Origin of the sequence: Streptomyces sp. NPDC018947, from assembly GCF_044390505.1 — a bacterium.
Lineage (GTDB): Bacteria > Actinomycetota > Actinomycetes > Streptomycetales > Streptomycetaceae > Streptomyces.
The window spans coordinates 146,543-204,213 of the sequence record NZ_JBIRZD010000005.1; the positions used below are offsets into that span (position 1 = coordinate 146,543).

General features: G+C 72.5%; 39 protein-coding genes (1 of these 39 cut by a window edge). 28 read left to right on the forward strand and 11 right to left on the reverse strand.

Annotation, left to right across the window (positions count from 1 at the left end):
* Positions 1-118: 118 nt before the first annotated feature.
* Both ACH499_RS12565 and ACH499_RS12570 read right to left on the reverse strand, forming a co-directional pair.
* On the reverse strand, positions 119-796 hold the full coding sequence (locus ACH499_RS12565) for a TrkA family potassium uptake protein (RefSeq protein ID WP_356207238.1): 678 nt from the start codon (positions 794-796) through the stop codon (positions 119-121).
* Complete coding sequence (locus tag ACH499_RS12570) at positions 796-1,467, reverse strand: TrkA family potassium uptake protein (protein WP_356207240.1); 672 nt, start codon at positions 1,465-1,467, stop codon at positions 796-798. Before ACH499_RS12570 ends, ACH499_RS12565 begins: the two co-directional genes overlap by 1 nt.
* Positions 1,468-2,008: 541 nt before the next feature.
* On the opposite strand from ACH499_RS12570, the gene ACH499_RS12575 reads away from it, so the two are divergent.
* The 4 genes from ACH499_RS12575 to ACH499_RS12590 all read left to right on the forward strand — a co-directional run bounded on the left by ACH499_RS12575 (position 2,009) and on the right by ACH499_RS12590 (position 8,589).
* Entirely contained in the window at positions 2,009-4,072 is a 2,064-nt protein-coding gene (locus ACH499_RS12575; RefSeq protein WP_399015326.1) for an APC family permease, read from the forward strand.
* 49 nt (positions 4,073-4,121) lie between these two features.
* Positions 4,122-5,450, forward strand: a complete 1,329-nt coding sequence (locus ACH499_RS12580) for a class I SAM-dependent RNA methyltransferase (protein WP_399015328.1) — start codon at positions 4,122-4,124, stop codon at positions 5,448-5,450.
* Between the two features lie 1,380 nt (positions 5,451-6,830).
* Entirely contained in the window at positions 6,831-8,087 is a 1,257-nt protein-coding gene (locus tag ACH499_RS12585) for an SLC13 family permease (protein WP_399015513.1), read from the forward strand.
* Positions 8,088-8,091: 4 nt separating this feature from the next.
* Entirely contained in the window at positions 8,092-8,589 is a 498-nt protein-coding gene (locus ACH499_RS12590) for a universal stress protein (RefSeq protein ID WP_399015330.1), read from the forward strand.
* A gap of 303 nt (positions 8,590-8,892) precedes the next feature.
* Here the strand turns inward: ACH499_RS12590 and ACH499_RS12595 are convergent, their stop codons facing one another.
* Positions 8,893-9,543, reverse strand: a complete 651-nt coding sequence (locus ACH499_RS12595) for a TetR/AcrR family transcriptional regulator (RefSeq protein ID WP_399015332.1) — start codon at positions 9,541-9,543, stop codon at positions 8,893-8,895.
* A 95-nt stretch (positions 9,544-9,638) separates the two neighbouring features.
* Between ACH499_RS12595 and ACH499_RS12600 the strand changes: the two genes are divergently transcribed.
* Positions 9,639-10,013 carry a DoxX family protein gene (locus ACH499_RS12600; RefSeq protein WP_399015333.1) on the forward strand — a complete coding sequence of 125 codons (375 nt, stop codon included), beginning with the start codon at positions 9,639-9,641 and terminating at the stop codon, positions 10,011-10,013.
* A gap of 275 nt (positions 10,014-10,288) precedes the next feature.
* Here ACH499_RS12600 and ACH499_RS12605 read toward each other — a convergent pair whose 3' ends face one another.
* Together ACH499_RS12605 and ACH499_RS12610 are read right to left on the reverse strand one after the other, a co-directional pair.
* Positions 10,289-10,642, reverse strand: coding sequence for a hypothetical protein (locus ACH499_RS12605; RefSeq protein WP_399015335.1), 354 nt, complete (start codon positions 10,640-10,642; stop codon positions 10,289-10,291).
* A gap of 25 nt (positions 10,643-10,667) precedes the next feature.
* Complete coding sequence (locus ACH499_RS12610) at positions 10,668-11,216, reverse strand: TetR/AcrR family transcriptional regulator (RefSeq protein ID WP_399015337.1); 549 nt, start codon at positions 11,214-11,216, stop codon at positions 10,668-10,670.
* A gap of 124 nt (positions 11,217-11,340) precedes the next feature.
* Between ACH499_RS12610 and ACH499_RS12615 the strand changes: the two genes are divergently transcribed.
* From ACH499_RS12615 to ACH499_RS12675, 13 genes are all read left to right on the forward strand, one after another.
* A complete protein-coding gene (locus ACH499_RS12615) occupies positions 11,341-12,030 on the forward strand; it encodes a flavin reductase family protein (RefSeq protein WP_399015339.1) in 690 nt (229 codons plus the stop codon).
* A gap of 2 nt (positions 12,031-12,032) precedes the next feature.
* On the forward strand, positions 12,033-12,803 hold the full coding sequence (locus ACH499_RS12620; protein ID WP_399015514.1) for an alpha/beta fold hydrolase: 771 nt from the start codon (positions 12,033-12,035) through the stop codon (positions 12,801-12,803).
* Between the two features lie 149 nt (positions 12,804-12,952).
* Positions 12,953-13,843, forward strand: coding sequence for a S41 family peptidase (locus ACH499_RS12625; RefSeq protein WP_399015341.1), 891 nt, complete (start codon positions 12,953-12,955; stop codon positions 13,841-13,843).
* 214 nt (positions 13,844-14,057) lie between these two features.
* A complete protein-coding gene (locus tag ACH499_RS12630) occupies positions 14,058-14,690 on the forward strand; it encodes an RNA polymerase sigma factor (RefSeq protein WP_356207322.1) in 633 nt (210 codons plus the stop codon).
* On the forward strand, positions 14,687-15,805 hold the full coding sequence (locus ACH499_RS12635; RefSeq protein ID WP_399015343.1) for a CU044_5270 family protein: 1,119 nt from the start codon (positions 14,687-14,689) through the stop codon (positions 15,803-15,805). The genes ACH499_RS12630 and ACH499_RS12635 overlap by 4 nt, the downstream gene beginning before the upstream one ends.
* Positions 15,806-16,043: 238 nt before the next feature.
* Complete coding sequence (locus ACH499_RS12640) at positions 16,044-17,162, forward strand: acyltransferase family protein (protein WP_399015346.1); 1,119 nt, start codon at positions 16,044-16,046, stop codon at positions 17,160-17,162.
* 1 nt (position 17,163) lies between these two features.
* Positions 17,164-17,886, forward strand: a complete 723-nt coding sequence (locus tag ACH499_RS12645) for a GDSL-type esterase/lipase family protein (RefSeq protein ID WP_399015348.1) — start codon at positions 17,164-17,166, stop codon at positions 17,884-17,886.
* A 201-nt stretch (positions 17,887-18,087) separates the two neighbouring features.
* Positions 18,088-18,519 carry a hypothetical protein gene (locus ACH499_RS12650; protein WP_356207334.1) on the forward strand — a complete coding sequence of 144 codons (432 nt, stop codon included), beginning with the start codon at positions 18,088-18,090 and terminating at the stop codon, positions 18,517-18,519.
* A 20-nt stretch (positions 18,520-18,539) separates the two neighbouring features.
* The gene (locus tag ACH499_RS12655) at positions 18,540-20,897 is read left to right on the forward strand and encodes a hypothetical protein (protein WP_399015350.1); all 2,358 of its coding nucleotides are present in this window, start codon (positions 18,540-18,542) and stop codon (positions 20,895-20,897) included.
* Between the two features lie 194 nt (positions 20,898-21,091).
* A complete protein-coding gene (locus tag ACH499_RS12660; RefSeq protein WP_399015352.1) occupies positions 21,092-21,610 on the forward strand; it encodes a hypothetical protein in 519 nt (172 codons plus the stop codon).
* A gap of 174 nt (positions 21,611-21,784) precedes the next feature.
* Positions 21,785-22,465, forward strand: a complete 681-nt coding sequence (locus ACH499_RS12665) for a hypothetical protein (protein ID WP_399015354.1) — start codon at positions 21,785-21,787, stop codon at positions 22,463-22,465.
* Between the two features lie 508 nt (positions 22,466-22,973).
* A complete protein-coding gene (locus tag ACH499_RS12670; RefSeq protein WP_356207341.1) occupies positions 22,974-23,192 on the forward strand; it encodes an MbtH family protein in 219 nt (72 codons plus the stop codon).
* Between the two features lie 9 nt (positions 23,193-23,201).
* Complete coding sequence (locus ACH499_RS12675; protein WP_399015356.1) at positions 23,202-23,987, forward strand: thioesterase II family protein; 786 nt, start codon at positions 23,202-23,204, stop codon at positions 23,985-23,987.
* 66 nt (positions 23,988-24,053) lie between these two features.
* On the opposite strand, the gene ACH499_RS12680 is transcribed toward ACH499_RS12675, so the two are convergent.
* The 3 genes from ACH499_RS12680 to ACH499_RS12690 all read right to left on the reverse strand — a co-directional run bounded on the left by ACH499_RS12680 (position 24,054) and on the right by ACH499_RS12690 (position 27,215).
* The gene (locus ACH499_RS12680; protein WP_399015358.1) at positions 24,054-24,872 is read right to left on the reverse strand and encodes a hypothetical protein; all 819 of its coding nucleotides are present in this window, start codon (positions 24,870-24,872) and stop codon (positions 24,054-24,056) included.
* A gap of 208 nt (positions 24,873-25,080) precedes the next feature.
* Positions 25,081-26,064 (reverse strand): beta-ketoacyl synthase N-terminal-like domain-containing protein, encoded by a 984-nt coding sequence (locus ACH499_RS12685; protein ID WP_399015360.1) that lies wholly within the window; start codon positions 26,062-26,064, stop codon positions 25,081-25,083.
* The gene (locus ACH499_RS12690; RefSeq protein WP_399015362.1) at positions 26,061-27,215 is read right to left on the reverse strand and encodes a beta-ketoacyl-[acyl-carrier-protein] synthase family protein; all 1,155 of its coding nucleotides are present in this window, start codon (positions 27,213-27,215) and stop codon (positions 26,061-26,063) included. The genes ACH499_RS12685 and ACH499_RS12690 overlap by 4 nt, the downstream gene beginning before the upstream one ends.
* A gap of 244 nt (positions 27,216-27,459) precedes the next feature.
* On the opposite strand from ACH499_RS12690, the gene ACH499_RS12695 reads away from it, so the two are divergent.
* The 5 genes from ACH499_RS12695 to ACH499_RS12715 are packed head-to-tail and all read left to right on the forward strand — an operon-like array spanning position 27,460 to position 29,858.
* Positions 27,460-27,711: an acyl carrier protein gene (locus ACH499_RS12695; RefSeq protein WP_356205592.1), complete on the forward strand. Its 252-nt coding sequence runs from the start codon at positions 27,460-27,462 to the stop codon at positions 27,709-27,711.
* Positions 27,711-28,082, forward strand: a complete 372-nt coding sequence (locus ACH499_RS12700; RefSeq protein WP_356205591.1) for a DsrE family protein — start codon at positions 27,711-27,713, stop codon at positions 28,080-28,082. Before ACH499_RS12695 ends, ACH499_RS12700 begins: the two co-directional genes overlap by 1 nt.
* Complete coding sequence (locus ACH499_RS12705) at positions 28,082-28,492, forward strand: hypothetical protein (protein WP_356205590.1); 411 nt, start codon at positions 28,082-28,084, stop codon at positions 28,490-28,492. The genes ACH499_RS12700 and ACH499_RS12705 overlap by 1 nt, the downstream gene beginning before the upstream one ends.
* A complete protein-coding gene (locus tag ACH499_RS12710; RefSeq protein ID WP_356205589.1) occupies positions 28,492-28,911 on the forward strand; it encodes a hypothetical protein in 420 nt (139 codons plus the stop codon). Before ACH499_RS12705 ends, ACH499_RS12710 begins: the two co-directional genes overlap by 1 nt.
* Positions 28,908-29,858 carry a hypothetical protein gene (locus ACH499_RS12715; protein ID WP_356205588.1) on the forward strand — a complete coding sequence of 317 codons (951 nt, stop codon included), beginning with the start codon at positions 28,908-28,910 and terminating at the stop codon, positions 29,856-29,858. The genes ACH499_RS12710 and ACH499_RS12715 overlap by 4 nt, the downstream gene beginning before the upstream one ends.
* A gap of 150 nt (positions 29,859-30,008) precedes the next feature.
* On the opposite strand, the gene ACH499_RS12720 is transcribed toward ACH499_RS12715, so the two are convergent.
* The 3 genes from ACH499_RS12720 to ACH499_RS12730 all read right to left on the reverse strand — a co-directional run bounded on the left by ACH499_RS12720 (position 30,009) and on the right by ACH499_RS12730 (position 32,356).
* A complete protein-coding gene (locus tag ACH499_RS12720; RefSeq protein ID WP_356205587.1) occupies positions 30,009-30,809 on the reverse strand; it encodes a hypothetical protein in 801 nt (266 codons plus the stop codon).
* Between the two features lie 120 nt (positions 30,810-30,929).
* Positions 30,930-31,127: a ferredoxin gene (locus ACH499_RS12725; protein WP_356205586.1), complete on the reverse strand. Its 198-nt coding sequence runs from the start codon at positions 31,125-31,127 to the stop codon at positions 30,930-30,932.
* A 5-nt stretch (positions 31,128-31,132) separates the two neighbouring features.
* Positions 31,133-32,356: a cytochrome P450 gene (locus ACH499_RS12730; RefSeq protein ID WP_356205585.1), complete on the reverse strand. Its 1,224-nt coding sequence runs from the start codon at positions 32,354-32,356 to the stop codon at positions 31,133-31,135.
* A 273-nt stretch (positions 32,357-32,629) separates the two neighbouring features.
* Here ACH499_RS12730 and ACH499_RS12735 point away from each other — a divergent pair, with 273 nt between their 5' ends.
* The 5 genes in view from ACH499_RS12735 to ACH499_RS12755 are tightly spaced (at most 25 nt apart) and all read left to right on the forward strand, a layout consistent with a single transcriptional unit that may run on beyond the window.
* Positions 32,630-40,318: an amino acid adenylation domain-containing protein gene (locus ACH499_RS12735; RefSeq protein ID WP_399015366.1), complete on the forward strand. Its 7,689-nt coding sequence runs from the start codon at positions 32,630-32,632 to the stop codon at positions 40,316-40,318.
* Between the two features lie 3 nt (positions 40,319-40,321).
* Positions 40,322-48,070: an amino acid adenylation domain-containing protein gene (locus tag ACH499_RS12740; protein ID WP_399015368.1), complete on the forward strand. Its 7,749-nt coding sequence runs from the start codon at positions 40,322-40,324 to the stop codon at positions 48,068-48,070.
* A complete protein-coding gene (locus tag ACH499_RS12745; protein ID WP_399015370.1) occupies positions 48,067-56,916 on the forward strand; it encodes an amino acid adenylation domain-containing protein in 8,850 nt (2,949 codons plus the stop codon). Before ACH499_RS12740 ends, ACH499_RS12745 begins: the two co-directional genes overlap by 4 nt.
* 25 nt (positions 56,917-56,941) lie before the next feature.
* Complete coding sequence (locus tag ACH499_RS12750; RefSeq protein WP_356205581.1) at positions 56,942-57,649, forward strand: alpha/beta fold hydrolase; 708 nt, start codon at positions 56,942-56,944, stop codon at positions 57,647-57,649.
* A gap of 9 nt (positions 57,650-57,658) precedes the next feature.
* Positions 57,659-57,671: the 5' portion of a mycofactocin-coupled SDR family oxidoreductase gene (locus ACH499_RS12755; RefSeq protein WP_356205580.1), read on the forward strand. Its footprint extends 812 nt past the window's final position; 13 of the gene's 825 nt are visible here — the first part of the coding sequence; it begins with the start codon at positions 57,659-57,661; the stop codon falls past the right edge of the window.

Below are 57,671 nucleotides of genomic sequence, written 5' to 3' on the forward strand. Positions count from 1 at the left end.
GTGGGGGGGGGGGGGGGGGGGGGGGGGGGGGGGGGGGGGGGGGGGGGGGGGGGGGGCTGGGGGGGGGGGGGGGGGGGGGGCCCGGGCCCCCCCCCACCGTCGTACCGTGTGGCGGCCGTCAGGCGCCGGCGTCGCTCCGCCGGGCCGACAGCAGGTCCTCGAGCTGCTCCTCGCGGGCCTGCGCGGCCACGAACAGCAGCTCGTCGCCCGCCTCCAGGGAGTCCTCCTGTGACGGGGTCAGCACCCGGGTGCCGCGGATGATCGTGACCAGCGACGTGTCCTCCGGCCACCGCACGTCCCCGACCTGGGTGCCGGCCAGGGCCGACTCCTCCGGCAGCGTCAGCTCGACGAGGTTGGCGTCGCCGTGGCTGAAGCGCAGCAGCCGGACCAGGTCGCCGACGCTCACCGCCTCCTCGACCAGGGCCGACATCAGACGCGGCGTGGAGACGGCGACGTCCACGCCCCACGACTCGTTGAAGAGCCACTCGTTCTTCGGGTTGTTCACCCGGGCGACGACGCGCGGAACGCCGTACTCCGTCTTGGCCAGCAGGGACACGACCAGGTTGACCTTGTCGTCGCCCGTCGCGGCGATGACGACGTTGCAGCGCTGCAGCGCCGCCTCGTCCAGCGACGTGATCTCGCACGCGTCGGCGAGCAGCCACTCCGCCATCGGCACGCGCTCGACCGAGATCGCGGTCGGCGCCTTGTCGATGAGCAGGATCTCGTGACCGTTCTCCAGCAGCTCGCCCGCGATCGAACGGCCGACCGCGCCGGCTCCGGCAATGGCGACCCTCATCAGTGACCGCCCTCCTCTTCGGGACCCTTGGCGAACGCCGCCTCGACCTTGTCGACCTCGTCGGTGCGCATCATCACGTGCACCAGGTCGCCCTCCTGCAGCACCGTCTGCGAGCTGGGCAGGATCGCCTCCCCGAGACGGGTGAGGAAGGCCACCCGCACCCCGGTCTCCTCCTGGAGCCGGCTGATCTTGTGACCGACCCACGACGCCGAGGTGTGCACCTCGGCGAGCTGGACGCCCCCGGTGGGGTCGCGCCACAGCGGCTCGGCGCCCGAGGGCAGCAGCCGGCGCAGCATCTGGTCGGCCGTCCAGCGGACGGTGGCGACCGTGGGGATGCCCAGGCGCTGGTAGACCTCGGCGCGGCGGGGGTCGTAGATACGGGCGGCGACGTTCTCCACGCCGAACATCTCGCGGGCCACGCGGGCGGCGATGATGTTCGAGTTGTCACCGCTGGAGACGGCGGCGAAGGCGCCGGCGTCCTCGATGCCCGCCTCGCGCAGGGTGTCCTGGTCGAAGCCGACGCCGGTGACCCGGCGGCCGCCGAACGCGGAGCCCAGGCGGCGGAAGGCGGTCGGGTCCTGGTCGATCACGGCGACCGTGTGCCCCTGCTGCTCCAGGGTCTGGGCCAGGGCGGAACCCACACGCCCGCAGCCCATGATGACAATATGCATCGCGTCACACCGCGCTTCCTACGGGCACTGCCACCTTAGTGGATGTCGTGCTCATGTCTCTCTTTCGGCTCGCCTGGCGACAAGTCGCGGCCAGTGTGCGGGCCGCAGGGGAACATCATGCCGGTGCCCGCCGCCGGTGACGTCCCTAGGGGCTGTCCCGGGTCGGTCAGGGGCCCCGCGGGACGCGTTCCCCGCCTCCGGCCCAACGTATCGGCCTGCCCCGGGAAGTCGCGGCACCCCGATTCAGCCCCCGGCGGACGACCCCCGGCGGCCGATGCTGCGGACGCTGGCAAGAAACAGGAATCCGAGGCCGACGAGCGTAGCGCCGCCGCCGACAAGCTCTGCGCTCAGGTGCATGGAACCTCCAGAGGGGCGCAACCACGGGGAAGTGGACGGTGGTTTGTCATATAGGCACGGGAACGCCGCAACCTGCGGAATCCGCAGCCGCACCACCCGTCCAATTCACCCGTAGGGCAGAGGGCCGCCGGATCGGGGGTGGCGGGTGGGCGGGCGCCCGTTCGAACGCTTACGATCCTCTGTTGTGTCCAAACTGACCGACGTGCCCAAACGGATCCTGATCGGGCGCGCACTGCGCAGTGACCGGCTGGGCGAGACGCTCCTGCCGAAGCGCATCGCCCTCCCCGTCTTCGCCTCCGACCCGCTGTCCTCCGTGGCCTACGCCCCCGGCGAGGTGCTGCTGGTCCTGTCCATCGCGGGCGTGTCGGCGTACCACTTCAGCCCCTGGATCGCCGTCGCGGTCGTCGTGCTGATGTTCACCGTGGTCGCTTCCTACCGGCAGAACGTGCACGCCTACCCGAGCGGCGGCGGCGACTACGAGGTGGCGAACACCAACCTCGGGCCCAAGGCCGGGCTGACGGTGGCCAGCGCGCTGCTGGTCGACTACGTCCTGACCGTCGCCGTGTCCATCTCCTCCGGCATCGAGAACCTCGGCTCGGCGGTCCCCTTCGTGGTCGAGCACAAGGTCCTGTGCGCGGTCGCCGTGATCCTGCTGCTGACCTTGATGAACCTGCGCGGGGTCAAGGAGTCGGGCACCCTGTTCGCGATCCCGACGTACGTCTTCGTCACGGGCGTCTTCCTCATGATCGCCTGGGGTGCGTTCCGCGGGCTCGTGCTCGGCGACGTCATGCGGGCCCCCACCGCCGACTACGAGATCAAGCCGGAGCACCAGGGCCTGGCCGGCTTCGCGCTGGTCTTCCTGCTGCTGCGGGCCTTCTCCTCCGGCTGTGCCGCGCTCACCGGCGTCGAGGCCATCTCCAACGGCGTCCCGGCCTTCCGCAAGCCCAAGTCGAAGAACGCGGGCAACACGCTCGCGATGATGGGCCTGCTCGCCGTCACCATGTTCTGCGGCATCATCGCGCTGGCCGCCGCCACCGACGTCCGCATGGCGGAGAATCCGGCCACCGACCTCTTCCACAACGGCATGGCGGTCGGCGCGGACTACGTCCAGCACCCGGTGATCTCCCAGGTCGCCGAGGCCGTCTTCGGCGAGGGCAGCTTCCTGTTCATCGTGCTGGCCGCCGCCACCGCGCTGGTCCTCTTCCTCGCCGCCAACACGGCGTACAACGGCTTCCCGCTGCTCGGCTCGATCCTCGCGCAGGACCGCTACCTGCCGCGTCAGCTGCACACCCGCGGCGACCGGCTGGCCTTCTCCAACGGCATCGTGCTCCTGGCCGGCGCGGCCATGCTCCTCGTCGTCATCTACGGCGCCGACTCCACCCGCCTGATCCAGCTCTACATCGTCGGCGTGTTCGTCTCCTTCACGCTCAGCCAGATCGGCATGGTCCGGCACTGGAACCGCCACCTGGCGACGGAGAAGGACCAGGCGAAGCGCCGCCACATGATCCGCTCGCGGGCCATCAACGCGTTCGGCGCCTTCTTCACCGGACTCGTCCTGGTCGTGGTCCTCGCCACCAAGTTCACCCACGGCGCGTGGGTCGCCCTGCTCGGCATGTGCATCTTCTTCGCCACGATGACCGCGATCCGCAAGCACTACGACCGCGTAGCCGAGGAGATCGCGGCCCCCGAGGACCTCGGGCAGCCGCCCGCCGACGACATGGTGCGCCCCTCGCGCGTGCACTCCGTCGTACTGATCTCCAAGATCCACCGCCCGACGCTGCGCGCCCTCGCCTACGCCAAGCTGCTGCGCTCGGACTCCCTGGAGGCGCTCAGCGTCAACGTGGACCCGGAGGAGACCAAGGCGCTGCGCGAGGAGTGGGAACGGCGCGGCATCGACGTACCGCTGAAGGTGCTGGACTCGCCGTACCGCGAGATCACGCGGCCGGTCATCGAGTACGTCAAGAGCCTGCGCAAGGAGTCGCCGCGCGACGCGGTCTCCGTGATCATCCCCGAGTACGTGGTCGGCCACTGGTACGAGCACCTGCTGCACAACCAGAGCGCCCTGCGCCTCAAGGGCCGGCTCCTGTTCACCCCCGGCGTCATGGTCACCTCCGTCCCCTACCAGCTCCAGTCCTCCGAGGCCGCCAAGCGGCGGGCCCGCAGGCGCCAGGAGTGGAACGCGCCCGGCGCGGTCCGGCGCGGTCCGGCGCAGACCGACCGGTCGAAGGAGTCCTCGCCGTCCACGTAGACTGGCAGGCTGTTGTCCTTTGTCGTCCCGTTCCAGGAGTCACCCCGCCATGCAGGCAGAACCGAAGACGTCGCTGGTGGGTCAGGAGTACGAGGTCGAGATCGGCCCCGTCGCCCACGGCGGCCACTGCATCGCCCGCACGTCCGAGGGGCAGGTGCTGTTCGTCCGGCACGCGCTGCCCGGCGAGCGGGTCGTGGCCCGGGTGACGGAGGGTGAGGAGGGCGCTCGGTTCCTGCGCGCGGACGCGGTCGAGATCCTGGACGCGTCCAAGGACCGCGTCGAGGCGCCGTGCCCCTTCGCGGGGCCGGGCCGCTGCGGCGGCTGCGACTGGCAGCACGCGAAGCCCGGTGCCCAGCGCCGGCTGAAGGGCGAGGTCGTCGCCGAGCAGCTCAAGCGCCTCGCGGGGCTCACCCCGGAGGAGGCCGGCTGGGACGGCACGGTGATGCCGGCCGAGGGCGACAAGCTGCCCGCCGGGCAGGTCCCGTCGTGGCGCACGCGCGTGCAGTACGCCGTGGACGCGGAGGGCCGGGCGGGACTGCGCAAGCACCGCTCGCACGAGGTGCAGCCGATCGACCACTGCATGATCGCCGCGGAGGGTGTCAGCGAGCTGGGCATCGAGCGGCGGGACTGGGCGGGCATGGAGTCCGTCGAGGCGATCGCGGCGACCGGTTCGCAGGACCGGCAGGTGATCCTCACCCCGAAGCCGGGCGCCCGCCTGCCCATCGTCGAACTGGACCGGCCGGTCTCCGTCATGCGCGTCGGCGAGAAGGACGGCGGCGTCCACCGCGTCCACGGCCGCCCCTTCGTCCGTGAGCGCGCGGACGGCCGCACCTACCGCGTCGGCAGCGGCGGCTTCTGGCAGGTCCACCCGAAGGCGGCCGACACCCTGGTGACGGCGGTCATGCAGGGCCTGCTGCCCCGCAAGGGCGAGATGGCCCTCGACCTGTACTGCGGCGTCGGCCTCTTCGCCGGCGCCCTGGCCGACCGCGTCGGCGACACGGGCGCGGTCCTCGGCATCGAGTCCGGCAAGCGCGCGGTGGAGGACGCCCGGCACAACCTCGCCGGCTTCGACCGCGTCCGCATCGAGCAGGGCAAGGTCGAGTCCGTCCTCCCGCGCACGGGGATCTCCGAGGTCGACCTCATCGTCCTCGACCCGCCGCGCGCGGGCGCGGGCCGCAAGACGGTCGAGCACCTGACGTCGCTGGGCGCACGGAGGATCGCCTACGTGGCCTGCGACCCGGCCGCGCTGGCCCGCGACCTGGCGTACTTCCGGGACGGGGGGTACCGGGTGCGGATGCTGCGGGTGTTCGACCTGTTCCCGATGACGCATCACGTGGAGTGCGTGGCGATTTTGGAGCCTGCGGGCAAGCGCTCCTGACCTGCGCCTTTGTTGTCCAGGTGGGTTGCTCGACCTGTTTCCCTCACCCCTGAGGTGCCTGCGTCGGCGACGCCTTCTGAGGGGCGTTCGGAGATTCTTGACGCTCGAAGCCGAGAACGCTCGATCCCGCCCCTCTGATACCGGACAGGTGTCAACAGGCCAAGCCGGCGGGCGGCCGTACTCGCTGCCGGGTGCGGACTGTTGCTCGTCCCGCCGGCCGCCGTGGCACTGCAGGGCGTCGGCCTTCGGGGGCCGGCCGGCACACCCGCGACGTCCGCCTCCGCGGTCCCCTCCGTGACCACGGGAAGGTGCGGGTGGTTACGCCCGGGGAACGGGTCGGTGTCGCACCCCGGGTGTGAAGATCTGGCTGACGTCGGACGGCATGCACTGGACGGGGTCGCACGGCCCCGCCCGGTTCCGGAGCGCCATGGACGGCGCCATCGCAAAGGACCGGCCGGACGTTGAGTGGCGAACGGCCGGCCGGGACGGCCAACGGTTCGCGTTCGGCACCTACCGTGGCAGGGGCGAAGCGGCACGGGTGGAGATCGAGACGTCGCACGGTGACGTCGACGGCGTGATCCTCACCCTGGCGGGCAGCCCGGGACGGGGGCCCGGTTCACCGCGACGAAGCTCCCCGACACGGTGAAGACACCGAGAACCCTGCCCGACGACCATGCCGTGCGAGGAGTCACGGTGCGACGCCGCGGGCGTGGTGATCGCGAGCAGGAAGTCCGCCCGGTGACCGCGCGGGGCAGCGCGGCTGCGCGCACGTGTTCGGCAGCCTCCGGCCCGGACTCGACGTCCACCCCTTCGAAGGGGCGCCACAGCGTCCCGTACGGGTGACACGCCGGAGCCGGCGGCAGCTCGAACCGGCGACGGGCGCCCGCCGCACCCGGGTACCGCCGCCTGCGTCGTGCACCGACCGCGTTCGTCACGCTGGTGCTCCTCCTCGTCGGTGCCTTCGTCGTGGCGTACCGGGCCACGGACATCCCCGCGCCCCGACGGATGAGGCATCGGTTTTCCAGCACTCGCCCGATCGGATGATTGTGTCCGCCTCCGGCAACCGTTCACCGAGTCCGGGTGGAAATGCATCGATGCTGAACACGCTGCGGGGCACCGGCGGCTCAGGGAGGTACCGACGCGTGACCGGGCCGGGAGCGGTATCGACGCCGAGCCGAGGGACCGCCCGCACCGGCAGGGGCTCGACCGGGACGTGCGACGAGGTCACGCCACTGCCGGCCGGCCAGGATCACAGGGAAGGAACAGGCGAATGATCCCGCTGCCGCCGCAGCGTACGAAGAACGCGGGCCTGCCCGACAACGAGCACGACCGGCAGCGACGCAGACCGGATCGCGGTTCCGGCCCAGACGGGCACCGGCCCTGAGCGCCCCGTTCGCGGAGGCCCTCTCCGTCGTCCTCCTCGTGGCAGTCCTCGCCTGCGCGGTGGTCCGCCCGTGGGGCTGGCCGGAGGCCGTCGTGGCGGTCCCCGCCGCCGGGGTCGTCGTCGCCGTCGGCGCGATCTCCCTGCCCCACACGGCGTCCGAGGCCGCCCGGCTCGGACCGGTCATCGGCTTCCTGGCCGCGGTCCTGGTCCTGGCCCAACTGTGCGACCACGAGGGCCTGTTCCACGCCTGCGGCGCCTGGATGGCCCGCAGGGCCGCGGGCAGCTCGCAGCGGCTGCTGGTCATGGTGTTCACGGCCGCCTCGCTGATCACGGCGGTGCTGAGCCTGGATGCCACGGTGGTCCTGCTGACGCCGGTGGTCTTCGCCACGGCGGCTCGGCTCGGCGCCCGTGCCAAGCCCCATGTGTACGCCTGCACCCACCTGTCGAACACCGCGTCGCTGCTGCTGCCGGTCTCCAACCTCACCAATCTGCTGGCGTTCGCGGCCAGCGGACTCAGCTTCACCCGCTTCGCCGCCCTGATGGCACTGCCCTGGCTGGTGGCCATCGGCGCCGAGTACGTGGTCATCCGCCGATTCTTCGCGACCGACCTGCACGCGGGGGCTCAGGCCCCGCCCACACCCGAGCCGCGCGAGGTGCCGGCGTTCGCCCTGGCAACGGTGGCCTGCACCCTGGTCGGCTTCGTGGTGACCTCCGCGTCCGGGATCAACCCGGCGTGGGCAGCGGCGGCAGGCGCGGCCGTGCTGGCCGGACGTGCCCTCGTCCGGCGCCGCACCACCCCCGCCGCCATCGTGCGCGCCGCGGCCCTGCCGTTCTGCGCGTTCGTCCTGGCCCTGGGCATCGTGGTCCGCGCGGTCGTCGACAACGGCCTCGCCGACGCGCTCGGCCACATCGTGCCCGACAGCACCGGCCTGCCCGCACTGCTGGGCATCGCGGCCCTGGCCGCCGTACTGGCCAACGTCATCAACAACCTGCCCGCCGTCCTGGTGCTGCTGCCGCTGACCGCCCCCACCGGGCCCGGCGCCGTCCTGGCGGTACTGCTCGGGGTGAACATCGGCCCCAACCTCACCTACGCCGGCTCCCTTGCCACGCTGCTGTGGCGGCGCATCGTGCGCGAACACGACAGCGACGTGGAACTGGGTGAGTTCACCCGGCTCGGGGCCCTCGCCGTGCCCACCTCCTTGCTGCTCGCGGTGGTGGCACTGTGGGCCTCGCTCCACGTGATCGGAGGCTGAACCCGTGACCGTCGTCGCCTGGATCGTCGAAGGCACCTGGACCGCGTGCGTCGACGCGGTCCGGACCCACGCACCCGAGGACACCGACATCGTGCTCCTGCACGTCGCCGGGTCGGATGTGGCCGGCGCCGCCCACGGCGCCTACGCCGGACTGCTGGGCCGCGCGCACCCCCGGCGCGACCCCGGCACAGCGGTGGAACACCTCGCCGCCGCGGCCGGCGAACACCTCCTGGGTGCCGCGGCGCAGCGGCTGGGACGCCCGTGCACCCGCATCGAGCGTCACGGCCGCGTCGAGCGGGAAGTCGTGGCCGCCGCCGAAGGTGCCGACCTGCTCATCGTCGCCCGTGACGGTGACCGCTCCCGCCTGGGGCCACGCAGTCTCGGCCCCGCCGGCCGCTTCGTCGTCGATCACGCCCCCTGCCCCGTCCTGCTCATCTGGCCGGAGGACACACCCGGCACGGACACCATCCCGCCACCACCCCACCGCCCGCACCACCGGTAGCCGGCCATCGGGCGCAGCGTTTCACCGGCTCCGGCCCACACACGCGGGGCGCCCGGGCGTCACAGGGAGGTCGCCGAGCACCTCGTGCGACGCGGCGTCAGGCGGTGGGAGTCCGTACCGGATGGCGTCGGTGACGAGCTCGCTCAGCACGGGTTCCCTGCCGAGAGCCGGCTCGGACAGCTTCCACTCCTCGAGCGCGGCGGACAGAGCACCGCGGATTCCGGCCACGGCGGCCGGGTCGGGCGGCACGTCCCGGGCGGCGATCCGGCCGGGTGGCGGCGCCTGTGCTCGTGGGGGCTTCGATCAGCGACGCGGCCGTGCCGCGAGCATCGCGTCGTGCAGCTCCTCGGGACCGGGAACGGGCGGCAGCGGCGACGCGGGCACGTCGGGGCGGCAGGAGTCGAGCAGCAGGGCGACCAGGCGCTGCCAGGCGCCGGGGGCGGCCTGGCGGGTGGAGGAGAGAACGCCGGTGTTGGCCATCAGGAACAGGATGACGTCGCTGCTGGTGATCTCGGGGCGCAGGCGGTGCTGTTGCTGTGCGCGGCGGATCAGGGCGTCAAGGGCTTGTATGGCGCGGGAACGCGGCTCTTCCATGGCCGGTGAGTCGGGAAAGCAGGCGGTGAAGGCCTCGGTGACGGCGCGGTCGGCGGCCTGCATGGCGCAGATGCGCTCGACGAAGCCCTTGAAGCCTTCCCAGGGGTCGGGGTCGAGCACCGCTTCCTCGGCGAGGCGGGCCAGGTCGGTCATGCGGTCGGTCAGCACCGCCTCGATCAGGGCTTCCCGTTCCGGGAAACGCCGGTAGAGCGTGGCGATGTTGACCTCTGCCTGCCGCGCGACGTCCTCCAGGGGCGCACCCAGTCCGCGCTCGGCGAACACGGTGCGGGCAGCCGCCATGATGCGTTGCCGGTTGGCCTCGGCGTCCCTGCGCAGTCTTCGGCCCTGCTCGGATCCCATGGCCGGGATTCTACAAGTGCAGTCGGTGCTGCGGTTTCTGGTAGCTTGGGCGCAGTAAACCGCAGGGTCCCCTTCACTTATGAAACGAGTGTGTCGTGCCCGTCCTCCTGTGGGTCGCCCAGGCCCTCCTCGCCGTACTGTTCACCGCCGCCGGCGGGATGAAGCTGGTCATGTCCCCGGATGCCCTGACCCCTCTCATGCCGTGGGTCGTGGACTTCCGTCCCGAGACGGTCAGAGCGATCGGGGCACTGGAGGTCCTCGGTGCGGTGGGGCTGATCCTTCCCCGCGCCACGAACATCGCCCCGGTGCTCACGCCGGCCGCCGCGGCCGGCCTCGCCGTCGTCATGGCAGGCGGCGCGGTCGTGCATGTCACCCGAGGTGAATACCCCCACAGCATCGGCAACATCGCCGTGCTCGCGGTGGCTCTGCTGACCGCCTGGGGGGCACTTCGCTCCCTCTCCTCCTCCTGACCCTTCCCTCGCCTCACCTCGGGGAGCCGGACGGCTGGGGTGCGTCCGCCCAAGTGGCTTCGTGGGCGGACGCACCCGCAGGTCGGTGGGCCGACAGGGGCAGCCCGGCGGCCGGTTGTCCGGCCGGCCGGGTGAGTACGTCGTCGTCCCCGACGCCGGGTTCGTCCAGCGGAGTGCGGACGCCCGGGCCTGCGCCGGGGTGTCCGCGACGGCGAGGGTGGTCACGGTTCCCTTGTCGTGCGCCGCCAACTGCCGTGCGGCCGCGTGTGGGCGGGTCAGCCGGGCAGGGCGTCTTCGATGAGTGCCACGGTCGCGCGGGGGTCGGCAACCTCGATCACAAGGCGGGCGTAGCGTTCGTCGGCCAGTTGTATGACCACCGCCTTGGCCGGGTCGTGGACGTCCCAGAAGACCCGTTCGCCGTCGATGTGGAACGTGCCGGCGGTCACGACGCCCGGGAGGTGGGTGCCCGGTGATCGCAGCCCCTTGGGCTCCTTGACGACCCCGGGGTCGGCCGTGGCGCCGCGCACGTGGGCCAGTGGAATGGTCAGGCGGCTCTTGAGCGCCCAGAGTTTGTCGAGCCCCTCGATCTCCACGATCAGGTTGCCGTCGTCGATGCTGATGTGTGCCATGGTGCTTTCCTTCGCTGTGAGAGTGTCAGTGCCGGCCGAGGCGCTGCGCCAGGCCGGCGCCGGCCCGGATGATGCCTTCGTCGGTCGTGCCGGACCGGGCGCGTACGCGTAGTCCGACGAGCAGCGCGGTGGCCGCTGCCGGCGCGGCGCGGGTGTCACCTTTGCCGGCCGTGTGGTCCGCCTCGCCGACCGCCTCGTCCAGCGCGGTGAACGCCTCGCCGACCAGTCGTGCCACCTCGGCGTCCACCGGTGCCCGCTCGGCCGCCGCCAGCAGGACCAGGTCGAGTTCGGGTCCGGTGACCGCGTCGGCGAGAACCTCGTACGCCTCTTCCCTTCGGTCGCCCGCCGCGGCGACGCGCTCGGCCAACGCGGCGACCTCGTGGTCCAGGGACCACTTCAGCGCGGCGAGGTAGAGCCCGCGTTTACTGCCGAACGTCTTGTACAGGCTGTTGCGGTGCACACCGAGGTGCGACACCAGGTCGTCCACGGAAGTGCCGTCGTAGGTCCGGCTCGCGAACAGCCTTGCCGCCGACCGGACCGCGTCGGCCTCGTCGAATCCTCTCGGTCGTCCCATGGAAGGACCGTACACAGTTGAGGAACGATCGGTCAAGAACGATCGTTCCTCAACTCTGCCCCGGGTCTCACGGAACGGGAACGGTTCGGCGGGTGCCGAAGTGATCCGCCCCTACGCTGCGGTCATGAAGATCGTTGAGCCCCTCGTCCCGCCCGGCTCCGGCACCGACCCCTGTGTCTCCATAGAGCCGAGCGTTCTGTATTTCGGCACTCCTGTCGTTCTCCTGAGCACCGAGAACCCGGACGCCTCGGTCAACCTCGCGCCGATCTCCTCCGCATGGGCGCTGGGGCAGGTGATCGTGCTCGGCCTGGGCCCGGACGGCCAGACCGCGCACAACCTCACCGCCCGCCCCGAACTCGTGATCAACATCGCCGCCCCCGGGCAGTGGCAGGCGGTCGAGCGTCTGGCCCCGCTCACCGGGCGCCATCCGGTCCCCCCGACCAAGCACGACGGCTGCCGCTTCGAGAAGGACAAGTTCGGCGCAGCGGGACTGACCAGCCGTCCGTCCCACACGGTCCGGCCACCGCGGGTGGACGGATGCCCGCTGCAGTTGGAGGCGCGGGCCGAGTGCATCCGGCGCGATGCCTCCGGTGAGTTCCTCATCGTCGAGGCCCACGTACGGAAGGTGCACGCCGACCCCCGCATAGTGCTCCCCGGTACGGATCACATCGACCCGGCCGCATGGAGCCCGCTCATCTACAACTTCCGGCACTACTTCGGCCTCGGCCCGGAACTCGGCCACTCCTACCGCTCCGCCACACCCCGTGATCGAATGGCCGGAGCACCCGGCAGCGGAGGAGACGGACACAGGTGACGATGCCGTACGTCCGTCACTACGGTGCGGCCGAAGGGTCCGCACTGCTCGCGCTGCACGGGATCAAGGGGCACGGCGCTCGCTGGCGGCGCATCGCCGAGACGTCGTTGCGCGACTTCTCGGTCATCGCGCCGGACCTGCGCGGGCATGGGCGTTCCGACCACGCCCCGCCGTGGAACACCGAAGCCCATGTGGCGGACATGCTCGCCGTGCTGGACGCCCGTCACCTCGACCGTGTGGATCTGCTCGCGCACTCGTACGGCGGGCTGATCGCGCTGCGTCTGGCCCACGCGGCCCCCGAGCGCGTCGGCCGGATCGTCCTGCTCGACCCCTCGGTCGGCCTGCCCGCGGCTCAGATGCACGACATGGCCCGGCGGGCGCTGGGCTCCGGCTCCGGCTCCTTCTCCGACCCGGAACAAGCGCGCGCGGAGCGGAGGTCGGCCTGGCCGGCCGCCTCCGCCGCGGCCGTGGAAGAGGAGGTCGCCGAGCACCTCGTACGGGGCAGCGACGGGCGGTGGCACTGGCGCTTCGAGCCCGCGGCCGTCGTGACGGCGTGTTCCGAGATGGCGGGGCCGCCCGTCACTCCACCCGCCACCGTGCCCACACTCCTCGTGACCGCCCGGCGATCCGGTTTCGTCTCCCGGGAGTACGTCCGGGCGTGCCGGGCGACGCTGGGCGAGCGACTCGCGGTGGCGGAACTCGACGCGGGTCACATGCTGTATCTCGAATGCCCCGAGGAGACCGGCGAGCTGACCCGCCGCTTCCTTGCCTAGCCGCACGCGAGTGGCTCTTCCCCCTCGCCGGGGAAGGGCCACCGGCCGTTCCGCTGCAGGGCGCACAGCCGCTGAGGCGACGTCAATGGGCCCTCTGCCTGCGATTATTCGGGGCGTCCGCCGCGGCCCGGAGCTTACACTTCTCCACCATGCCTACCCACGCGGACATCATCAGTCTGGCCCTGGACCGGATCACGTCCGGATACGTCTTCCCCCGACGGGTCGCGGAGATCGAGGGCGCGATTCGCAGACAACTCGCCGCCGGCGCCTACGACACGCTGGGCGGCCCCGCGCTCTGTGAGGCGGTGACCGCCGACATGCAGGAGGTCTGCCCGGACAGACATCTGAGGCTGCTCTGGCTGGACGAGCCGCAGTCCACGGACCCGGCTGACGCGGACGAAGGCCGAGCGGCCTTCCTCGCGAAGCTGAGGGCCGAGAACCAGGGCATCCGCCGCTTCGAGCACCTCGAGGGCAACATCGGCCTTCTCGACATCCGGCGGATCGCCGACGCCGGCGAGGGCGCCGGCATGATCGGTGCGGCCATGGAACTGGTCGCCCACACCAGTGCCCTGATCCTCGATCTACGCGAGTGCCGCGGTGGCTCACCCGAGGGCGCTGCCATGTGGTGCAGCTATTTCTTCCCCGACGACCAGGTGCACCTCAACGACATCTACGAGCGCTCCACCGACTCCACCCGTCAGTACTGGACCGCCTCGCACCTGCCCGCACCGCGCTACCTCGACCGCCCGGTGTACGTCCTCACCAGTGCCATCACGTTCTCGGCAGGGGAGGACGTGGCGTACACCCTGCAGGCGCACGGGCGGGCGGTCCTCGTCGGCGAGACGACCCGGGGCGGTGCGCACCCGACCGTCCGGCACCCGGTGACGGAACACATCACGGTCACCGTACCGACCGCCAGGACGATCAGCACGGTCACCGGGACGAACTGGGAGGGCGTGGGCGTCGTTCCGGACATCGCCGCCCCCTCGGACCAGGCGCTCGACGTGGCACTCAAGGACGCGCTGCGGCGTGCCGCGTAAACGGCCCGGGTCATTCTCCCGTCCAGCCACTTCCTCGCGGACCGAGGCCGTTCGCCGTGCGTCGGTGCCGGAAGCGTGGTGAGGGCGAAGGCCGTCCGATCGGCCTCTGCCCCCGCGAGGTACCGAAAGCTCCTTCCTTTCGGAGGGGAACTCCTGTCAGTGGCGTGCATCACGTTCCGGGAACCGGTCCGGGCTGCCCGGACAGTCCGATGGTGTGGAGATAAGTGCGCGCGCCCGCATACGGGCGGGAGATCCCGAGGCATTCGGTTGTCTCTTCGATGATTACGCCCGGGCGGTGTACAACCATGCCTTCCGGCTGACCGGCAACTGGTCGACGGCCGAGGACGTGCTGTCCTTGACCTTCCTGGAAGCATGGCGGCTGCGAGGAACGGTGGACCTGGACGGCGGGTCACTGCGGCCGTGGCTGCTGGGCATCGCCACCAACACGGCAAGGAACACCCGCCGGGCCGCGCGGCGGCACGAAGCGGCAGTCACCCGTCTCCCGCGCGAGGAGGTGTTCCCGGACTTCGCCGAGGATCTGGTCGACCGCATCGACGACGCGGGGCGGGTCGCGACGCTGCAGGCGGCGATGTCCCGGCTGCGTCGCGCGGAGCGCGAGGTGGTCGCGTTGTGCATCTGGTCCGGTCTGGACTACGCGGCCGCGGCCCAGGCGTTGGGCATCCCGGTGGGCACTGTCCGTTCCCGCCTCTCGCGCGCCCGCAAGAAGCTCCGCAAGTTCGCCGGGGCCGAGGTTCCGTCGAGGAGCGGGAACTCGGAGGTGGTCCGCGGACAGGTAGATGGTGACCGCGTCCTTGCGGTCCGGCCCACCCACGAGGAGACCCGATGAGCCCCAAGCCGCCCAGGCCCACCCAGGCCGAGCGCGAGGAGATGGCCCGGCTGCTGCCGGCCCCGGCCGAACGGGACGTGCCCGGACGCCGCCACCAGCTTCTGAGGAACCATCTGATGCGCGAGATCGAGCACAGCACCCGTACCGCCACGGCCGAGTTCCCGACCCGGCGTCGCCGCCGTCTGACGTTCACGGCGATCCCGCTGGCCGCGGGCGCAACGGCGCTCGCCCTGGCGACCGGTGGTGTGTTCGGTCAACATCCCACCGCCCAGCCCGGCTCGGCCGTGGCCTCCGGCCCGTCGGAGCGCGGAACCCATGCCACACCGGCTGCGGTGCTGTTGGACCGTATCGCCACTGTCGCCGCGTCCAAGGCCACGCCCACCGTCCGCGACGACCAGTACGTGTACATCGCCAGCAAGGTCGCCTACTCCAGCCAGAACGGCACGGACTCCGTCATGCGCCTCGACAAGCCGCACCTACGGCAGATCTGGCTCTCGGCCGATGGCACCCGCCCCGGCCTGTTGCGCGAGAACGGGCAGGACACGGAGCTGGACGCCGGCCACGAGGGCGTCGTCGTCAGTGAAGCGGACGGCCACACCACGGTCCGTCGGCCGGACGGCACCAACTCCCAGCCCCGTGTGGCCGTTCCGGGGGAGGGGACGCCCTCCCTGAACAGCCCGACCTACCGCTACCTGGAGTCGCTGCCCACCGACCCCGGCACACTGCTGAAGAAGATCTACGACGAGACCGAGGGCGCCGGGCCCGGCCCGGACCAGGAGGCGTTCGTGACGATCGGCGACCTGCTGCGCGAGCAGCTCGCGCCGCCGAAGGTCAGTGCCGCCCTGTACAAGGCCGCGGCGAAGATTCCTGGCGTCACCGTCGTGAACGACTCCGTGGACGCGGCCGGTCGCCGTGGCATCGCCGTCGCCCGCGTCCACAACGGCGAGCGCACCGAGTGGATCTTCGACAAGCACAGCCTGGAGTTCCTCGGCGAGCGAAGCGTCATGCTCAAGGACACCTCCCGGGCCAAAGCCGGTCAGGTCACCGCCACCACCGCTGTCCTGAACCGACTCGTCACCGACAAGCCCGGACAGACGCACTCCGGCGCGAGCTGACGACGCATACGGTGCCCGAACCGAGCAGTTCGGGCACCCCTCCTGGCGGTACGCCCGTCAACTCAGACCGTCGACGGACCGTTCGCCGAACGTTCGACATGTCGCCCGTGCAGGCGCACGACGCCCTGTTCCACGCGGCGACGTCCGAAACCTCGTGACAGGACCCCCTTCATGCACGCGCTGATTTGTGCTGCCCCGCTCTCCGGTCCGCCGTCCCGTACGCAGGCCGGGTGAAGCCATGACTCTGCAGGCAATGGGCACAGGGACGGCCACGGCCTCACCGGCACCGACGGCTGTGGCTCTGCCGTCGTTGACCGGCATGCGCTGGGTGGCGGCGTTCGTGGTGTTCGTCTACCACGTCCGGAACTTCGGCTACTTCGATGGTGAGAGTGCCCGGATCGTGGACTGGGCGTTCGGTGCCGGCGCGACGGGGGTGTCCTTCTTCTTCATCCTGTCGGGCTTCGTGCTGGCATGGTCGGCCCGCCCGGGAGACAGCGCGCGGGCGTTCTGGCAGAGGCGCATCGCCCGGATCTACCCGGTGCACCTGGTCACTGCGGCGGCAGCCCTGGTACTGGCCTTCACCCTCGTGCCGGGCCTGCGCCCCAGCGGCCCCGCGGAAACGGCGGCGAACCTCCTGCTGGTCAGCTCCTGGAACTCTCCCTGGTGGCAGGCACTGAACCCGGTCAGCTGGTCGCTGACCTGCGAGGCGTTCTTCTACGCGGCCTTCCCCGCCCTGTACACGGGCCTGCGCCGCACGAACGCCCGCGGCCTCACCGCCCTGGCGATGGCCTGCACCGCGGTGGTCATCCTTCTGCCCCTGACCAACGTGTACCTCGCTCTGGGCTGGACGCTGCACTCGTTCCCGCTCGCCCGGTTCCCCGAGTTCATCCTCGGCGCGGCCATCGGCCGTCTCGTCCAGATCGGGGCGTGGCGCGGGCCCGGGTCGGAGGCCGCCATGGGGCTCACCCTCATCGGTTACTTCCTCGCCCAGCAGCTTCCCGGCGGCAGCAGCTACGCGGCGTTCACGGTGATCGGACTGGCCTGTCTCATACCGGCGGCCGCACTCAACGACCTGCACGGAGCCCGCTCGCTGTGGCGCCGCCGCCGGCTGGTCCGGCTGGGCGAACTCTCCTTCGCCTTCTACATGATCCACATCCTTGTCATGCGGAGTGCCGAGGAACTCCTCGGCAGGCGTCCCGAACTCGGGACAGGGCCCGCCCTGGCTCTCGCCACCGCCGTCTTCGCCGTTTCCCTCGGTCTGTCCTGGGGCTTGTACCGCTGGGTCGAGCAGCCCGGCCGGCGACGGCTCCTCCGAGGCGCCCACGCCACGAGCCCGTCCAGCCGGAAGGGCCGCTGACATGACGGCCACGCTCGAGCGGCCCCGGACCGCCTTCATCGCCGCCGCCATGCTGATCCTCTGCGCCCTGCTGACCGTCACCGCACGGACCGATGACCCCTCCCACCGCACCGTGGTGGTGATCGGGGCATCGGTCTCCGGGGGCTACAGGACCCTCCCCGGTGCCGCCTGGCCCGAACGGATCGACCGGCGCCTCCAAGAGGACGGCCTGCCCGTCTCGGTCGTCAACGCCAGCGTCACCGCCACCCGGCTGCTCACCAGGAACGACGCCGGCCGGCCCAGCGCTCTGGACCGCCAGGACCGCGACGCGCTCGCCGTCCCCGGAGTGGACACCATCGTGCTCACCGACGTGATCAACGACATCCAGCAGACCCCGCACCAGTACGACCCGAAGGCGATCACCAGAGGGTTCCAGGAATTCGTCTCCCGCGCCCACGCCCGCGGTGTCCGCGTGATCGCCACCACCATCCCGCCCTACGGAGGGTTCCTCCGCTACGAACCAGCCGGTGAGCGCTGCCGCCAGGCCGTCAACGCCTACATCCGCCGCAGCGGCCTCTTCGACGGCGTTCTGGACTTCGACGCCGTCCTGAGGGATCCCGCCGACCCCACGCGCATGCGTCCCGCCTACGACTCCGGCGACCACCTCCACCCCAACGACCGCGGACACCAGGCCATCGCCGAAGCCGCTGACCTCCGCCGGCTCACCAGCGGTGCGAATCGCTGAAGCGGTGACCTTTCTTCGCGCAGGCCGGGAGGCTCGCTTCCACTGGGCATTACGTGCGGGGATTCGATCGTTGTCGTGCGGGATTCGGGGAGTCGACCACCGGCCGCCCGAGGGCGGGTGATGATACAAGGGACAGGCAATCAGGTCGGTGGCCGCGTGAGTACGGTGGAGTGGCCTGCCTGGGTGGACTTGGGAGAATTCGTGACATTCGAGCAAGAATGGGCCGAACTGCGCGCGGCGGCGGCCGAGCGGACTGCCATGCAGATCAACAGCGTTCCGGCCGAAGGCGGCGGAGGGGGTGGTGGCGGGAAGGACCTGGTGGTCAACCGGGACGATCTCGGCGCCATCGGCAATGACGCGTATGACCTGCTGGGCCGGCTGGGCAAAGAGGGCGACATGGCCCGTGCCTCCACGTTCGACGCGGCGACGGCGCTGACCAACGGGAATTTCGTGAGCGGTTCGGCCGTGCTGAAGGTGCACGACTTCTGGCAGACCCACCTGAAGACGCTGCTGGACGCCTGCGCGCAGATCTCGAACCACCTCGATTTCAGCAAGGCCCAGCACGCCAAGGACGAGGCGAAGATCGAGGGCGATCTGCTGCGGATATCCGTGCTGACGGAATACATGAAATAGGGCTCGGGGGAGCGCGCGACATGCTGAAGTACGAGGACATCATCGACGCCCCGGTGGGGAAGCTGAAGGCAGCCGCCGACGACTGGTCGGAGATGGCGGGAAAGCTGGAGAAGCTTGCCACGGAAGCCGCCGACGGCATGAAGAAGAAGGCGGACAAGGCGGCCTGGGAGGGCGTCAACGCGGGCGTCACCAAGGCGTTCATCGGTAAGACGGCCAAGGAGTTCGCGGACGCCGCGGCCGAGGCCAAGGGTGTGAAGATGATCCTGGAAGAGGGTCACGCGGCCATCAAGAAGGCCAAGGACGACCTGGTCAACATCCGGGACCACGAGGGGCCCGCGGCAGGTATCCGCGTGGATGCCGCGGGAAAGGTCACGGCGCGGAAGCCGTTGTCCGAGATCCCCGAGGCGCGGCATGACCCCGACTACAGCCGGCTTCTCCAGGAGGAGAAGAAGAACATCGAGTCGTGGCAGAAGAAGATCGACCGCATCGTCGAGAACTGCAACGACACCGACGTGACCCTCAAGAACACCCTCGAGGCCAACGTCACCGACCGCAAGGACTTCAGCGCTCCGAAGTACACCAAGCTGGACCAGGAGGAGGCCGCCCGCGCCGCAGCTCTGGCGGCCAAGGGCCGGGACCTCACGCACAAGGAACTCGAGCAGCTCAACGAACTGCTGAAGGACAACAGTTCCTCGGTGGAGTTCTCCAAGAACTTCTACGAGAAGCTCGGCCCCGAGAAGTCGCTCGCGTTCTTCGGCCAGCTCTCCACGGACACGTACGAGTACGGCAAGGTCGACGCGGAGCGCCTCAAGGACGTCCAGGAGCTCCAGAAGAACCTCGGCCTCAACCTGGCCACCGCCTCCCAGGACAAGGACTTCACCGAGAAGTGGGGTCCGGAACTGCGCAAGCTGGGTACGGAGCGCATCCCGCTGGCCAAGCACGACTACAACGGGCCGTTCGGGTACCAACTGCTCGGCGGGATCATGCGGTACGGGAACTACGACGCCAAGTTCCTCAACCCGATCGCCGAACACGTCGCGCAGCTCCACCAGAAGGACCCGTACATGTTCGCCGACAACAAGGTGGTGAACAGTCCCTTCAAGAACCCGTTCAACCCCTCCGGCGTGAACGGCGCCGGCTACGACCCGGCCACCGCCATGCTGGAAGCGCTCGGCAACAGCCCGGAAGCCGCGAAGAAGTTCTTCACCGACCCGCCGACCGCGTACAACGAGGACGGCACGGTCAACCACGGCGCCACGGCCGACCTCGGAAAGAACAAGGACGGCGAGGCGATCGACAACTACCTCGACTTCTTCACCAGCGAGAAGTGGGAGTCCTTCCCCGACGTCAACTCGCTCGACGAGAAGGAACTCAAGGCGTCGCTCGACCAGATGCCCGACGCCCTCGGCCACGCCCTGGAGGCAGCGACCCTCGGCTACCCGACCGGGCACCCGGACCCCGGCGTGGTGCGGGACGAGGACAACGCCGCGGTCATGCAGAAGGTCATGGAGAAGTACAGCGCGGACCCGGGGCTGCTCAAGGAGCACCACGAGGCGATGGCCGACAGCCTGGGCGTCATGGGCGCCGGCTACATCGACGACATCAACTGGGCGCTGGACAAGAACGATCCCGGCAGCGTGTTCGCGCCGGGCAAGAACCCCGACGGGCACGTCGACTTCGCGGACACCGTGGACGGGAACGGGCGGAGCGTCGTCCGGGGCTTCCTCAGCACCCTCGGCCAGCATCCGGACGCCTACGCGACGGTCTCGACCGCGGAGCAGGTCTACACCCGCAGCGTGCTGGAAGGGTCCGTGGGCCCGGACGGGAAGATCACCGAGGCGGTCGAGGCCAGGGCCAGGGCGGCCGTGCGCGTGGGCGCGGAGGTGCAGGGCATGCTCGACCAGTCCCGGGCCGACCAGGTCGAGGCGACGAACCTCAAGACGCACGAGGACTACGAGAAGGCCGTCGCCAAGCGGGCGGGCTGGGTCGAGTTCGGGGCCGCGGCGGGCATCGCGGCGGGCGTCGCCTTCCTGCCCGCGACCGCGGCCGTGGGCACGGCCGCTGTGCTCATTCCGCTGGCGACCGACACCGCCAGTGGTGCAGCAGAGCAGCTCATCAGCCAGGTGGTCGGCAACATCTCCGACAACTCGGTGGATGAGCACAAGGAGAAGGTGGAGGAGCTCACCAGGGAGGAGAAGACCAAGATCTACTCCTCCGGCGAGAGCATGGCCGAGTCCCCGATGGAGGAGTTCCTGCTGCACAACGGCGTGGACATCAAGAGCGATTTCGGTCAGGACCTGCGCGAATCGATGCTGATCGGCTACGGGGTCGGCAACGACCGGGAGAACCAGCAGGGCAACGACCCGGAGACCGGCTGAGGGTGGACGGCCGAGGACACGTAAGGATGCGGACAGTGATCAGTCGTAGGTCGGTACGCGGGGGAGTGCTCTCGGCGGCCGTGGCCGGCTCGTTGCTTCTCGGGGCCACCGGGTGTGGAGGGGACGAGGGCGAGGACGGAGTTCCGGACGACTACAAGGTCGTTGCGGGGACGCAGCTCTGCGGTGGGGACGCCATGTCCGCCGATGCGTCAAAGGCACTGAAGGTGATCACGGGGTCGTCGCGCTTCGAGGCGTCGGCAGAGAGGTACACCGTCGCGCGGGCCGCAGGGGACCTTGTCGAAGCGTTCCCGAACTCCACCGTGACCGAGGACGCCTGCCGTGTCTACACGCCCCTCGGCACGCCGGAATTCGAGCTCAGGATCACCTGGAATCTCGCCGACGGCGCCCCGACGGACACCTCGGCTCCGGATGTCACCGTGCTGAGGATGGGTGAGCGGACCGTGGCGGCGGCGGACAAGGCCCACGTCTATTTCGCGTGCCGGAGCGACAAGTTGGTCGGATCGGCAGGGTTGGCCCACATCGTCATCGGCGTGGAGCGCTGGGGCATGCCGACCGAGCCCGAGGGTGACGTCGAGGCGTTGAAGGACGCCTACGCGACCGTGGCCCACTCCGTCTCCTTGGCCATGGCCAAGGAACTGCGCTGCGAGAAGAACGGCGGACTCCCCGAGCGGCCTGTGCTGGATCCCGCGTAGCCGTCGGAGTACACGGAAGCGACACGGAAGGATGGGCGACGAGACGGCTGGCATGGTCAGGGCGACCGTGCGCGGGAGCGGCGCTGATCGGCTACGGGGTCGGCAACGACCGGGAGAACCAGCAGGGCAACCGCCCCGAGACCGGTTGAGGCCGGCGGCCGAGGACACGTGAGGATGCGGACAGTGATCAGTCGTAGGCCGGTGCGCGCCGGACTCCTTGCCACGGCCGTGGCCGGCCTGTTGTGTCTCGGGGCCACCGGTTGTGAGGGGGACGGAGACGAGGAGGCGGCCGACAAGGCTGTGGCAGGGACGGCACTCTGCGGTGGCGACGCCGTGTCCGCCCAGGCGTCCAAGGCACTGAAGGTGATCACGGGGTCGTCGCGGTTCGGGACGACGGCGGAGAAATCCACCGTCGCGCAGGCCGCGACGGACCTCGTCGAGGCGTTTCCGGTCCCCACCGGGGGGCGCGACGACGTATGCCGCATCTACACGGCCGACGGTACGCCGGATTTCGCGATCCGAGTCACCTGGGGGCTGGTCGACGGGCCTCCGACGGGAACTCCGGCCGCGGATTTCACCGTCCTGAAAATGGGGGAGCGCACCCTTGCGGCGGCGAACAGGGCGTCGATCCGGTTCGCGTGCCGGAGCGACAAGTTGGTCGGAGCGGCAGGGGTGGCCCACATCGTCATCGGCGTGGAGCGCTGGGGCATGCCGACCGAGCCCGAGGGTGACGTCGAGGCGTTGAAGGACGCCTACGCGACCGTGGCCCACTCCGTCTCCTTGGCCATGGCCAAGGAACTGCGCTGCGAGAAGAACGGCGGACTCCCCGAGCGGCCTGTGCTGGATCCCGCGTAGCCGCCGGCGTCTGCGCGGAAGCGAGCGTGTTCAGGGGCCCTTCCTCTCCCGAGGAGGGGCCCTTCTGCTGTATGCGGTGCGCTGCCGGCATCCGTGTGTCCCGGCGGCCAGGAACATGCGTGGGGAAAGTACGTCCGCCCCGGGGCCGGTGCAGGTTCATGTAAGGGCGGCTGAGGCCCGGTTCGCGATCGGTAGCGTTTCCGGTGCGGCGGTTTTGGTGGTCGGGTTCTGCCGCGGGTTTTGCCGCATTGGGGGGCAGGATGCGTGAGCGCGAGTTCCGGGCCTCTGTTCTGTTCGCGGAAACCGGTCGCATGGATGTCATGGCGCGGAATCCGGGCCGTTCCCGGCCGGCGGCCACGTGCCAGGCCAAGGGTCTGGAAATGTCCCGTGGTTTTCAGCTGTTCACCGGGCGCGCACGGTCCGCAGTCCGCTGCGGTCCGGGACCGGGAGCGCAGCGCATGACATCGCCGTACAGGGAACGAGTAGCGAACTGCTTGGAGAGTGGACGATGAGCACCAATCCCTTCGAGGACAACGACGCCCAGTACCGCGTGCTGGTCAACGACGAGGGTCAGCACTCGCTCTGGCCGGCGTTCGCCGAGGTGCCGACGGGCTGGACGGTGGCGCACCCCGAGGACAGCCGGCAGGCCTGCCTCGACTACGTCAACGAGAACTGGACCGACATGCGTCCGCTCAGTCTGGTGCGCCAGATGGAAGGCGCCGAGTAGCCGGTGAGAATGGCGACGATCGTGAACACGGCGGGCGGCGCCGCGGTGCAGCGGCCGCGGCCCCGGCCGGACGCCGAGCGCGTGCTGGTGTGCCTGAGTTACTGCGGCGGCGGCACCGCGCCCTTCCGGCAGTGGGCGAACGCCCTGCCGGAGGACGTGGAGTTGGCGCTGATCTGCTACCCGGGGCGGGAGGCCCGGTTCGGTACGCCGTTCGCCCGGGTGTGGACGGAACTGCGCGACGACGTGGTGCGGTCCGTGCGGGGGCTCACCGGGCGTCCCTACATCCTGTTCGGCCACAGCATGGGCTCCTGGGTGGCGTTCGAGACGGCCGCCGAGCTCGAACGCCGGGGCATCGCCCCGCCCGAGGCGCTCGTCGTGTCGGGCGGTGTCGCCCCGCACAAGCGTCGGGAGGTACCCCGCGACGACGTGCCGCGTTCGGACGACAGCGCGGACGCCCTCGTACGCTGGATGCGTGACCTCGGGCAGGTCTCCCCGGCGATCGCCGCCGAACCGGAGCTGCTCAACATCGCGGTGGACCTGCTCCGCGCGGATCTCGCCGTGACGGAGTCCTACCGGTTCGTCGAGGGCTCACGGGTGTCGGTGCCGCTGCGGGTGCTGTACGGGTCCGAGGACGCCGCGCCGTTCGCGGACGTGGAACGCCACTGGCGGTCCCTGACGGAGGGGCCCTTCGAGGCCGTGGAACTGCCCGGTGGGCACTTCTACACACCGGAGGTGTGGTCCAGGCTGCCCGAGTGGTGCACCCTGCCCGTGCCCGGTGCCGCCACCACCCGCTGACCCGTCGACCAGGCCCCGCGGGCGCGATCACCGCGCCCGCGGGGCCTGGTCGTGCGTCCGTGTGCCTCAATCGGTGCCGCGCAACGCCCGTTTGCGGTCGTGCAGGACCAGCAGCAGGGTCAGGCCCATCACCACGCCGAGGACCGCGCTGACGTCGCGGGCCAGTGCTCCGGCGATGGGGAGTTCGGGGGAGGGCTGCTGCATGTCGGTGAGGGTGAGCAGGTTGTAGACGCTGTAGGCGAACAGCATGCCCGAGGACACCCAGGCTGCGGCCATCGGCGGGAGGAAACGGCGTGAGCCCCGGTGGGTGGTCAGCACCAGGATGCCCCACGCCCCGGCGAGGGCCCAGGCGGCCGTGCTCAGCGACAGCAGGTGCCACCACAGGTCGCGGCGGTCCAGCTCGTCCGCGTCCAGACCGAGGGTGCCGCCCGCGGCCCAGAAGACCTTGACCCCGGCGAGCAGCACACAGCCGACCGCGACCAGCCGGGCCAGCGTCACCTGCAACTGCCGTGTGCCGCCGACCGGTTCGGCGCACCGCAGCGGACCGCCGAGGGCCTCCGGCCAGCGCGCCCTGGCGTAGCCGGCCAGCGCGACGGGAAGGCCGATCCCGACGCCGACCAGCGAGATCATCACGAGGATCTGTTCGTAGACCCAGAAGTCCGGTGAGCCCGCCTCCTGGTCGCGGTTCATGGCGGCCGGGCCGAGCACCGGCGCCAGCAGCAGCATGGGCACGAGAAGACCGGTGCCGACCCACACGGGCAGGGCCACCGACCACGCGGGCAGGCGTTCGCCCCAAGGCCGGGAGAACGCCATCGCCAGCACGATGCCGACGGCGGCGAGGAACGCGGTCGCCGCGTTGATCGCACGCCAGTCCGCGCCGCTCATTTCCTCGGTCGGAATGAAGAAACCGAAAGTCCAGACGATTTTGATGAGCAGATACGGTGTCACCGCTATGGCTGCTCCCAGGCCGCCGATACGGCGGAACCTGGTCAATCGGTCGGTCGGCTCTACTGCCCTTACAGTCATATCAGCACGCTATCGGGGGTCGGCGGACGGGTCAAAGATTCCCGACGGATCTGGGGTCCTTCGCCACTCAGGTGAATTCCGGACCAACGGCGTCGCCGATTCCCGTTGCGGTGAGATGCCCGGATTCGGAAACGGATATCAGCAGGGCGGGACCGGCGCCCGGCCGGGCCAGGGCGACCAGCTCCAGCAGGCCCGACACCGCGCAGTGCCGCGCCTCCCGCACCGCCTCGGCGGGGTCCCGCACCGCGCTCCCGGTGGCGGCCAGCGCCTTGACCACGGCGTCGCGGACGGCGAGAGCCAGGGGCACGGCGGCGGGCGGCGCGACGACCAGGAGGCCCACGGCGCCGGAGGCGGGGGCCAGGGCGGCGATCCGCGCCGCGTGCCTCTCCAGTGCCGCGGCATCGGGGTCGCCCGCGGGAGCCGGGGGCAGGAACCGGGAGAGGACGCCGGTGACCTCGGCGAGGGGGCGGCCGACGCCTGCCGAGCCGGGTGTCCGCCCCCTCGCCGACAGCACGACGGCCGCCGCGGCGTCGTACTCGCCGCCGCCGCCGTGGTCCTCGGGCGCCTGGTCGGCCGCCGCGGCCACCACCACGTCCGCCCGGCCGGTACGCAACGCGGTGACCGCGAAATGCACGGCTTCCAGACCCGCCGTCACCGGGTTGGTGAGCGTGACCGAGAAGGCGCGGGCGCCGGTGCTGATGGCGAGCTGACTGCCCGGCGTGTTCATCGAGAAGCCCGGTACCTCGGCGGGGCTGATCCCCCGGACCCCCTCGGCCGTCAGGACCGCGTCCATCCGGCGGTGGACACGGGTGATGGCGTACTGGGTGCCGGTGACCACCCCGAACCGCTCGGCGGCGGCGCCGGTGAGCGGTGGGTCGTCGTGGCGCCGGCCGAGTGCCTCGTTGCCGGCCGCGAGGAGGTAGCGGGTGGCCGGGGTGAGGTACTTCCAGCCCCGCCGGCCGAGGTGGGCGGCCGGGTCGAACCAGGGAGCCTCGCCATCCGGGCGCGGTTGCTCGGCGACGGCGCCGACGCCGGTGATCAGCACGCTCACGCGGCGGCCCGCAAGGCCAGAACCGCGTTGTTGCCGCCGAAACCGGTGCCGCTGACCAGGACCGAGGGGCGCGGGAGCGGCACCGGTCCGTCCAGGGGGACCGTCAGCGGGCAGTCCGGGTCCGGGTTCTCGACGTGCGCGTTGGGCGGGACCAGGCCGTGGCGCAGGACGAGGGCCGCGATCAGGCAGCCGAACACGCCGGCCGCGCCCGCCGTGTGACCCATGACCGCCTTGGGCGCGTACCCGAGCACCGAGCCGGCCCGCCCGCCGGCGGCGGTCACCGCCTCGCCGATCGCGGTGGCCTCCACGGTGTCGTTGACCGCCACCCCGGCGCGGTGCAGCACGGCCGCGCCGGGCGCACCGTCGATCCCGGCCAGGGCGAGGGCGGCCGAGCGGCGCAGTTGTTCACCGGAGGGCTCCGGCGCCATCGGATGGTGGGCGTCGCAGCTCCAGCCGTGCCCGGCCAGCACGGCGTGCGCCGTCCTGCCGCGCCGGCGTGCGGACTCGGCGGACTCCAGCACCAGGGCGGCGGCGCCCTCCCCGGTGACCATGCCGGCCCGGCCCGTGTCGAAGGGGCGGCAGCAGTCGCCGTCCAGGAGTCCGAAGCGCTGCAGCGTGCCGACGGCGACGCGGGAGAAGGCGTCCCCGCCGCACGCGACGACGATGTCCGCCTGGCCCGTTGCGATCAGCTCCGCGCCCCAGGCGACCGCGTAGGCGCCCGCGGAGCAGGCGGTGGAGAGGGTCTGGCCCGGACCGCCGATCCCGAACCGGGCCGCCAGCGAGGCCGTCACACGGTGGGTGGCGGGCGGAATGCAGGCGGGGTCCGCGCCCGCGCGCAGGTCCGCGCCCCGCTCCGACAGATCGATGTCGCCCAGCGACGTCCCCACGGTCAGTCCCGCGTCCAGCAGGTCCCCGGCGGTCAGCCCGGCCTCCGCGACGGCCTCGGCGACGGCGTTCGCCAGCAGCGAGCCGGTCCGTCCGGTGCCTCTCGCCGGTGCGTCGGCGTCCGGCACCGCGTACAGATGCGGGCGGTCCGGCAGGCCGCAGACGTCCGGCGCGGGATCCGGCCGCCGGCTCGCGCCGAGCAGCCCTTCCCACAGGGCGCCGGTGCCGCTGCCGAAGCAGCTCACCGCACCGAGTCCCGTGACCATCACCGTCACCGTGCACCTGCCTCGCTGTTCGCTCTTTCCCGGCGGCGCGGCACGACGGCCGCCACGGGCGGCACAAAGGCCGACGCCATTCAGCATGCATTCCCGGGATTGACCGACCGCGGTGCTTGCAAGTACCTGCAGCCACCAGCGGAGTGCCTCGTCAGCTTCCACCGCGCTGACCTAGCATCCAGCCGCGCATGTAATTCCGTACAAGGCGCGAATGGCCCGAGGAAAGGAAATTCCGGTGAGTGCCGAAACCACGCTGGACGTGTCTGAACTTCGCGAGCTGGTGGCGGACACACTGGATGTCGAACTCTCGGCGCTGACCGACGACATTCTCCTCATCGAGGAACTCGGCGTCGACTCCGTCGTGGCCCTGGAACTCATGGTCACGCTCGAACAGCGCTACGGGATCAGGATTCCCGAGGAGGAGCTCGGCACGGTCCGCACGTTCCCCGACATCCACGTCCTGCTGAACGGGAAGCTGGGCGGTTGATGGACGCGCAGACGGCGGCCGCCGGCACCGCTGCCGGTGCCGGCGCCGCGTCCTACTTCCTGGTCGAGAGCAAGGGGAACTGGGCGGGTCCCAACGCGGGCACGTTCCTCATGGACGCCGTGACGCTCGCCGAGGCCGGGCACCGGGTGCGGGTGTTCCTCGTGGAGGACGGCGTACTGAGCGCCGTCGGCAACGACGTCCCCGAGATCCGGCGGCTGGCCGGGGCCGGGGTCGAGATCCTCGTGGACGACTTCTCGGCGGCGCAGCGCGCGCTGTCCGCCACCACCCTGTCACCGCACGTCAGGCTCGTCGGCATGGACGTCGTCGCCGCCGCGCTCACGGAGGACGGCTGCCGGGGGGTGTGGCACTGATGGCCGCGATGGAACGCCGGGTGTGGGACCTGCTGCTGATCCTGACCGCGGCACCGCACTCCTCGGACGTGGTGACCTCGGCGCTGCGCCTGTCCCAGGCGGTGCTCGACCGGGGCGGTTCGGTACGTGTCTGGGCGTGCGGCTACGCCAACATGATGACCCAGGACACCTTCGGCGACACCAAGCTGCCCAACACGCGTGACCCGGAGGGCCACTACCCGTCCCCGTCGGCCCTCGTGCAGCGGATGACCGCCGACGGCGGCGGCCGCTTCGGCTGGATCGCGTGCACCGCCTGCTCCGAGGAGCGCGGCGCCGTGCACCACGTTCCGCAGGTGCGGCACCGCTCCCCGCTGCGGCTGGCGACGACCATCGCCGGCGCCCGGCAGACGCTCTACCTCGGAGGGGCCTGATGAGCAGCACCGCCACCGCCCGCGGCCGGCTCGGCCCGCCCGTGCTGTGCGTCCTGGACCGTGCCTACCGCGGTGCGGTCGAGGCCCAGTTCTTCCACGCCCTGTACGGACTGCTCGACCTGCACGGGCAGTTCGAGAGGGTCGACGTCGCGTTGCGCGGCTCCGCGGTGACGCTCGCCGTCGAGGAGGACGTCTACCGGCCGTCGGTCCGGCTCGGCACGATGACGCTGGACACGCTGCCCGACTACCGCGGTTCCGTGCGCGACCTGATCGCCGAGGACTGCACCGTCTTCGTCGACCGGGACGCGGTGACGGCGCTGGGCTTCGGCCCGGAGCGCCTCGTCGCCGGGACCGTCTGCCTGAACCAGGCCGAGCTCGCCCTGCGCTGGCCCGAGTACGACCAGGTGTGGTTCGTGTGACCGGGGCTTCCGCCGACTCCGCGCGGCGCGCCTACGCGGCACCGCTGCGCGCCGTGGACCGGATGCGGATCCTCTCCGACGGGCCCGGGACCAGGATCGTGGTGTACAAGACCGTCGATCCCGAGGACCCCTACATGGCGGGGCACTTCCCCGGGCTGACGCTGCTGCCGGCGGTCTTCGTCCTGGAGGCACTGCGCCAGGCGGTGACCACCGTCGTCGGCACGGACGAGCCGCTGAACCTGCTGGAGGTGCGGTCGGGGCGCTGGCTGGCGCCGATGCAGGGCGGCGACGAGATCCGCCTGGACGTCACGGTGACGCCCGACGGCCCGGGACGCCGGCGGGTGACCGCCGACGGCGTCCGGCAGGACGGCACCCCCGTCGCGGCGGTGAAGGCCACGCTCGGCGACCGCGCCGCCGTCCTCGCCGCCCCGCCACCGGAGGACGCGCCGCCCCCCGCGGCCGACGGGCCGTCCGGCCCCGACTACACGGGGATCCTCGACCTGCTGCCGGTACGGCACCCCATGCTCATGGTGGACCGGGTCGAATCCCTCGACCCCGGGCGGCGGATCACCGTGGTCAAGGCGGTCTCCGGGTCCGAACCCTGTTACCAGCAGATGGCCGACGGACTGCCCCTGTCGCGGTACATGTACCCCCGGTCGCTGATGCTGGAGTCCTTCGGACAGGCGTCGGTGCTGCTGTGGCTGTCCACCGGCACCGCGCGGGGCGTTCCCGTCGCCGCGGCCTTCCGTGACTGCCGCTTCTTCGGCGAGGTGCGCCCCGGCGCCGTCCTGCGCCATGTGTCGCGGATCGACCGGCTGATGGCCGACAACGTCTTCGTGTCCGGGCAGACCTGGGACGGCGACCGGTGCGTGATGACGGTCGGGGCCCTGGTCGGCTCCAGCCGGCCGCGGGAGCGGGTCGACCGCGCGATGACCGCCGCCTCCTGAACGCCCGGCAGCGAACCGGCCCCCGTTCCTGAGAACGGGGGCCGGTTCGTCGTGCCCGGGGCCGCCCGAGGACGCCGGGACACCTCACCCGCACGCCCCGGGCCGACCTCGGGAGCTCCGCAGGACTTCCGCGGAGCTCCCGAGGGCACCTCAGGACGCCACGTACGAGCCGAGGATGCGGTTGACGGCCTCGGCCACCCGGCCGTCGCGCAGCATGTCGGCGTGGTCGACGTCGATGTCGACGTTGCGCCCGGCCAGCGCCGCGCCCTGCGAGGGCGTACGGGAGTTCACCGCGGTCCCGGTGCGCCAGGCGGCGGCCGGGTCGATGCGGCGGGCGGCGTCCAGGTAGGAGACGTACGACCGGAACACCGCGACGAACTCGTCCAGCAGCTCGGTGTCCAGTTCCTCGCGGGCGAACGCCGCGCCCGCCCGCTCCATGAAGATCCGTACGAGGACGTCGCCGTACGCGCCGAAGTCCACGTCGGCCGTGAGGGCGGCGTTCGCCTCCTGCTGGGCGGCGATCACCTCCTGGGCGGTCAGCACCGAGGCGAACTGGTTCATCATCGTGGCGAAGTCCCGGTACAGGCCGGCCGGAGCCGGGACCTCCGGCTCGAACAGCACCAGGTGGGGCGCATCGCCCTGCCGGGCCGCCACCCGCGCCGCGAGCTCGCCGGCGAAGACGCTGCCGGCGCAGTAGCCGAGCACGGCCCGCACCCTGCGGCCGCATGCCGCCGCCTGGCCGTCCCACAGCACGAGGTGGTCCTCGGCGGACAGGGGGGCGGTGCCGGACGGCTGCCGGGTCTCCCACAGGGCGAGCGCCGGATCGAGGCGCGGGGCGAGGTCGGAGAAGGACGAGTCGGAGCGGCCCGTGGTGGCGAAGTCGACGGCGAGCACCAGGTCGCCGCCGTCCCGGCCGGGGTTGAGCACTTTCCATCCGCTGAGCTGGGTCATGGACTGTCCACTTCGGTGACGAGGGCTGGTACGGGGAAAACGACCGCGGGCCCGGTGCCCGGTCGATGTCGGAGTCGACGGGGTGCCGGACCCGCGGCGCGGGGGACGGGGGGAGCGGGGTCAGCCGCCGGTGATCCGGACGGCCTTGCCCGGGCAGAGGTGTTCCGCGACCTTGCGGGCGTCGTCGGCGTCGGCGCCGGTGGGCGTCTCGTTGAGGACGACCACCATCCCGTCGTCCTCCTGGTCGAAGACGGACGGGGCGTGGAGCGTGCACAGCCCTGCCCCGATGCAGCGGTCGCGTTCGGCGGTCACCTTCATCGCGCCTACCAGCCGATCGTCAGCTTGTGCACCGGCGGCAGCCCGTCGATGAGCTCGATCGGCTCGTCGCTCTGCACCAGGTGCAGCCCGGGGAAGCGCTCGACCAGGCTGGTGAGGCACATCTCCAGCATCAGCCGCGCGACGTGCTGGCCGAGGCACTGGTGGACGCCGTAGCCGAAGGCCAGGTGGTCGCGGGAGTCGCGGTGGATGTCGAAGACGTCCGGGTCCGTGTACTTGGCCGGGTCGCGGTCGCCCAGGCCCTTGAGGACCAGGATGCCCTCGCCCGCCTTGATGGTGACGCCGTCGATCTCGACGTCCTCGAGGGCGACACGGGCGATGATCTCGTCGACCAGGCTGTAGTAACGCAGCACCTCGTCCACGGTCTTGGGCATCAGACCCGGCAGGTCGGCGCGCAGCTCGGCGAGCTGCTCGGGGTTCTCGACCAGGGCCTGGATGCCGAGCGCGATGCGGTTCACGATGAACTCGTAGCCCGCGAGCAGCAGCATCTTGGTCATCAGGGTCAGACCGTGGTGGTCGAACTCGTCGGTCTGCCCGGCCCGGGTGATGAAGTTGCCGAGCATGTCGTCGGTCGGGTTGGTCTGCTTCTCCGTGACGAGGGCCGCGAAGTACTTCATCAGCTCCTCGTTGGCCGCGAGCTTCTGCTCCATGGTGTACGAGTGCCGGGTGCCCACCATGATCGCCGCGTTCCGGGTGAAGATCTCCCGGTCGTTCTCGGGGATGCCGGCCAGCTCGCAGATCACCTGCGCGGGGAAGGGCAGGGCCAGTGCCTGGACCAGGTCGGCGGGGGCGCCCTCGGCCTCCATGGTGTCCAGGTAGTGGTCGATCAGGTCCTGCATCCGCGGCCGGAGCTTCTCCGCGGCCTTGATGGTGAAGTCCGGCAGAGCCATCTGACGGACCCGGGTGTGCCGCGGCGGGTCCATGGTGACCAGCAGGTTCTTCGCGTCGCGGGCGATCATGTCGAGCAGTTCCTGCGGCGCGGGGAACCGGATCGGGAACGTGGGGTGGGGCTCGACGCTGAAGCGGTTGTCGGCCAGCAGGCGCTGGATCTGGTCGTGCCGCGCGACCAGCCACGCCTTGCTGCCCGACGGCATGGTGACCTGCGTCAGCGGCCGGCCCTCCGGCAACTGGTCGTACTCCGGCAGCAGCGGGTTGGGCCAGCCGTGCGGGGCGACAGGGCACGTCGCCACCTTCGTCTCGGCGTCGGTCATGACGGTACCCCTAATTCTGAGCTGAGGTCGTTTCCTGCGGGCCGATCCTAAGGAGCACGAGACCCTCCGCAGGACCCTTTGCCGCTAGCTGCAGACCGGGCGGGCGGGAGAAACCGAATTCCCTCGTGGGGACGTCGTTTCCGGAAATTGCATCGGCCCGCGACAGCGAATACCGGGTCGTGTATCCGTTGAGTCAGTAGTCCGAGCACCCGGCCTTTCACGCCTTCACCGCCGAACACCGGATCGGCCCGGCCCGAAGAAAACAGAGGACAGATGTCTGACTCGTCAGCCACGGTTCTGCCACTGACCGCCGGCCAGGCCGGAATCTGGTACGCACAGAGCCTGAGCGGTCCCAACGCCACCTTCAACGCGGCCCTGTACCTGGACATCGAGGGAGCCGTCGACGAGCGGCTGTTCGTGTCCGCGATGCGCCAGGTCGTCACCGAGGCCGAGGCCCTGCGGGCGCGGATCACCGACGACGGCACCGGTCCGGTCCAGGTCGTCGAACCCGTCGGCGACTGGGACGAACAGCCGCTGCACGTGAAGGACTTCACCACGGCCGAGGAGCCGTGGCAGGAGGCCGAGGCGTGGATGTGGTCCGACGCGGACACCGCGCTGGACCTGGACGGCGGGCCGCTGTACCGCTTCGCCCTGCTGAAGGTGGCGGACGACCGGACGCTGTTCTACTACCGCTACCACCACGTGGTGATGGACGCCGCCGGCGCGAGTCTCGTCGCCGCCCGCGTCGCCGAGGTCTACACCCGGCTCGTCGCGGGCGACGACACCGCCGCCGGCGCGTTCCCCCCGCTGCGCGAGCTGATCGAGGACGAGGCCGCCTACCGCCGGTCCGCCGCCTTCGAGGCCGACCGGGACTTCTGGACCGCCCGGTTCGCCGACGCCCCGGCCGTCCCGAGCCTCGGCGACCGGCCGACCGCGATGCCTCACCACCAGGTCCGGGCCGGCGGGCACGTCCCGGCCGGCGTCGGAGCCGAGGTCCGCGACGCGGCCCGCACGGTCGGCGTCGGCTGGCCGGCCGCCGTGCTGGCCGCCCTCGCCGCCTACACCAGCCGCGTCACCGGCAGCACGGACGTCGTCGTCGCCCTGTCCGTCGCCGCCCGCACCACCGCCACGGGCCGCGCCGTGCCCGGCATGGTCTCCAACGTCATCGGCGTACGGCTGGACGTGCGGCCGGAGATGACGGCCGCCGAACTCGTCCGGCACGCCCACCGGCGGATGCGCGAGGCGTCCCGGCACAAGCGGTACCGCTACGAGGACCTGCGCCGCGACCTGCTGCTCCTCGGCTCCGACGGGAGACTGCTGGGGCCCCGCCTCAACCTGCACGTGGCCACCGTCCCCGTCTCGTTCGCCGGAGTCCCCGCCACCCTGCACCCGCTCACGGCAGGCCAGGACGACGACTTCTCCCTGATCGTGATGGCCGAGCCGGACGGCGGCTTCCGGTTCGACATGACGGCCAACCCGGACGTCTACCGCTCCGGCGCCGCCGAGCGCCACCACCGCCTCGTCATGCGGCTGCTCGGTGAAATCGCCGCCCACCCGCACCGTCCCGTCGGCGCGTTCGACACGGTCGACGAGGAACTGCGGACCCGGCTCGTCGACGAGTGGGGCGGTGTGGCCTCCACTCCGGAGCCCGTGCTGTCGACCCTGACCGAACGCTTCGCCGGTGCGGCCGCCGCCCACCCCGACCACACGGCCGTGATCGCCTTCGACGGCGACGAGCGCCGCACCCTGACCTACCGGGAGCTCGACGCGCGCTCCAACCGGCTGGCCCGCCTGCTGATCTCCCGCGGCGTGCGGCGCGGCGACCTCGTCGCCCTGGCCATGCCCCGCTCGGCGGACCTCCCCGTGGCGCTGCTCGCCACGATCAAGGCCGGCGCGGCCTATCTGCCGATCGATCCCGACTCCCCGGCCGACCGGGCCGCCTACATCCTCGGCGACGCCCGCCCGACCGCCATGGTCACCGCCCACCAGGACACCCTGGCGGCGCGCCCCGCGGACGACGTGCCCACGATCGTGCTGGACGACCCGTTCATCCGCATCGCCCTGGCCGCGCTGTCCGACGCGCCCCTCCAGGACGGCGAGCGGGGCGGCCCGCTCCTGCCCCACCAGGCCGCCTACGTCATCTACACCTCCGGTTCCACCGGCCGCCCCAAGGGCGTCGTGGTCGCCCACCAGAACGTGATCCGGCTGCTCGACCACACCCGCCACTGGAGCGGTTTCGGCCCGGACGACGTGTGGGCGCTGTTCCACTCCTACGCCTTCGACTTCTCCGTGTGGGAGATCTGGGGCGCCCTGCTGCACGGCTCCGGACTCCTGGTGCCGCCGCACCACGTGACCCGCTCACCGCACGAGTTCCTGCGGCTGCTGGCCCGCGAACGGGTCACCGTGCTCAACCAGACCCCCTCCGCCTTCTACCAGCTCGTCCAGGCCGACGCCGACGAGCCGGAGACGGGCGCGGAACTCGCCCTGCGGTTCGTCGTCTTCGGCGGCGAGGCACTGGAGTTCGGCCGGCTCGCCCAGTGGTACGAGCGGCACGCCGAGGACGCCCCGCGGCTGGTGAACATGTACGGCATCACCGAGACCACCGTGCACACCACCGAGCTCATGCTGAACGCCTCCGACGCCACGGCCGGCACGGGCAGCATGATCGGCCTCGGCATCCGCGACCTGCGCCTGTACGTCCTCGACGGGGCGCTGCGCCCGGTCCCGCCCGGTGTCCCCGGCGAGCTGTACGTGAGCGGCCCCGGTGTCGCCGACGGCTACCTCGGCCGCCCGGACCTGACCTCCACCCGGTTCGTCGCCGACCCCTTCGGTCCCGCCGGGGAGCGCATGTACCGCTCCGGCGACGTGGTGCGCTGGGCGGAGGACGGCTCCGCCAACCTCGAGTACCTGGGCCGCTCCGACCACCAGGTCAAGATCCGCGGGTTCCGCATCGAACCGGGCGAGATCGAGTCCGCCGTACTGCGCCACCCGGACGTGCGCCAGGCCGCGGTCGTCGTACGCGAGGACAACCCCGGCGACAAGCGGCTGGTGGCCTACGTCGTCGGCGGGCGGGGCGACGGCCCCGCGCTGGAGCCGGCGGCGCTGCGCAAGCACGCGGCCGCCGAACTGCCCGACCACATGGTGCCGTCCTGGTTCGTGCAGCTCGACGCGCTGCCGCTGACCACCAACGGCAAGCTGGACACCCGGGCGCTGCCCGCACCCGACTTCGGCGCCGCCACCTCCGGCCGCGCCCCGCGCACACCTGAAGAGGAGATCTTCTGCGGTCTGTTCGCGGAGATCCTCGGCCTCCCGTCGGTCTCCCTGGACGACAACTTCTTCGACCTGGGCGGCCATTCGCTGCTGGCCACCCGGCTCGTCAGCCGGATCCGCGCCGCGTTCGGCGTGGAACTGGCCATCCGCACCGTCTTCGAGCACCCCACCCCGGCCGCGCTGATCGCCTGGCTGGCCGGCACGGGCAACGTCCCCGAGGCCCGGCGCCCGCTCACCGTGATGGACAAGCCGGAGGAGATCCCGCTGTCCTTCGCCCAGTTGCGGCTGTGGTTCGTCGACAAGATCGACGGCGGGGCCGGCACCTACAACATCCCGCTCGTGGTGCGGCTGCGCGGCTCGCTCGACGAGGAGGCGCTGCAGGCCGCCATCGGCGACGTGATCGCCCGGCACGAGAGCCTGCGCACCGTCTTCCCCGACCGGGACGGCACCCCGCGCCAGCACGTCCTGTCCGCCGCCGAGGCCACCCCGGTCATGGGCGTGACCGAGATCGCCGCGGCGGACCTGGACGAGGCCATGGCCGACATGGCCGCCATCGGCTTCGACCTGGCCACCGAGGCACCCGTGCGCGCCCACCTCTTCCGCGTCGCGCAGGACGACCACGCACTGCTCATGCCGGTGCACCACATCGCCGGCGACGGCTGGTCCCTGGTGCCGCTCACCCGCGACCTCGAGACCGCCTACACCGCCCGCAGCCAGGGCCGGATCCCCGACTGGCGGCCGCTGCCGGTGCAGTACACGGACTACACGCTGTGGCAGCGCGAGATCCTCGGCGACGAGGACGACCCGGGCTCGGCCATCTCCGGTCAGCTCGCCCACTGGCGGCAGTACCTGGCGGGGCTGCCCGAGGAGGTCACCCTCCCCACCGACCGGCCCCGGCCGGCCGTCGCCACCTACCGCGGCGAGACTCTGCGCTTCGCGCTCACCGCCGAGCAGTACCAGCACCTCATGCGCTGCTCCCGGGAGTTCGACGTCAGCCCGTTCATGGTGGTGCAGACCGTGCTGGCCGCGCTGCTGAACAAGCTCGGCGCCGGGGACGACGTCCCCCTCGGCATCTCCATCGCGGGCCGCACCGACGAGGCGCTGGACGACCTGGTCGGCTTCCTCGTGAACACCCTCGTGATGCGCACCCGCCTCGACGGCGACCCCCGTTTCGACGACCTGCTCGGCAAGGCCCGGGCGGACGGCCTCGCCGCCTTCGCCAACCAGGACCTGCCGTTCGAGCGGCTGGTCGAGGCCGTCAACCCGGAGCGGTCGGCGGGCCGCCATCCGCTCATCCAGATCGGCCTCGGCTTCCAGAACAACGCGACCCCGGCCCTCGACCTGCCCGGCCTCGACGCGTGGATCGAGCCGGCCGTCACCCGCACCGCCAAGCTCGACCTGCTCTTCGACTTCCGCGAGGTGCAGGGCGAGGGTGACACCCCCGACCACATGGTCTGCGCCGTCGAGTACGCCACCGACCTGTACGACCGCTCCACCGTCGAGCTGCTCATCGAGCGGCTGGTGCGCCTGCTCGAGGCGGCGACCGTCCGCCCGTCCGCCCGGCTCAGCGAGCTGGACGTGCTCCGGGACGACGAGCGCCGGCGGGTCCTCGTCGAGTGGAACGACACCGCACGCGCCGTCGACTTCGACACCCTGCCCGCCCTGTTCGCCGCCCAGGTGGCCCGTACGCCCGAGGCCCTCGCGCTGGTCGCCGGCGCCGAGGAACTGACGTACGCCGAGCTGGAGACGCGGGTCAACCGGCTGGCCCGGCAGCTCGTCGCGCGGGGGATCGGCGCGGAGGACCGGGTGCTGCTGGTCATGCCGAAGTCGGTCGACCTGGTGGTGGCGCAGCTCGCCGTGGTCACCGCGGGCGCCGCGTTCGTCCCGGTCGACCCCGGCTACCCGCGCGACCGCGTCGCGTTCATGGCCGGGGACTGCGCGCCCGCGCTCATGCTGACCTGCGCGGAGGTCGCGGGGACGGCCGCCGAGGTCGTCCCGGACACGCCGACGCTGGTGGTCGACGACCCGGCCACCGCGGCCGAGATCGCCGCCCGGCCCGACACCCGGCTCACCGACGCCGAACGGGTCCGGCCCGCCTCGGTCGACCACCCCGCCTACGTCATCTACACCTCCGGCTCGACCGGCCGCCCCAAGGGCGTCGTCGTCACCCACCGCGGCATCGGCAACCTCGCCGCCGCGCAGATCGAACGGTTCGCGATCCAGCGGGACAGCCGGGTCGTGCAGTACGCCACGCCGAGCTTCGACGCGGCCGTGTCGGAGACCTGCATCGCGCTGCTGCGCGGCGCCGCGCTGGTCCTGCCCGTCGACGCCGGGCTGCTGCTCGGCGACGCGCTGGCCCGGTTCCTCACCGAGTACCGCGTCACCCACGCCACCATCCCGCCGGTCGCGCTGACCGGCCTGGACCCGGCCGCCGTGCCCGCGGACCTGGTGCTCACCGTCGCCGGCGAGGCCTGCCCGGCGGAACTGGCCGGCCTCTGGTCCCACGGCCGCCGCATGATCAACGCCTACGGCCCCACCGAGACCACCGTCTGCGCGACCATGAGCGAACCGCTCACCGAGGCCGCCGTCCCGCCCATCGGCACCCCGATCACCAACATGCGGGTGTACGTGCTGGACGCCCGGCTCAACCCGGTCCCGCCCGGTGTCGCGGGCGAACTGTACGTGGCCGGCTGCGGCCTGGCCCGCGGCTACCTGGGCCGGCCCGGCCTGACCGCCGAGCGGTTCGTCGCCGCGCCGTTCGGCGAGCCGGGCGAGCGGATGTACCGCACCGGCGACCTCGTGCGCCACCGCGCCGACGGCCGGCTCGAGTTCGTCGGCCGCGCCGACGACCAGGTGAAGCTGCGCGGCTTCCGCGTCGAACCCGACGAGATCGCCAAGGTGCTGACCGGCCGGCCACAGGTGGCGTCGGCGGCCGTCGTCCTCCGCGAGGACCGGCCCGGTGAGCGCAGGCTCGTCGGCTACGTGGTGCCCGCCCGGCAGAGCGCCGAGGACCGCGACACCGGCCTGGAGACCGACCAGGTCGACAAGTGGCAGGTCATCAACGACGAGGTGTACGGGGCCGCCGCCGAGGACGGCCCGCCGCTCGGCGAGAACTTCGCCGGCTGGCACAGCAGTTACGACGGCTCCGTGCTGCCCGAGGAGGAGATGCGCGCCTGGCGCGCCGCGACCGTCGAACGGATCCTCGACCTGCGGCCCGAGCGGGTGCTGGAGATCGGCGTCGGCGCCGGCCTGATCATGGCGCCGGTCGCCCCGCACGTGGAGCTGTACTGGGGCACCGACCTGTCCGGCACGGTCATCGAGACGCTGCGCCGCCAGACCGCCGCCGATCCGGTGCTCGCCGGACGGACCCGGTTCACCGCCGCCCCGGCACACCGCCTGGACGGCGTGCCGGAGGGCTCGTTCGACACCGTCGTCATCAACTCCGTCGCCCAGTACTTCCCGAGCGTCGACTATCTGACCGAGGTGATCCGCAAGGCGTTCGCCCTGCTCGGCGACACCGGCGCCGTCTTCCTCGGCGACCTGCGCGACCACCGGCTGCTGCGCTGCATGCGAGCGGGCGTCCACCGCGTCGCGCACCCCTCCGACAGCGCCGACGCCGCGCGGGCCGCGGTCGACCGGGCCGTCGAGCGCGAGACCGAACTGCTCGTCGACCCCGGTCTGTTCGACACCCTCGCGGGCGTCCTGGACGGCTTCGGCGGCGTCGACATCCGGATCAAGCAGGGAGCCTACGACAACGAGCTCAGCCGCTACCGGTACGACGTGGTGCTGCACAAGAACCCGGCGGACGCCGTCTCCCTCGGCTCGGTGCCCGTCCTGGCCTGGGACGACGCCGACGGCCTCACCGGTCTCGCCGCCCGGCTGCGCGAGCCCGGCCGGGCCCCGCTGCGCGTCACCGGCATCCCCAACGGGCGGCTCGCCGCCGACCTGGTCGCCGTCGCGGAGATCGACGGCGTCCCCGCACCCGACGGCATCGCCGTGGGCGCGCTCACCGAGATCGGCTCCCGCGCCGGCTACCGCACCCTGGTCACCTGGACCGCCGCGGTGACCGACGGACGGCTGGACGCGGTGTTCGTCCCGGACGCCGGCACCGGCGTCCCCGAACCCGCCTACCGCGACCTGTACCTGCCCGGCCCCGCCCCCGACCGGTACGCCAACGACCCGCTCGCCGGCCGCAGGGACGGCGCCCTGGTCGCCGAGCTGCACGAGGCGCTCGCCGCCCGGCTGCCCGACTACATGGTGCCCTCCGCGCTGGTCGTCCTGGACGCGCTGCCCGTCACCCCGAACGGCAAGCTCGACCAGCGGGCGCTGCCGGCCCCGGACGCCGCCGCGTCCGCCTCGGGCGCGGCACCCTCCACCCCCGAGGAGGAGATCGTCGCCCGGATCTTCGCGGAGGTGCTCGGGCTCGCCCGGGTCGGCGCGGACGACGACTTCTTCCGCCAGGGCGGCGACAGCATCGTCTCCATCCAACTGGTCAGCAAGGCCCGGGCGGCGGGACTCGTGTTGACGGCGCAGGACGTGTTCGCCCACCGCACCGTACGCGCCATCGCCGCGGCGGCCGTCCCCGCGCCGGACGACACCGCAGCGGACGACCCGGCGGCCCGCAGCGAGTGGGACATCCCTCTGGTCTCCCAGGACGAGCTGGACGAGTTCGCATCGAATTGGAGCGTTTAGTCAATGAGCACCGAGCCCTCGTCGCTGGAAGCCGTCCTGCCGCTCACCCCGCTGCAGGAGGGCCTGCTCTTCCACGCGCAGTACGACGAGCAGGACGGCCCCGACGTCTACGTCATGCAGCTCGGCATGGACATCGACGGACCGCTCGACGTCCCCGCCCTGCGCTCGGCCGCCCGTGTCCTGCTGCAGCGGCACGCCAACCTGCGCGCGGGTTTCCGGGACGGCGGGGCACGCCCCCTGCAGTTCGTCCCGAAGGCGGTCGACCTGCCCTGGCGGGAGACCGACCTGACCGGACTGCCCGAACCGGAGCGGGACGCGGCGCTGCGCGAGATCACCGACCAGGACCGGGCCGCCCGGTTCGACCTGCACCGCCCGCCCCTGCTGCGGTTCACCGTCGTGCGTACCGCGCCGCTGCGGCACCGGCTGCTGGTCACCAACCACCACATCCTGCTCGACGGCTGGTCGGCGCCGGTGCTGGTGCGGGAACTGTTCGAGCTGTACGCGGCCGGCGGTGACGCGGCGGCACTGCCCCCGGTGACGCCGTTCCGCTACCACCTGGGATGGCTCGCGAAGCAGGACCGCGACGCCGCCGGGCGGGCCTGGCGGGACGCGCTCGCCGGACTCGACGGGCCGACCCTGCTGGCCGCCCTGCCCGACGACCGCTCCGCCTCCGTGCTGCCCAGCAAGGTCAGCGTCCGGCTGTCGCCGGAGACCACCGGGCGGCTCGACCGGCGCGTGCGCGAACTCGGCCTCACCCTCAACACCGTCGTGCACGCCGCCTGGGGCCTGCTCCTCGGCCGGCTCACCGACCGCACCGACGTCACCTTCGGCATGACCCTCGCCGGCCGGCCGCCGGAGATCCCCGGCGTGCACACCATGGTGGGCCTGTTCCTCAACACCGTGCCGGTACGGGTGCGCCTCGACCGCGACGAGCCGCTGCTCGCACTGTGCCGGCGGCTCCAGGACGAGCAGCGCGCCCTCATGGCCCACCAGTTCCTCGGCCTCGCGGAGATCCAGCGGACCGTCGGCCACGGCGACCTGTTCGACACCCTCACCGTGACGGAGAACTTCCCCGTCGACCCCGCCGCCCTCACCCTCCCCGGCGGCCTGTCGGTCGCCGGTGTCTTCTCCACCGACGGCGCGCACTACCCGCTCGCCCTCATGGTCATCCCCGGCGACTCGCTCGAACTGCGCTTCACCTACCGCGCCGACGCGTTCGACGAGGCCCGCATCGAGGGCTACAGCCGCGCGCTGACCGCCGTGCTGGAGACGTTCGTCACCGACCCGTCCGTCCCGGCGGGCACGGTCGACGTGCTCGACGCCGGCGTACGGTCCCGGCTGCTCGACGAGTGGAGCCCGCCGCCCGCCCCCGCCGAGGGGCGCACCCTGCCGGAACTCCTCGCGCTGCGCACCGCGGAGACACCGGACCGGGAGGCGCTGGTCTGCGGCGGCCTGTCGCTGACCTACGCGGAACTCACCGACCGCGTCGAGCGGATCGCCGCCTGGCTGCGCGAGCGCGGGGTGCGCGACGAGGAGCCCGTCGGCATCGCCATGGACCGCTCCGCCGAGTACGTCCTCGCGGTGCTCGGCGTGATCCGGGCCGGCGCCGTGTACGTACCGATCGACCACCGCTGGCCGGCGGCCCGGCGCGAGCACGTGCTCGCCGACAGCGGCATCTCCCTGATCCTCGAACAGGGCGACCTGCCCGGCCACCACCCGCTGCCCGCGGGAGGCGTCCCGATGCCGCCGGGCCCCGACCGGACCGCGTACATCATGTACACCTCCGGCTCGACCGGCCGCCCCAAGGGCGTCGCCGTCACCCACCGGGGGATCGGCGACCTGGCCGCCGACGGCCTGTTCGAGGGCGGCGCGCAGGAGCGGGTGCTGCTGCAGTCGGCGCACGCCTTCGACGCCTCGACCTACCAGATGTGGATCCCGCTGCTGAACGGCGGCACCCTCGTGGTCGGCCCGCCCGGCGAACTGGACATCGCCACCATCGGCCGCACCCTCGTCGAGCACCGGGTCACCGCCACGCTGTTCACCACCGGCCTGTTCCGGCTGATCGCCGCCGAGGCCCCCGAGACGTTCCGGTCGCTGCGCGAGGTGTGGACCGGCGGCGAGGCCCTGCCGGCCGCCGCCGTACGCCAGGCACTCGACGCCTGCCCGGACCTGACGGTCGTCAACGCCTACGGGCCCACCGAGGTCACCGTCATGGCCGCGGCGCACCCGCTGCCGGCCGGCGCGCCCGTACCCGAGGCGGTGCCCATCGGCCGCCCCCTGGACGGAAAGCGCGTCCTGGTCCTCGACAGCGGCCTGCGGCTGTGTCCGCCCGGCGTCGCGGGCGAACTGTACGTCGCGGGCGTCGGACTGGCCCGCGGCTACGTCGGCCGGGCCGACCTGACCGCCGAGCGGTTCGTCGCGGACCCGTACGGTGAGCCCGGAACCCGGCTGTACCGCACCGGCGACGTGGTGCGCTGGCGCGAGGACGGCCTGCTGGAGTTCGTGGGCCGGACCGACAACCAGGTGAAGCTGCGCGGCTTCCGCATCGAACTCGGCGAGATCGAGGCGGTGCTGGCCGGGCACGACGCCGTCGGCCAGGTCGCCGTCGTGGTCCGCGAGGACCGGCCCGGAGTGCGGCATCTGGTCGGTTACGCCGTCCCGGCCGCCGACGCGACGCTGGACACCGAGGAGCTGCGGACCTGGGCGGCCGAGCGGCTGCCCGAGTACATGGTGCCCCGGCCGATCGTCGCCCTGGACGCGCTGCCGCTGACCACCAACGGCAAGCTGGACGCGCGGGCGCTGCCCGCGCCCGAGCACACCGAGGAGGAGACCCGCGGCCCGCGTACCCCGCACGAGGAGCTGCTGTGCGGGCTGTTCGCCGAGGTGCTCGGCCTCGAGACGGTCTCCGTGCACGACAACTTCTTCGAGCGGGGCGGCCACTCACTGCTGGCCACCCGCCTGGTCAGCCGGGTCCGTTCGGTGCTCGGCGTCGAACTGCCCATCCGCCGCGTCTTCGAGGACCCGACGCCGGCCGCGCTCGCCGGCCGGCTCACCGACACCCCGGCGGCCACCCGGCCCGCACTGCGCCCGGCCCACCGGCCGGAGCGGGTGCCGCTGTCCTTCGCCCAGCGCAGGCTGTGGTTCCTCAACCGCATGGAAGGCCCCGGCGCCACCTACAACATCCCGTTCGCCGTACGCCTGTCCGGTGCGCTGGACACGGCCGCGCTGACCGCCGCGTTCAACGACGTGGTTGCCCGGCACGAGGCCCTGCGCACCGTGTTCCCGGACACCGACGGCGAGCCCTGGCAGCAGATCGTCCCGGCCGGGAGCGCCGTCGTCGACATCGAGGTCTCGGACGTCGCCGAAGCCGGACTGTCCGCGGCCCTGCACGCGGCCGGCACGGCCGGCTTCGACCTCGCCGTCGACCTGCCGGTGCGCGCCTGGCTGTTCCGGCTCGCCCCGGACGAGCACGTGCTGTGCGCGGTCGTGCACCACATCGCCGGCGACGGCTGGTCCCAGGCTCCGCTGGTCCGCGACCTGTCGGCGGCCTACCGGGCCCGCCTCGACGGCACCGTGCCCGACTGGCGGCCGCTGCCCGTGCAGTACGCCGACTACACGCTCTGGCAGCGTGCGCTGCTCGGCGACGAGCAGGCCGAGGACAGCACGGCCGCCGCCCAGTTGGCGTACTGGAGGGAGCAACTGGCCGGAGCACCGCAGGAACTCGAACTGCCGACGGACCGGCCCCGCCCGGCCGTCGCCGGACACGAGGGCGGAGCCGTGCCGGTGCACATCGACGCCGGACTGACCGGCGCGCTGCGCGAGCTGGCGGCGAGGACCGACACCACGCCGTTCATGGTGTTCCAGGCCGCACTGGCCGCGCTGTTGTCCCGGCTCGGCGCCGGCGACGACATCCCGATCGGCACCCCGGTCGCCGGCCGCACCGACGCGGCCGCCGACGACCTGATCGGCTTCTTCGTCAACACACTGGTGCTGCGCACCGACGTCTCCGGCGACCCGAGCTTCACCGAACTGCTGCGCAGGGCCCGCGCGACGGCGCTGGGCGCCTACGCCCACCAGGACCTGCCGTTCGAGCGGCTGGTCGACCTGGTCGGCGCCGACCGCTCGCTGTCGCACAACCCGCTGTTCCAGGTGATCCTCGCCTACCAGAACAACGACCTGCGCCAGGTCGAGCTGCCCGGCCTGGAGGTGACCCCGCACGAGATGCCGCTGCCGGTCGCCAAGGTGGACCTGGAACTCACCCTGGTCGAGGACACCGCCGGCGGCGGCATCTCCGGCCTGCTGAACTACGCCACCGAGCTGTTCGACCGGGACAGCGCGGAGCGGATCGCCGCCCACCTGGTGACGCTGCTGCGGGCGGCCGTCGCCGACCCCGCCCGCCCGGTGCGGACGCTGGAGATCCTGCCGCCCGACCGGCGCGCACAGCTCCTGACCGGCTGGAACGACACCCACCGGCCGGTGCCCGCGGGCACCGTCCCGGAGCTCTTCGCCGCGCGGGCCGCCGCCCACGCGGCCCGCCCCGCCCTCGTCGACGGGACGGGCGACCTCGACTACGCCACGCTGGCCGACCGGGTCAACCGGCTCGCCCGGCTGCTGATCGAGCGCGGAGCGGGCCCCGAGGACCGGGTGGCACTCGTCCTGCCCCGGTCCGCGGACCTCACCACCGCCCTGCTCGCGGTGATGACCGCGGGCGCCGCCTACGTGCCGGTCGACCCCCAGCACCCGGCCGACCGCATCGAGTACATGCTCACCGACGGCGACCCCGTGCTCGTGGTCACCCTCACAAGCCTGGCCGGCCGGCTGCCGGACCAGATCGCCGAGCCGGTGTTCCTGGACAGCCCCGAGGTCGTCCAGGCACTCGCCCGCCACTCCGGGGCCGAGGTCACCGACGCCGACCGGCGGACCCCGCTCACGCCCGACCACCCGGCCTACGTCATCTACACCTCGGGCTCCACCGGCCGCCCCAAGGGCGTCGTGGTCGGACACCGGGGACTGGGCAGCCTGGCCGCCTGGCAGGCCGACCACCTCGGCGTGAGCCCGGACAGCCGGGTGGGGCAGTTCGCCGCGCCGAGCTTCGACGCCGCCGCCTGGGAGACGGTGATGGCGTTGCTCAACGGCGCCACCCTCGTGCTCACCCCTGCCGACGGACCGGTTCTCGGCGACGCCCTCACCGCCTTCCTGCGCGAGCGTGCCGTCACCCACGCCACCCTCACCCCGACCGCCCTGTCCGGCGCCGACCCCGAGTCCGCGCCCGAGGGCCTGACCCTGGTCCTCGCCGGCGAGGCCGTCCCGCGTGACCTGGTGGCCCGCTGGGCGCCCGGCCGCAGGGTCGTCAACGCCTACGGCCCCACCGAGACCACCGTGTGCGCCACGGCCTCCGGGCCGGTCGACGGCACCGTCACACCGCCGATCGGCGGCCCCGTCGCCAACACCAGGGTGTACGTCCTCGACGGAGCGCTGAACCTGTGCCCGGTCGGTGTCGCGGGCGAGCTGTACGTGGCCGGCACCGGGCTGGCGCGCGGCTATCTGCGCCGTCCCGGGCTGACGGCCGAGCGGTTCGTCGCCGACCCGTTCGGCGAGCCCGGTGACCGGCTCTACCGCACCGGCGACGTCGTGCGGTGGCGGCCCGACGGCGGGCTGGAGTTCGTCGGCCGCCGCGACGACCAGGTCAAGCTGCGCGGCTTCCGCATCGAACTCGGCGAGATCGAGGCGGTGGTGTCGGACTGCCCCGCGGTGGACTCGGCGGCCGTCGTCGTACGCGAGGACCGGCCCGGCATACGGCAGTTGGTGGCCTACGTCGTGCCCGACGGCGACGCGGACCGGACCCCGGAGACCGTGCGCGCCCACGCCGCGGAGCGGCTGCCGGAGTACATGGTGCCGCAGGCGGTCGTCGTCGTGGACGCGCTGCCGCTGACCGTGAACGGCAAGCTCGACCAGGCGGCCCTGCCCGCCCCGGAGTTCGGCGGCGACACCGGCCGGGTGGCGGACACCGACGCCGAGAAGATCATCGCCGAGGCGTTCCGCGAGGTGCTGGGGCTGGCCGACGTGGGCGCCGACGCCGGCTTCTTCGAGCTGGGCGGCGACAGCATCGTCTCCATCAAGCTCGTCGGCGAGGTCCGCAAGGGCGGCCTGGTCATCACCCCCCGGGACGTGTTCGAGCACAAGACCGTCGCGGGCCTCGCGGCGGTCGCCCGCAGCGTGACCGACCTGCCCGAGCAGGACCCGGACGCCGGCATCGGCGAGGTGCCGCTGACCCCGATGACGCACTGGCTGCGCGAACTCGGCGGCCGGACCGAGCGGTTCCACCAGTCGGTGCTGCTGCGGGTGCCCGCCGGTCTCGGCCTGGAGCCGCTGACCACGGCCGTGGGCACCGTCCTCGACCACCACGACGCGCTGCGGCTCACGCTGTCGGACACGGCGGGGGAGTGGTCGTACGAGGTGCGGCCGCGCGGTGCGGTGGACGCCGCCCGCTGTGTCACCCGCGTCGACGTCGCCGGCGCCGGACCCGAGGAACTGCGGGCCGCGATCGCGCACCACGCCGAGCGGGCGGTCGGGGAACTGTCGCCGTCGGACGGCGAGATGCTGCGGGCGGTCTGGTTCGACACCGGCGCGGACAGCCCCGGCAGGCTGCTGCTCGTCGCCCACCACCTGGTGGTCGACGGGGTGTCCTGGCGGATCCTGGTACCCGACCTGGCCGCCGCCTGGCAGGCCGCCGCGTCCGGGGCGCCGCCCGCGCTCGAACCGGTCGGCACCGCGTGGCGGCGCTGGGCCCAGTGGCTCGGCGAACTGGCGGTCCAGCCCGCCCGGGCCGCGCAGGTCGCCTGGTGGGCGGACCAACTGCGGGACGAGGACGTACCGGTGACCGCCGAACGGCGCGACCCGGCCCTCGACACCATGGGCACCCAGGACGCCCTCGTGCTCACGCTGCCCGAGGACGTCACCGAGCGGCTCCTGGGCGCCGTACCGACCGCGGCGCGCTGCGGGGTGGAGGACGTGTTCCTGACGGCGTTCGCCCTCGCGGTCGCCGACTGGCGCAGGCGTCGCGGACTCGGCGCCGGCACCGCCGTCCTGGTCGACGTCGAACGGCACGGACGGCAGATACCGCCCGGTCACGACCTCGACGTCTCCCGCACCGTCGGCTGGTTCACCAGCCTCGCCCCGGTGCGCCTCGACCTCGGCCCGGTCTCCTGGGGCCAGGTGTTCACCAGTCCCGGGGCGCTGCACAAGGCACTCTCGCGGGTCAAGGAGACCCTGCGCGAGATGCCCGACGAGGGCATCGGCCACGGCCTGCTGCGCCACCTCAACCCGCGCACCCGGGACGAACTGGCCGCCTACGAACAGCCCCAGTTCGGCTTCAACTACCTGGGCCGCACGGCGGTCGCCGACGCGTCCGCCGGTGACGACTGGAGCATGTCCGCGGACGGCGACGTACTGCGCGAACTGGGTGGCGGCGACCCGCACATGCCGGCGCCGCACACGGTCTCCCTCAACGTCGTCGTCGAGGACGGCCCCTCCGGACCCCGCCTGGTCGCCAACTGGACCTGGCCGCGCCGACTGCTGGACGCCGACGAGCTGCGCCGGCTCGCCGACGGCTGGTTCCGCGCGCTGACCGCGCTCGCCGACCACGCCGCCGAGGAGCAGCCCGCCGGGCTGACTCCCTCGGACCTGTCACTGATCGACCTCGAACTCGACGACCTCGGGGTGCTGGAAACGGAGTGGAGGAAGACCCAGTGACCAGCAACGACCTCTTCGAGGACATCCTTCCCCTGGCACCGCTGCAGGAGGGGATGCTCTTCCACGCGACCTACGACGAGGAAGCCCTCGACGTCTACACCGTGCGGCTGGCCATCGACTTCGAGGGCGCCTTCGACCTGGACGTCTTCCGCGACGCGGTGCGCGCGCTGCTGATCCGCCGGAGCAACCTGCGGGCCGGTTTCCTCTCGGAGAACCTGAGCCGGCCGGTCAGCGTCGTGCCGCGCGCCTTCGACACCCCCGTCGTCGTGCACGACCTGTCCGCGCTCGGCGAGCCGGAGCGGACGGCGCGCCTCGCGGAACTGGACGACGCCGAGCGCTCCGTGCGCTTCGACCTGGCCTCACCGCCTCTGCTGCGGTTCACCGTGGTGCGGCTCGCGGACGACCGCTGGCGGCTGATGTTCGCCTGCCACCACATCCTGCTGGACGGCTGGTCGATGCCGATCGTGCTCGGCGAGCTGTTCACGCTGTACGGGGCGCGCGCCGACGCGTCCGTGCTGCCGCCCGCCGCGCCCTTCAAGCTGTACCTCGCCTGGCTGCGCAAGCAGGACAAGGAGCAGGGCCTGAAGGCCTGGCGGTCCGCGCTCGACGGCCTGCGCGGCGCCACCCTGGTCGCCCCCGACGCCGAGGGCAGCCCCGAAGCGCTGCCCGGGCGGATCACCACCGACCTGCCGGCCGGTCCGAGCGCGCGCCTGACCGCGTTGGCCCGTCGGCTCGGCATCACCGTCAACACCGCCGTCCAGACCGCCTGGGGCCTGCTGCTGGCCCGGCTCACCGGTACCGAGGACGTCGTCTTCGGCGCGACCGTCTCGGGCCGGCCGCCGGAGCTCGACGGCGTCGAGACCATGGTCGGCCTGTTCATCAACACCGTGCCGGTCCGGATCGCCCTCGCGCCCGGCGAGTCCCTGCGCGAGCTGCTGCTGCGGGTCCAGGACGAACAGTCCGCCCTGCTGGACCACCACTACATCGGGCTGACCGACATCCAGCGCGCGGCGGGCCACGGCCGCCTCTTCGACAGCCTCGTCGCGTTCGAGAGCTACCCGGTGGACGCGGACTCGCTCCAGTCGTCCATCGGCGGTCTCACCGTCACCGGTGTCTCCGGCGACGACGCCACCCACTACCCGCTGACGCTGATCGTCGTGCCCGGCGAACGCGTCCAGCTCCGGCTCGGCCACCAGGGCGGCCTGTTCACCGCGGAGGCCGCCGGTGACCTGCTGGCCGAGCTGGAACGACTGCTGACCGCCCTCGCCGACGACGACACGCGTCCGGTGACCGAGGTGCTGGCGTCGGTCACGGTGCCCGAGGGCCGGCCGGCCGCCGCGGAGTCCGCCGACGACACCGCGCGGGGCACGTCGGTGTCGGACCTGAGCGTCGTCTCCGGCCAGGGCCGGGCCCCGAGGACCCCGCACGAGGAGGTGCTCTGCGGACTGTTCGCCGAGCACCTCGGCGTGCCCTCGGTCTCCATCGACGACAACTTCTTCGACCTCGGCGGCCATTCGCTGCTGGCCACCCGTCTGGTCAGCCGGGTGCGCAGCGTCTTCGGCATCGAACTCCCCGTCCGCGCCCTGTTCGACGCGCAGACGGTGGCGGCGCTGGTGGAGCGGGTCGTCGGCTCGTCGACGGGCGGCCGGCCGCCCGTCCGCGCGGTGGCGCAGCGCCCGGAGCGGGTGCCGCTGTCGTTCGCGCAGCGGCGGCTGTGGTTCCTCAACCGGATGGAGGGGCCGAGCGGCACGTACAACATCCCGCTGGCCGTCCGGCTGTCGGGCACGCTGGACGTGCCCGCGCTGCGGTCGGCGCTGGAGGACGTCGTGGGGCGGCACGAGGCGCTGCGCACGGTGTTCCCGGACGTGGACGGGCAGCCCTGGCAGCAGGTGGTGCCGGCCGCGGAGGCCATCGTCCCGGTCGACGTGGTCGACGTGACCGAGGAGGGCCTGGAGGCGGCGCTGGGATCGGCGGCGTCGGCGGGCTTCGACCTGGCGGTGGACCTGCCGGTGCGGGCGTCGCTGTTCCGCCTCTCGGAGACCGAGCACGTGCTGTGCGTCGTCGTGCACCACATCGCCGGTGACGGCTGGTCGCAGGCGCCCCTGGGGCGCGACCTCGCCGTCGCCTACCGGGCGCGGCTCGGGGGCGCGGCCCCCGAGTGGGAGCCGCTGCCGGTGCAGTACGCGGACTACGCGCTGTGGCAGCGGGACGTGCTGGGCGGCGAGGAGGAGGCGGACTCGCCGATCGCCGCGCAGCTGGCGTACTGGCGCGAGGCGCTGGAGGGACTGCCGGACGAGCTGAACCTGCCGGTGGACCGGGCGCGTCCGGCGGTGGCCTCGTACCGCGGCGGTGTGGTGTCGGTCGAGCTCGGGGCCCGGCTGCACCGGGACCTGGTGGGGCTCGCCCGGTCCACGCGGTCGTCGCTGTTCATGGTGCTGCAGGCCGGTGTGGCGGGGCTGCTGTCCCGGCTGGGCGCCGGGACGGACGTGCCGCTCGGCACCGCGATCGCGGGGCGTACGGACGCGGCGCTGGACGATCTGGTCGGGTTCTTCGTGAACACGCTGGTGCTGCGCACCGACGTGTCGGGCGACCCGGGGTTCCGGGAGCTGGTGGAGCGGGTCCGGGTGACGGACCTGGCGGCGTACGCGCACCAGGACCTGCCGTTCGAGCAGTTGGTGCACGCGGTGCAGCCGTCCCGCTCGCTGGCGCGGCACCCGCTGTTCCAGGTGATGATCGTGCTGCAGAACAACGCGGTCGCCTCACTGGACCTGCCGGGACTGGCCGCTCGCCCCATCGACGGTGACATCGGCAGCGCGAAGTTCGACCTCGGCTTCAACTTCGTCGAACGCAAGGACGACACGGGCGCGCCCGCCGGTGTCGAGGTGACGGTGGAGTACAGCGCCGACCTGTTCGACGCGGACACGGCCGACGCCCTGGGCCGGCGTCTGGTGCGCCTGCTCACGCTCGCCGTCGCCGACCCCGCCATGCCGATCAGCGGGTACGACCTGCTCGAACCGCGTGAGTGGCGGCAGTTGCTGACCGGCCGGCCCGGACTCGACCGCGCCGACGGACCAGAGCACGCCGACACCGTCCCCGGACTCTTCGCCGCCCGGATGGCGCGCACCCCGGACCACCCGGCCGTGATCGCCGACGACGCCGAGCTGAGCTATGCCGAACTCGGCGCACGCTCCTCGCGGCTGGCCGCGCTGCTCGCCGACCGCGGGGTGCGGCGCGGCGACGTGGTCGCGGTGGCCGTGCCGCGCTCGGCCGCACTGACCGTCGCGCACCTCGCGGTGCTGCGGGCCGGCGCCGTCTGCCTGCCGGTGCGGCCGGACGACCCGGCCGGGCGGATCGCCCGCCTCCTCGACGAGGCCGCGCCCGCGGCGGTCCTCACCACGCGGGACACCGCGCCCACCCTGCCCGTGACCGCGCCCGTGCTGGTCGACGACCTCCTGGCCGCGGCCGCCGAACCGGACCGCGAGCTGCCGGGCCCGCTGCCCGACTCGCCCGCCTACCTCGTCCCCGTACCCGGCGGGAAGACCGTCCTGCTGCCGCACCGGGGCATCGTGAACCGGCTGCTGTGGACGCGCGACGCCCACGGCCTCGGTGCCGACGACCGGGTGCTGCACAAGGCCCCCGAGGACCTCGGCGTCTCCGTGTGGGAGCAGTTCGCCCCGCTGGTCGCCGGCTCCACGCAGGTGGTCGCCGGACCCGGCCGCCATCGCGACCCGGTGCACCTGGCCCGGCTGATCCGCCGCACCGGCGTGACCACGGTCCACTTCGCGCCGTCGATGCTGGAGGTCTTCCTCGCCGAGCCGGAGGCCGCCCGGTGCACGGGGCTGCGCCGTGTGCTGTGCGGCGGCGAACCGCTGCCCCCCGGCCTGCCCGAACGGTTCCGGGCGCTGCACGCCGGAGTGGAACTGCAGGTGCTGCACGGCCCCGCGGAGGTGTCCTTCGACGCCCTGGCCTGGGACGCCACCCCCGGCGCGACCACCGCCCACCCGCCCGCCGGCCGGCCGGTCCCGCACACCCGGGTCTACGTCCTCGACGAACGGCTCGCCCCCGTGCCCGCCGGAAGCGGTGGCGAACTGTACCTGGGCGGTGTGCAGTTGGCGCACGGTTACCCGGGCCGCCCGGACCTGACCGCGGAACGCTTCGTGGCCGACCCGTACGGCCCGCCCGGCTCCCGGCTCCACCGCACCGGCGACCTGGCCCGTATCACCCGGGACGGCACGGTCGAACTCCTCGGCCGCACGGACGACCGGATCACCGTCGACGGCCGGACCGTCGAAACCGGTGAGATCGAGCGGGTTCTGACCGCGCACCCCGCCGTCGGCGCCGCGCTGGTCACCGCCCGCCCGGGCCCCACCGGCGGGTCCGTGCTGGTCGCCCACCACGTCCCCGCCGACCCGGCGGCCCCGGCGGACGCCGAGGAACTGCGCGCCCACGTCGCGGCGGTGCTGCCCGAGTACGCGGTCCCCGCCCACTTCCCGGCACTCGACGCCTTCCCGCGCACCGCCGACGGCAGGATCGACCGCGCGGCCCTGCCCGAGCCCCGGCGGAGCGCCGCGCGCGCCCCGCGCAACGACATCGAGCGGACGCTGTGCGGGCTCTTCGCCGAGCTGCTCGGCAAGCCGGTCACCGGCATCGACGACAGCTTCTTCGAGCTGGGCGGCCATTCGCTGCTGGCCACCCGGCTGGTCAGCCGGGTCCGCTCGACCTTCGGCATCGAGCTCCCGTTCCGTGACATCTTCGACGCGCAGACCGTGGCGGCGCTCGCGGAGCGGGTCGTCGGCTCGTCGACGGGCGGCCGACCGCCGGTGCGCGCGGTGGAGCAGCGCCCGGAACGCGTGCCCCTGGCCTTCGCGCAGCGGCGGCTGTGGTTCCTCAACCGGTTGGAGGGGCGCACCGGCACGTACAACGTCCCGGTGGCGGTCCGGCTCTCCGGCGCACTGGACGTGGCGGCGCTCGGCGCCGCGGTCAACGACGTGGTCGCCCGGCACGAGGCACTGCGCACCGTGTTCCCCGAGACCGACGGCGAACCGTGGCAGCGGGTCGTGCCGGCCGCGGAGGCCATCGTCCCGGTCGACGTGGTCGACGTGACCGAGGAGGGCCTGGAGGCGGCGCTGGGATCGGCGGCGTCGGCGGGCTTCGACCTGGCGGTGGACCTGCCGGTGCGGGCGTCGCTGTTCCGCCTCTCGGAGACCGAGCACGTGCTGTGCGTCGTCGTGCACCACATCGCCGGTGACGGCTGGTCGCAGGCGCCCCTGGGGCGCGACCTCGCCGTCGCCTACCGGGCGCGGCTCGGGGGCGCGGCCCCGGACTGGGAGCCGCTGCCGGTGCAGTACGCGGACTACGCGCTGTGGCAGCGGGACGTGCTGGGCGGCGAGGAGGACCCCGACTCGCCGATCGCCGCGCAACTGGCCTACTGGCGCGAGGCGCTGGAGGGACTGCCGGACGAGCTGAACCTGCCGGTGGACCGGGCGCGCCCGGCGGTGGCCACGTACCGCGGCGGTGCGGTGTCGGTCGAACTCGGCGCCGCGCTCCACCGCGACCTGACCGACCTGGCGCGGTCCACGCGGTCCTCGCTGTTCATGGTGCTGCAGGCCGGTGTGGCGGGGCTGCTGTCCCGGCTGGGCGCCGGAACGGACGTGCCGCTCGGCACCGCGATCGCCGGCCGTACGGACGCGGCGCTGGACGATCTGGTCGGGTTCTTCGTGAACACGCTGGTGCTGCGCACCGACGTGTCGGGCGACCCCGGACTCCGGGAGCTGGTGGAGCGGGTCCGGGTGACGGACCTGGCGGCGTACGCGCACCAGGACCTGCCGTTCGAGCAGTTGGTGCACGCGGTACAGCCCTCCCGCTCGCTGGCGCGCCACCCGCTGTTCCAGGTGATGATCGTGCTGCAGAACAACGCGGCCGCCTCACTGGACCTGCCCGGACTGACCGCCCGCCCCCTCGGCGGGGAGACCTCCGCCGCCAAGTTCGACCTCGGCTTCAACTTCGTCGAGCGCACCGACCTCGACGGCGCTCCCGCCGGGATCGACGTCTCGATCGAGTACAGCACCGACCTGTTCGACGCCGACACCGTACGGCTCATCGGTGAACGGCTCACCCGGCTGCTCACCACCGGCGTGGCCGAGCCGGCGACCCCGCTCACCCGGATCGACATCCTCGACCCCGCCGAGCACGAGCGCCTGGTCAGCGGCTTCAACGACACCGCCCGCCCCCTCGAACTGCCCCCCGTGACGGAGTCCGGCTTCGCGCCGGAGACCATCGCCGGGCTCTTCGCGGCCCAGGCGGCGCGGACCCCGGACCGGCCGGCGCTCACCGGCGAGGACGCCCGGCTCAGCTACGCGGGCCTCGACGACCGCTCCTCCCGGCTGGCCGCGCTGCTCGCCGCCCGCGGGGTGCGGCGCGGCGACGTGGTCGCGGTGGCCGTGCCGCGCTCGGCCGCCCTGACGGTGGCCCTGCTCGCCGCGCTCAAGGCGGGCGCCGCCTATCTGCCGGTGGAGACCGACTATCCGGCCGAACGCATCGCCTACGTCCTCGGCGACGCCCGGCCGGCCGTCCTGGTCACCACCGCCCGGGTGCTGCGGGACCTGCCCGAGTCCGTCAAGGGCACCGTCCGCTCCCTTGTCGTGCTGGACGACCTCGGCACCGACTGGGAACTGGCGGCCGTGACCGACGACGAGGTACGGGCGCTGCCCGGCCCGCTGCCGGACTCGCCCGCCTACGTCATCTACACCTCCGGTTCCACCGGCCGCCCCAAGGGCGTCGTCGTGCCCCACCGGGGCATCGTGAACCGGCTGCTGTGGATGCAGGACGCCTACCGCATCGGCCCCGACGACCGCGTCCTGCAGAAGACGCCGTCCGGATTCGACGTCTCCGTGTGGGAGTTCTTCTGGCCCCTGGTGACCGGCTCGGTGCAGGTCGCCGCCCGGTCCGGCGGCCACCGGGACCCCGCCTACCTGGCCCGGCTCGTCCAGGACGAGGGCATCACCACCGTCCACTTCGTGCCGTCCATGCTCGAGGTGTTCCTCGCCGAACCCGAGGCCGCCCGCTGCACCGGCCTGCGCCGCGTGCTGTGCAGCGGCGAGGCGCTGCCCGCCGGTCTGCGCGACCGGTTCCGCGCCCGGCTCGGCGGCGTGGAGCTGCACAACCTCTACGGCCCGACCGAGGCGTCCGTCGACGTCACCGCGTGGGACTGCGCCACCGCCCCCGACACGCCGTCCGTGCCGATCGGCCGGCCCGTGTGGAACACCCGCACCCATGTGCTGGACGCCGCGCTCGCCCCGGCCCCGACCGGAAGCAGCGGCGAACTGTACCTGGGAGGCGTGCAGTTGGCGCACGGCTACCTGGGCCGCCCGGACCTGACCGCGGAACGCTTCGTGGCCGACCCGTACGGCCCGCCCGGCTCCCGGCTCTACCGCACCGGCGACCTGGCCCGCGTCACCCGCGCCGGAGTGATCGAGTTCCTCGGCCGCACCGACGACCAGGTGAAGATCCGCGGGCAGCGCATCGAACTGGGCGAGATCGAGCACGCCCTGACCCGGCACGAAGGCGTCGGCAGCGCCGTCGTCACCGCGCACCGGGACCCCTCGGGCGACACCCGCCTCGCCGCGTACGTCACCGCCGCCGACCCGGCGGTGACCGTGGCACCGGAGGAGCTGCGCGACCACCTCGCCGCGCTGCTGCCCGACCACATGGTGCCCGCGCACTACGCGGTCATCGACGTCGTGCCGGTCACCCCGAACGGCAAGGTCGACAAGAAGGCGCTCCCGGCGCCCCGGCTGCTCGACCGCCGGCCCGGCCGCGCCCCGCGCGACGAGACCGAGACGGCGCTCTGCGAGATCTTCGCCGGACTGCTCGGTCACGACACCGTCCACATCGACGACAACTTCTTCGAACTGGGCGGCCACTCCCTGCTCGCCACCAAGCTCATCAGCCGCGTCCGTGACCGGCTCGGGGCCGAGCTGTCGGTGGTGTCGGTCTTCGAGGCGCCCACGGTGGCGGCCCTCGCCGTCCGCCTCGGACAGGGCGGCGCCACACGGCCGACCGCTCCGCTGCTCACCCTGCGCCCCGGCGGCACGGACACCCCGCTGTTCTGCGTGCACCCGCTCGGCGGCCTCGCCTGGCCCTACGCCTCGCTCGCCGAACACCTCCCGGCGGAGGTCGGGCTGCACGGCCTGCAGGCCGTCGGACTCGACGGCGACGAGCCGCTCCCGGCCTCGCTGGAGGAGATGGCGGACGACTACGTGACGCGGATCCGCACGGTCCAGCCGGAGGGCCCCTACCGGCTGCTCGGCTGGTCGCTCGGCGGACGGATCGCGCACGCCATGGCCGAACGGCTGGAGGCCGCGGGCCAGGAGGTCGAACTGCTCGCCCTGCTGGACGCCTACCCGAGCACCACCGTCGACCCCGACGCGCGCTTCTCGGAGCGGGAGTTCCTCGAGGGCATCCTCTCCGCCGCCGGGCTCGACGCCGACGCGCTGGACGGCCCGGTCGCCGTCGACACGGTGATGGCGGCCGTGCGTGCCACCGGCAACGACCTGGCGGGCCTCACGGAGGACCAACTCCGAGGGCTCCAGCGCGTGATGGCCAACAGCTTCCGCATCGACGGGGCCGCCCGCACCGGCCGCTGCCGGGCCGGCGCGGTGCTGTTCGCCGCGACCGTCGACCAGGCCGGCGACCCCGCCCACTGGCGGGACCACCTCGGGGGCGAGCTGGAGGTCCACACCGTCGCCGTCGCCCACAACGACCTGATGCGGCCCGAGCCGCTCGCCGAGATGGGGGCGGTGCTGGCGAAGATGCTGGCCCGCACCTCTCGCGCGGACCACGCCTGACACTCAGCACAGAAAAGGAATCACCATGTCGAAGACGGTCGTGCTCTGCGTGCCGTTCGCCGGGGCGGGAGCCTCGGTCTTCCGCCCCTGGGTGCCGCTCGCCCAGGACCGGTTCGAGCTCGCCGCCCTCCAGCTCCCCGGCCGGGAACAGCGCTTCGCCGAGGAGCCGTACCGGGACGTGGCCCTGGCCGCCGACGGGCTGCTGCCCGAGGTGCTGGACCGCGCCAAGGGCGCCGGCCCGGTCGTCCTGTTCGGCCACAGCCTCGGCGCCGTGCTGTCGTACGAGATCGCCCACAGGCTGGCCGCCACCGACGGCGTCGAGCTGGCCGCCCTCGTGGTCAGCGGCTCCCCGGGGCCGTGGACCCGGCGCGAGAACGGGGCCAGCGGACTCGGCGACGACGAGTTCCTGGAGCGCGTCAAGGAGTTCGCCGGCTACCGGCACGACGCCCTGGAGGACCCGGAGATGCGGGAGCTGCTGCTGCCCACGCTCCGCGCCGACGTGGAGATGCACGAGAGCTACGTCCCCTCCTCCGACAAGCCGCTGCCCGCGCCGATCGTCTCCGTGCGCGGCACCGCGGACACCCTGGTGACCGGCGAGCAGGCCCGCGAGTGGTCCGCCGCCGCCGGCGGGGAGTTCCGGTTCGTGGAGGTCGAGGGCGGCCACATGTACCTGGTCGACAACCCCGAAGGCCTGATCGACGTGCTCGCCGACGTCTGCCCCGACCGTTCCTGAGGAGTCCTGGTGCGCCTGCAAG

Excerpts from the sequence above, each read along its gene's own strand:
- ACH499_RS12675 (WP_399015356.1), top strand. The coding sequence starts at position 23,202 with ATGGCGACGATCGTGAACACGGCGGGCGGCGCCGCGGTGCAGCGGCCG.
- ACH499_RS12595 (WP_399015332.1), bottom strand. The coding sequence starts at position 9,543 with ATGGGATCCGAGCAGGGCCGAAGACTGCGCAGGGACGCCGAGGCCAAC.
- ACH499_RS12640 (WP_399015346.1), top strand. The coding sequence starts at position 16,044 with ATGACTCTGCAGGCAATGGGCACAGGGACGGCCACGGCCTCACCGGCA.
- ACH499_RS12720 (WP_356205587.1), bottom strand. The coding sequence starts at position 30,809 with ATGACCCAGCTCAGCGGATGGAAAGTGCTCAACCCCGGCCGGGACGGC.
- ACH499_RS12680 (WP_399015358.1), bottom strand. The coding sequence starts at position 24,872 with ATGAGCGGCGCGGACTGGCGTGCGATCAACGCGGCGACCGCGTTCCTC.
- ACH499_RS12710 (WP_356205589.1), top strand. The coding sequence starts at position 28,492 with ATGAGCAGCACCGCCACCGCCCGCGGCCGGCTCGGCCCGCCCGTGCTG.
- ACH499_RS12660 (WP_399015352.1), top strand. The coding sequence starts at position 21,092 with ATGTCCGCCGATGCGTCAAAGGCACTGAAGGTGATCACGGGGTCGTCG.
- ACH499_RS12705 (WP_356205590.1), top strand. The coding sequence starts at position 28,082 with ATGGCCGCGATGGAACGCCGGGTGTGGGACCTGCTGCTGATCCTGACC.
- ACH499_RS12700 (WP_356205591.1), top strand. The coding sequence starts at position 27,711 with ATGGACGCGCAGACGGCGGCCGCCGGCACCGCTGCCGGTGCCGGCGCC.
- ACH499_RS12635 (WP_399015343.1), top strand. The coding sequence starts at position 14,687 with ATGAGCCCCAAGCCGCCCAGGCCCACCCAGGCCGAGCGCGAGGAGATG.
- ACH499_RS12655 (WP_399015350.1), top strand. The coding sequence starts at position 18,540 with ATGCTGAAGTACGAGGACATCATCGACGCCCCGGTGGGGAAGCTGAAG.
- ACH499_RS12735 (WP_399015366.1), top strand. The coding sequence starts at position 32,630 with ATGTCTGACTCGTCAGCCACGGTTCTGCCACTGACCGCCGGCCAGGCC.
- ACH499_RS12580 (WP_399015328.1), top strand. The coding sequence starts at position 4,122 with ATGCAGGCAGAACCGAAGACGTCGCTGGTGGGTCAGGAGTACGAGGTC.
- ACH499_RS12670 (WP_356207341.1), top strand. The coding sequence starts at position 22,974 with ATGAGCACCAATCCCTTCGAGGACAACGACGCCCAGTACCGCGTGCTG.
- ACH499_RS12730 (WP_356205585.1), bottom strand. The coding sequence starts at position 32,356 with ATGACCGACGCCGAGACGAAGGTGGCGACGTGCCCTGTCGCCCCGCAC.
- ACH499_RS12690 (WP_399015362.1), bottom strand. The coding sequence starts at position 27,215 with ATGGTCACGGGACTCGGTGCGGTGAGCTGCTTCGGCAGCGGCACCGGC.
- ACH499_RS12625 (WP_399015341.1), top strand. The coding sequence starts at position 12,953 with ATGCCTACCCACGCGGACATCATCAGTCTGGCCCTGGACCGGATCACG.
- ACH499_RS12750 (WP_356205581.1), top strand. The coding sequence starts at position 56,942 with ATGTCGAAGACGGTCGTGCTCTGCGTGCCGTTCGCCGGGGCGGGAGCC.
- ACH499_RS12665 (WP_399015354.1), top strand. The coding sequence starts at position 21,785 with ATGCGGACAGTGATCAGTCGTAGGCCGGTGCGCGCCGGACTCCTTGCC.
- ACH499_RS12570 (WP_356207240.1), bottom strand. The coding sequence starts at position 1,467 with ATGCATATTGTCATCATGGGCTGCGGGCGTGTGGGTTCCGCCCTGGCC.
- ACH499_RS12615 (WP_399015339.1), top strand. The coding sequence starts at position 11,341 with ATGAAGATCGTTGAGCCCCTCGTCCCGCCCGGCTCCGGCACCGACCCC.
- ACH499_RS12620 (WP_399015514.1), top strand. The coding sequence starts at position 12,033 with ATGCCGTACGTCCGTCACTACGGTGCGGCCGAAGGGTCCGCACTGCTC.
- ACH499_RS12605 (WP_399015335.1), bottom strand. The coding sequence starts at position 10,642 with ATGGCACACATCAGCATCGACGACGGCAACCTGATCGTGGAGATCGAG.
- ACH499_RS12645 (WP_399015348.1), top strand. The coding sequence starts at position 17,164 with ATGACGGCCACGCTCGAGCGGCCCCGGACCGCCTTCATCGCCGCCGCC.
- ACH499_RS12725 (WP_356205586.1), bottom strand. The coding sequence starts at position 31,127 with ATGAAGGTGACCGCCGAACGCGACCGCTGCATCGGGGCAGGGCTGTGC.
- ACH499_RS12740 (WP_399015368.1), top strand. The coding sequence starts at position 40,322 with ATGAGCACCGAGCCCTCGTCGCTGGAAGCCGTCCTGCCGCTCACCCCG.
- ACH499_RS12610 (WP_399015337.1), bottom strand. The coding sequence starts at position 11,216 with ATGGGACGACCGAGAGGATTCGACGAGGCCGACGCGGTCCGGTCGGCG.
- ACH499_RS12565 (WP_356207238.1), bottom strand. The coding sequence starts at position 796 with ATGAGGGTCGCCATTGCCGGAGCCGGCGCGGTCGGCCGTTCGATCGCG.